At 60.7% G+C, this 57,410-nt stretch carries 48 protein-coding genes, 2 tRNA genes and 4 pseudogenes (2 of these 54 running past the window's edge); 26 read left to right on the top strand and 28 right to left on the bottom strand.

All coding sequences use genetic code 11. The annotated features are described in order from the left end of the window. From OOB33_RS13145 to OOB33_RS13160, 4 genes are all read left to right on the top strand, one after another. On the top strand, positions 1–339 hold the 3' portion of the coding sequence (locus OOB33_RS13145; RefSeq protein ID WP_271009010.1) for a uroporphyrinogen-III synthase. The gene continues 474 nt to the left of window position 1, outside the view; only the last 339 of its 813 coding nucleotides appear in the window; its start codon lies off the left edge, out of view; it ends in the stop codon at positions 337–339. Next, on the top strand, positions 332–1,528 hold the full coding sequence (locus OOB33_RS13150) for a uroporphyrinogen-III C-methyltransferase (protein WP_271009011.1): 1,197 nt from the start codon (positions 332–334) through the stop codon (positions 1,526–1,528). Before OOB33_RS13145 ends, OOB33_RS13150 begins: the two co-directional genes overlap by 8 nt. Positions 1,529–1,593: 65 nt before the next feature. Beyond that, on the top strand, positions 1,594–2,841 hold the full coding sequence (locus tag OOB33_RS13155; RefSeq protein WP_271009012.1) for a heme biosynthesis HemY N-terminal domain-containing protein: 1,248 nt from the start codon (positions 1,594–1,596) through the stop codon (positions 2,839–2,841). Positions 2,842–2,900: 59 nt separating this feature from the next. Continuing rightward, positions 2,901–2,977, top strand: a tRNA-Arg gene (locus tag OOB33_RS13160). A gap of 19 nt (positions 2,978–2,996) precedes the next feature. Here the strand turns inward: OOB33_RS13160 and OOB33_RS13165 are convergent. Then, positions 2,997–3,269 (bottom strand): hypothetical protein, encoded by a 273-nt coding sequence (locus OOB33_RS13165; RefSeq protein ID WP_271009013.1) that lies wholly within the window; start codon positions 3,267–3,269, stop codon positions 2,997–2,999. A 58-nt stretch (positions 3,270–3,327) separates the two neighbouring features. On the opposite strand from OOB33_RS13165, the gene OOB33_RS13170 reads away from it, so the two are divergent. Then, positions 3,328–3,404: transfer RNA gene (locus OOB33_RS13170), tRNA-Arg, on the top strand. 133 nt (positions 3,405–3,537) lie between these two features. Here the strand turns inward: OOB33_RS13170 and OOB33_RS13175 are convergent. Then, positions 3,538–4,716: a CaiB/BaiF CoA transferase family protein gene (locus OOB33_RS13175; protein WP_271009014.1), complete on the bottom strand. Its 1,179-nt coding sequence runs from the start codon at positions 4,714–4,716 to the stop codon at positions 3,538–3,540. Between the two features lie 48 nt (positions 4,717–4,764). Between OOB33_RS13175 and greB the strand changes: the two genes are divergently transcribed. Further along, positions 4,765–5,331 carry a transcription elongation factor GreB gene (gene greB / locus OOB33_RS13180; protein ID WP_271009015.1) on the top strand — a complete coding sequence of 189 codons (567 nt, stop codon included), beginning with the start codon at positions 4,765–4,767 and terminating at the stop codon, positions 5,329–5,331. 3 nt (positions 5,332–5,334) lie between these two features. Here greB and OOB33_RS13185 read toward each other — a convergent pair whose 3' ends face one another. From OOB33_RS13185 to OOB33_RS13200, 4 genes are all read right to left on the bottom strand, one after another. After that, positions 5,335–7,620 (bottom strand): RelA/SpoT family protein, encoded by a 2,286-nt coding sequence (locus OOB33_RS13185; protein ID WP_102769953.1) that lies wholly within the window; start codon positions 7,618–7,620, stop codon positions 5,335–5,337. A gap of 153 nt (positions 7,621–7,773) precedes the next feature. Then, positions 7,774–7,977, bottom strand: a complete 204-nt coding sequence (gene rpoZ / locus OOB33_RS13190; protein WP_102769954.1) for a DNA-directed RNA polymerase subunit omega — start codon at positions 7,975–7,977, stop codon at positions 7,774–7,776. Positions 7,978–8,043: 66 nt separating this feature from the next. Next, the gene (gmk, locus tag OOB33_RS13195) at positions 8,044–8,664 is read right to left on the bottom strand and encodes a guanylate kinase (protein ID WP_271009016.1); all 621 of its coding nucleotides are present in this window, start codon (positions 8,662–8,664) and stop codon (positions 8,044–8,046) included. Between the two features lie 80 nt (positions 8,665–8,744). Continuing rightward, on the bottom strand, positions 8,745–9,692 hold the full coding sequence (locus tag OOB33_RS13200) for a YicC/YloC family endoribonuclease (RefSeq protein WP_271009017.1): 948 nt from the start codon (positions 9,690–9,692) through the stop codon (positions 8,745–8,747). 30 nt (positions 9,693–9,722) lie between these two features. Here OOB33_RS13200 and OOB33_RS13205 point away from each other — a divergent pair, with 30 nt between their 5' ends. Genes OOB33_RS13205 through hemW form a run of 5 tightly spaced genes read left to right on the top strand, consistent with a single transcriptional unit; the run spans position 9,723 to position 14,210 of the window. After that, positions 9,723–10,691 (top strand): serine/threonine protein kinase, encoded by a 969-nt coding sequence (locus OOB33_RS13205; protein WP_102769957.1) that lies wholly within the window; start codon positions 9,723–9,725, stop codon positions 10,689–10,691. A gap of 10 nt (positions 10,692–10,701) precedes the next feature. Then, positions 10,702–11,646 (top strand): PP2C family protein-serine/threonine phosphatase, encoded by a 945-nt coding sequence (locus tag OOB33_RS13210; protein ID WP_102769958.1) that lies wholly within the window; start codon positions 10,702–10,704, stop codon positions 11,644–11,646. 11 nt (positions 11,647–11,657) lie between these two features. After that, on the top strand, positions 11,658–12,395 hold the full coding sequence (gene rph, locus OOB33_RS13215; protein ID WP_102769959.1) for a ribonuclease PH: 738 nt from the start codon (positions 11,658–11,660) through the stop codon (positions 12,393–12,395). Continuing rightward, a complete protein-coding gene (gene rdgB, locus OOB33_RS13220; RefSeq protein ID WP_271009018.1) occupies positions 12,392–13,006 on the top strand; it encodes an RdgB/HAM1 family non-canonical purine NTP pyrophosphatase in 615 nt (204 codons plus the stop codon). The genes rph and rdgB overlap by 4 nt, the downstream gene beginning before the upstream one ends. 13 nt (positions 13,007–13,019) lie before the next feature. Beyond that, on the top strand, positions 13,020–14,210 hold the full coding sequence (gene hemW / locus OOB33_RS13225; protein WP_271010052.1) for a radical SAM family heme chaperone HemW: 1,191 nt from the start codon (positions 13,020–13,022) through the stop codon (positions 14,208–14,210). 35 nt (positions 14,211–14,245) lie between these two features. On the opposite strand, the gene OOB33_RS13230 is transcribed toward hemW, so the two are convergent. The 4 genes from OOB33_RS13230 to OOB33_RS13245 all read right to left on the bottom strand — a co-directional run bounded on the left by OOB33_RS13230 (position 14,246) and on the right by OOB33_RS13245 (position 18,935). After that, positions 14,246–15,973, bottom strand: a complete 1,728-nt coding sequence (locus OOB33_RS13230) for an EAL domain-containing protein (protein ID WP_165794722.1) — start codon at positions 15,971–15,973, stop codon at positions 14,246–14,248. 236 nt (positions 15,974–16,209) lie between these two features. Then, positions 16,210–17,328 (bottom strand): protein-glutamate methylesterase/protein-glutamine glutaminase, encoded by a 1,119-nt coding sequence (locus OOB33_RS13235; protein WP_171828285.1) that lies wholly within the window; start codon positions 17,326–17,328, stop codon positions 16,210–16,212. Positions 17,329–17,355: 27 nt separating this feature from the next. Further along, positions 17,356–17,988, bottom strand: coding sequence for a chemoreceptor glutamine deamidase CheD (cheD, locus tag OOB33_RS13240; RefSeq protein ID WP_223696846.1), 633 nt, complete (start codon positions 17,986–17,988; stop codon positions 17,356–17,358). 95 nt (positions 17,989–18,083) lie between these two features. Then, positions 18,084–18,935 (bottom strand): CheR family methyltransferase, encoded by an 852-nt coding sequence (locus tag OOB33_RS13245; protein WP_171828284.1) that lies wholly within the window; start codon positions 18,933–18,935, stop codon positions 18,084–18,086. A 192-nt stretch (positions 18,936–19,127) separates the two neighbouring features. Here OOB33_RS13245 and OOB33_RS13250 point away from each other — a divergent pair, with 192 nt between their 5' ends. From OOB33_RS13250 to OOB33_RS13260, 3 genes are read left to right on the top strand one after another with little or no spacing between them, the layout of a single operon-like run. After that, positions 19,128–19,853, top strand: a complete 726-nt coding sequence (locus OOB33_RS13250) for a GGDEF domain-containing protein (RefSeq protein ID WP_243392908.1) — start codon at positions 19,128–19,130, stop codon at positions 19,851–19,853. Beyond that, positions 19,850–20,689, top strand: coding sequence for a MinD/ParA family protein (locus OOB33_RS13255; RefSeq protein ID WP_102769966.1), 840 nt, complete (start codon positions 19,850–19,852; stop codon positions 20,687–20,689). The genes OOB33_RS13250 and OOB33_RS13255 overlap by 4 nt, the downstream gene beginning before the upstream one ends. Beyond that, positions 20,686–21,141, top strand: a complete 456-nt coding sequence (locus tag OOB33_RS13260) for a group II truncated hemoglobin (protein WP_271009019.1) — start codon at positions 20,686–20,688, stop codon at positions 21,139–21,141. The genes OOB33_RS13255 and OOB33_RS13260 overlap by 4 nt, the downstream gene beginning before the upstream one ends. Positions 21,142–21,282: 141 nt before the next feature. On the opposite strand, the gene OOB33_RS13265 is transcribed toward OOB33_RS13260, so the two are convergent. The 6 genes and pseudogenes from OOB33_RS13265 to OOB33_RS13290 form a co-directional block, all read right to left on the bottom strand. Continuing rightward, positions 21,283–21,954 carry a Smr/MutS family protein gene (locus OOB33_RS13265; RefSeq protein WP_271009020.1) on the bottom strand — a complete coding sequence of 224 codons (672 nt, stop codon included), beginning with the start codon at positions 21,952–21,954 and terminating at the stop codon, positions 21,283–21,285. A 25-nt stretch (positions 21,955–21,979) separates the two neighbouring features. Next, positions 21,980–22,207 (bottom strand): annotated as a pseudogene (locus OOB33_RS13270) (JAB domain-containing protein); the annotation flags it as partial. 406 nt (positions 22,208–22,613) lie between these two features. Then, positions 22,614–23,054, bottom strand: a complete 441-nt coding sequence (locus OOB33_RS13275; protein ID WP_271009021.1) for a hypothetical protein — start codon at positions 23,052–23,054, stop codon at positions 22,614–22,616. Further along, the gene (locus OOB33_RS13280) at positions 23,035–24,111 is read right to left on the bottom strand and encodes a hypothetical protein (protein WP_271009022.1); all 1,077 of its coding nucleotides are present in this window, start codon (positions 24,109–24,111) and stop codon (positions 23,035–23,037) included. The genes OOB33_RS13275 and OOB33_RS13280 overlap by 20 nt, the downstream gene beginning before the upstream one ends. Before the next feature lie 969 nt (positions 24,112–25,080). Then, positions 25,081–26,805: a site-specific integrase gene (locus OOB33_RS13285; protein ID WP_271009023.1), complete on the bottom strand. Its 1,725-nt coding sequence runs from the start codon at positions 26,803–26,805 to the stop codon at positions 25,081–25,083. Continuing rightward, on the bottom strand, positions 26,798–28,060 hold the full coding sequence (locus OOB33_RS13290; protein ID WP_271009024.1) for a tyrosine-type recombinase/integrase: 1,263 nt from the start codon (positions 28,058–28,060) through the stop codon (positions 26,798–26,800). The genes OOB33_RS13285 and OOB33_RS13290 overlap by 8 nt, the downstream gene beginning before the upstream one ends. 1,368 nt (positions 28,061–29,428) lie before the next feature. On the opposite strand from OOB33_RS13290, the gene OOB33_RS13295 reads away from it, so the two are divergent. The 3 genes and pseudogenes from OOB33_RS13295 to OOB33_RS13300 all read left to right on the top strand — a co-directional run bounded on the left by OOB33_RS13295 (position 29,429) and on the right by OOB33_RS13300 (position 31,565). Next, complete coding sequence (locus tag OOB33_RS13295) at positions 29,429–29,776, top strand: hypothetical protein (protein WP_271009025.1); 348 nt, start codon at positions 29,429–29,431, stop codon at positions 29,774–29,776. A 382-nt stretch (positions 29,777–30,158) separates the two neighbouring features. Next, positions 30,159–30,329: pseudogene (locus tag OOB33_RS24550) on the top strand (helix-turn-helix domain-containing protein); the annotation flags it as partial. Positions 30,330–31,409: 1,080 nt separating this feature from the next. Then, positions 31,410–31,565 carry an integrase core domain-containing protein gene (locus tag OOB33_RS13300; protein WP_271009026.1) on the top strand — a complete coding sequence of 52 codons (156 nt, stop codon included), beginning with the start codon at positions 31,410–31,412 and terminating at the stop codon, positions 31,563–31,565. A 133-nt stretch (positions 31,566–31,698) separates the two neighbouring features. Here OOB33_RS13300 and OOB33_RS13305 read toward each other — a convergent pair whose 3' ends face one another. Continuing rightward, positions 31,699–32,268 carry a hypothetical protein gene (locus OOB33_RS13305; protein ID WP_271009027.1) on the bottom strand — a complete coding sequence of 190 codons (570 nt, stop codon included), beginning with the start codon at positions 32,266–32,268 and terminating at the stop codon, positions 31,699–31,701. Continuing rightward, complete coding sequence (locus tag OOB33_RS24555) at positions 32,265–32,462, bottom strand: transposase (protein ID WP_442953010.1); 198 nt, start codon at positions 32,460–32,462, stop codon at positions 32,265–32,267. The genes OOB33_RS13305 and OOB33_RS24555 overlap by 4 nt, the downstream gene beginning before the upstream one ends. Positions 32,463–32,920: 458 nt before the next feature. Here OOB33_RS24555 and OOB33_RS13310 point away from each other — a divergent pair, with 458 nt between their 5' ends. The 5 genes and pseudogenes from OOB33_RS13310 to OOB33_RS13330 all read left to right on the top strand — a co-directional run. Then, positions 32,921–34,303: a hypothetical protein gene (locus tag OOB33_RS13310; RefSeq protein WP_271009028.1), complete on the top strand. Its 1,383-nt coding sequence runs from the start codon at positions 32,921–32,923 to the stop codon at positions 34,301–34,303. 149 nt (positions 34,304–34,452) lie between these two features. Further along, positions 34,453–34,632: a hypothetical protein gene (locus OOB33_RS13315; protein ID WP_271009029.1), complete on the top strand. Its 180-nt coding sequence runs from the start codon at positions 34,453–34,455 to the stop codon at positions 34,630–34,632. A 723-nt stretch (positions 34,633–35,355) separates the two neighbouring features. Beyond that, positions 35,356–36,747, top strand: coding sequence for a toll/interleukin-1 receptor domain-containing protein (locus OOB33_RS13320; RefSeq protein WP_271009030.1), 1,392 nt, complete (start codon positions 35,356–35,358; stop codon positions 36,745–36,747). Then, positions 36,747–40,673 carry a WD40 repeat domain-containing protein gene (locus OOB33_RS13325; protein ID WP_271009031.1) on the top strand — a complete coding sequence of 1,309 codons (3,927 nt, stop codon included), beginning with the start codon at positions 36,747–36,749 and terminating at the stop codon, positions 40,671–40,673. The genes OOB33_RS13320 and OOB33_RS13325 overlap by 1 nt, the downstream gene beginning before the upstream one ends. Positions 40,674–40,848: 175 nt before the next feature. Further along, positions 40,849–41,013, top strand: a pseudogene (locus OOB33_RS13330) (integrase core domain-containing protein); the annotation flags it as partial. Positions 41,014–41,064: 51 nt separating this feature from the next. On the opposite strand, the gene OOB33_RS13335 reads toward OOB33_RS13330, so the two are convergent. From OOB33_RS13335 to OOB33_RS13350, 4 genes are all read right to left on the bottom strand, one after another. Next, positions 41,065–41,370, bottom strand: a complete 306-nt coding sequence (locus tag OOB33_RS13335) for a hypothetical protein (protein ID WP_271009032.1) — start codon at positions 41,368–41,370, stop codon at positions 41,065–41,067. 17 nt (positions 41,371–41,387) lie between these two features. Further along, complete coding sequence (locus OOB33_RS13340; RefSeq protein ID WP_271009033.1) at positions 41,388–42,053, bottom strand: hypothetical protein; 666 nt, start codon at positions 42,051–42,053, stop codon at positions 41,388–41,390. A gap of 681 nt (positions 42,054–42,734) precedes the next feature. Next, positions 42,735–43,445 (bottom strand): DNA/RNA non-specific endonuclease, encoded by a 711-nt coding sequence (locus tag OOB33_RS13345; protein WP_271010053.1) that lies wholly within the window; start codon positions 43,443–43,445, stop codon positions 42,735–42,737. Between the two features lie 153 nt (positions 43,446–43,598). Beyond that, positions 43,599–43,958 (bottom strand): H-NS histone family protein, encoded by a 360-nt coding sequence (locus OOB33_RS13350; RefSeq protein WP_271009034.1) that lies wholly within the window; start codon positions 43,956–43,958, stop codon positions 43,599–43,601. A gap of 405 nt (positions 43,959–44,363) precedes the next feature. Here OOB33_RS13350 and OOB33_RS13355 point away from each other — a divergent pair, with 405 nt between their 5' ends. Continuing rightward, a complete protein-coding gene (locus tag OOB33_RS13355) occupies positions 44,364–47,435 on the top strand; it encodes a TIR domain-containing protein (RefSeq protein ID WP_271009035.1) in 3,072 nt (1,023 codons plus the stop codon). A 212-nt stretch (positions 47,436–47,647) separates the two neighbouring features. On the opposite strand, the gene OOB33_RS13360 is transcribed toward OOB33_RS13355, so the two are convergent. From OOB33_RS13360 to radC, 6 genes and pseudogenes are all read right to left on the bottom strand, one after another. Next, positions 47,648–48,433 (bottom strand): hypothetical protein, encoded by a 786-nt coding sequence (locus OOB33_RS13360; RefSeq protein ID WP_271009036.1) that lies wholly within the window; start codon positions 48,431–48,433, stop codon positions 47,648–47,650. Positions 48,434–48,836: 403 nt separating this feature from the next. Further along, positions 48,837–50,483 carry a serine protease gene (locus OOB33_RS13365; RefSeq protein WP_271009037.1) on the bottom strand — a complete coding sequence of 549 codons (1,647 nt, stop codon included), beginning with the start codon at positions 50,481–50,483 and terminating at the stop codon, positions 48,837–48,839. Further along, complete coding sequence (locus OOB33_RS13370) at positions 50,480–51,490, bottom strand: PGAP1-like alpha/beta domain-containing protein (protein WP_271009038.1); 1,011 nt, start codon at positions 51,488–51,490, stop codon at positions 50,480–50,482. The genes OOB33_RS13365 and OOB33_RS13370 overlap by 4 nt, the downstream gene beginning before the upstream one ends. A 401-nt stretch (positions 51,491–51,891) precedes the next feature. Next, a complete protein-coding gene (locus OOB33_RS13375; protein ID WP_271009039.1) occupies positions 51,892–52,974 on the bottom strand; it encodes a nucleoside 2-deoxyribosyltransferase in 1,083 nt (360 codons plus the stop codon). A gap of 466 nt (positions 52,975–53,440) precedes the next feature. Further along, complete coding sequence (locus tag OOB33_RS13380; protein WP_271009040.1) at positions 53,441–53,881, bottom strand: TIR domain-containing protein; 441 nt, start codon at positions 53,879–53,881, stop codon at positions 53,441–53,443. 600 nt (positions 53,882–54,481) lie between these two features. Then, positions 54,482–54,943 (bottom strand): annotated as a pseudogene (radC, locus tag OOB33_RS13385) (RadC family protein); the annotation flags it as partial. A 128-nt stretch (positions 54,944–55,071) separates the two neighbouring features. On the opposite strand from radC, the gene OOB33_RS13390 reads away from it, so the two are divergent. The 3 genes from OOB33_RS13390 to serS all read left to right on the top strand — a co-directional run. After that, positions 55,072–55,515: an FKBP-type peptidyl-prolyl cis-trans isomerase gene (locus OOB33_RS13390; protein ID WP_102769970.1), complete on the top strand. Its 444-nt coding sequence runs from the start codon at positions 55,072–55,074 to the stop codon at positions 55,513–55,515. 1 nt (position 55,516) lies between these two features. After that, positions 55,517–56,494 (top strand): 4-hydroxy-3-methylbut-2-enyl diphosphate reductase, encoded by a 978-nt coding sequence (gene ispH / locus OOB33_RS13395; protein WP_271009041.1) that lies wholly within the window; start codon positions 55,517–55,519, stop codon positions 56,492–56,494. 88 nt (positions 56,495–56,582) lie between these two features. After that, positions 56,583–57,410, top strand: partial view of a serine--tRNA ligase gene (gene serS, locus OOB33_RS13400; protein ID WP_271009042.1) — the 5' portion only. The gene runs 468 nt beyond the window's last position; 828 of the gene's 1,296 nt are visible here — the first part of the coding sequence; it begins with the start codon at positions 56,583–56,585; the stop codon falls past the right edge of the window.

Here is a 57,410-nt window from a genome sequence, read left to right on the forward strand (position 1 = left end):
CGCGGCGCGGCGCCGGTTGAATTCTTCAGCGTCTACCGGCGCGGCTGTCCGCAGCTGGATGCGGCGCAGCAGCAGGAGCTGGCCGATCTGCTCGCGCAGCCACAGCGCATGCTCTGGCTGTTCAGCAGCGGCGAGGCGGTCGGACACCTGCACAGCCTGGCGCCGGCCGGCGTGGACTGGTCACGCCAGCGTTGCCTGGCCACCCATGCCCGCATCGCCGAGCGCGCGCGCGCCGAGGGCTGGGGGCATGTGGTTTTGACGCGACCCGACGCGGCTGCCGTGGCCCAAGCCTTCGGTGCGGTGCAGGCCGACGCCTACAATCATTTTCACTGTGAGTGAAGCCCAAACCCCCCCTCTCGACGCCACGACGGGCGCTGCTGCGCCCGCTAGCGATGCGCCCGGCGCGAGCCTGAATTCCGCGACTTCCGTTCCCGCTGCCGCGCTGCCCGCCGCCGCCTTGCCGAGCTGGGTGCCGGTGACCCTGTTGCTGCTTGGCGTCGCCTCGCTGGCCGGTGTGGGTCTGGCCTGGCAAGGCCTGAGCCGCCAGCAAGCCCTGGAGCAAGAGCTGGTGCGCCGCCAGGAACTGGTGCAGGCCGAGGCCAGCGAGGCCCGTGCCGCTTCGCGCCAGTCGCAAGACCTGACCCGTGACACGGCCGCCAAGGTGGCGCTGCTCGATGCCCGCCTGGCCGAGGTGGCTTTGCAGCGCGGTCAGCTGGAAGAGTTGATCCAGTCCATGTCCCGCTCGCGCGACGAGAACGTCATCGGCGACATCGAAGCCTCCATCCGCGTGGCCCTGCAGCAAGCCGCCGTGACCGGCAGCGTCGAGCCCTTGGTGGCCACGCTCAAGCAGGCCGACGAGCGCCTGCTGCGCTACAAGCAACCACGCATGGAAGGCGTGCGCCGCGCCGTGGCGCGCGATCTGGACCGCGTCAAGGCCATCAGCGTGGTCGATGTGTCCACCCTGACCATCAAGCTCGACGAGGTGGTGCGCCTGCTCGACGAACTGCCCCTGCTGGCGGTGGCCGAGCGTGGCGGCGAGCCGGCGACGGCGCCAGGCCGTGCTGGCAAGCCGAGCGGAGCCAGCGCCAAGGCGCAAGACGGCAAGGCCGATGCGGCACCGGGCGAGGACGACGGCGCGCTGTCGGTCTGGTGGTGGCGAGCCAAGACCCGACTGGCCGAGATGGCGGGCCTGGTCTGGGGTGAGACCCGCACCCTGGTTCGCGTCACCCGCATCGACCATCCCGAGGCGGTGCTGCTGGCTCCCGAGCAGGCGTTTTTCCTGCGCGAGAACCTCAAGCTGCGCCTGCTCAACGCCCGCCTGGCCTTGCTCAGTCGCCAGTTCGACACCGCGCAGGCCGATCTGCGTGACAGCCAGGACGTGCTGAACCATTACTTCGACGCCCGCTCCCGCAAGGTCAGCTCGGCCATCGATCTGGTGCGCCAGGTCGCCGGTCAGGCGCGCCAGGTCAGCGTGCCGCGCCCCGATGACACCCTGGCCGCTTTGGCGGCTGCTGCGGCGGGCCGCTGATTGCCCGGAGCAGGGCTGCGGTCGACTCCCAACTTCAAAAAAGAACGAAAGCAAAGGTTCGGTTCATGCGTACCGTGGTGTGGTTGGTCCTTTTGTTCACCGTGGCGGTGGTGGCCGCGCTGGCCTTGGGCCAGAACGATGGGCTGGCCAGCTTCTACTGGAATGGCTGGCGCCTGGATGTGTCGCTGAACCTGTTCCTGCTGGCCTTGGTCGGCACCTGCTTTGCCTTGGTCACCGCCATTCAGACCATCGGCGCCTTGACCAGCCTGCCGCGCCGTGCGCACGAGTGGCGTCTGGCCCAGCGCGAGCGCGGCGCCCAGCTGGCCTTGCGTGACGCGCTGGCCGAATTTTTCGGCGCCCGTTACGGACGCGCACAGAAGGCCGCCCAGCGTGCGCTCAGCATCCATGCCCAGACGCCCGAGTTGCAGCAGGACGAGGGCTTTCTGGCCCTGGGCCATCTGCTCTCGGCCAGCAGTGCCCACCGGCTGCAGGACAAGCGCCGTCGCGATGAGCAGCTGCAGCTGGCGCTGGATGCCGCCAAGCGCTCGCCGCAAGGCCGTGCGCAGGAGGAGGGCGCCCGTTTGCTGGCCGCCGAATGGGCCCTGGATGACCGTGATGCGCCGCGTGCGCTGAGCCTGCTGGCTGAGCTCTCCCCAGGCGTGGCGCGCCGTACCCAGGCCCTGCGACTGAAGCTGCAGGCCAGCCGTCTGGCCAAACAGCCGCTGGAAGCGCTGCGCACCGCGCGCCTGCTGGCCAAGCACCAGGGCTTCTCCAAGGTCGCTGCCCAGGGCCTGCTGCGCTCACTGGCCTTCGAGGCGCTGGACGCCGCCCGCGATGCCGACCAGCTTCGCTCCGTCTGGCAGCAACTGGACAGCGCCGACCGCCGCGATGTGTTTGTGGCCGCGCGCGCGGCACAGCGTGCGGGTGCGCTCGGCGTGCCGGACGATGGCCGCGGCTGGCTGCGGCCCTTCTGGGACGATGTTGCCGAGCTGGGTGCGGACGAACGGGCGACGCTGGCCGAAGCCTTGGTGCTGGTCTTGCCCGGCCTGGGCCCTGAATGGTTGCAGCGCCTGGAGACGGCGGTGCAGCGTTTCCCGCGCGATCGGGCCTTCAGCTATACCCTGGGCCACGCGCTGGCCGAGCGCCAGCTCTGGGGCAAGGCACGCTTGATCCTGGAGCAGGTGGCCGATGAATCCAGTCTGGGCACGGCCGCGCGCCGCCGCAGCTGGTTGGTGCTGGCCCATCTGGCCGAGCAGGACGGCGATCTGGACCGCCGCGCCCGCTGCCACGAGGCGGCCGCCACGCTGGTTTGAGTCAAAAAATTAAAAAGTCTTCCCAAGCCTAAACAAAGCATGCTATAGTGCAAGGCTTCGCGGCTGTAGCTCAGTTGGATAGAGTACTTGGCTACGAACCAAGGGGTCGTGGGTTCGAATCCTGCCAGCCGCACCAACAATAAGAAAAGAAAAGGTCAGCGAGTAATTGCTGACCTTTTTAATTTAAGTTTGATCTCGGATTGAGTTTCAATCGCCTCGAGCGTCGTTTGGACGAGGTGTTTGGAGTTTGAAAAGAGGCGCCGCCGAGTTTGGCTTTTCAGCTCAATGGGTGTGGCGTGAAGTACATCTGTGGTGACGCGGATGAGGGTATTGAGAGTTGAGGCGAAGTTTTGAAGCAGCGCCTTGGCTTTGAAGTTTGACCCCTCGTTTTGCTGGCGTTTGAAAATCAGCTTCGGCGACGTTTTCAAAAAGTTTGCAAAAGTATTGTTCGGTACAAAAATACCGTGCTATAGTAGAGGGCTTGGAGCGGCTGTAGCTCAGTTGGATAGAGTACTTGGCTACGAACCAAGGGGTCGTGGGTTCGAATCCTGCCAGCCGCACCAAACTAACAAAATGGCGCACGAAGCGTCCTCAAGGAAATTCGATGCCGACGCAAACAAGCCTCAGTGAGAAATCGCTGGGGCTTTTTTGTTTTGGACTCGGCTGGACGCGTCAGGCGCCTCGCATGAGCGGCACTCAAGTCTTGTGCGATTTCCGCGCGGCTTGAAGCTCGGTCAATATCTCTTCCGTGTGCTCGCCCACATGTGGCCCGGCCTCGGGTGTCCGCAAGCGGCTGCGTGAAAAGCGCGGGGCCGGGGAGGGTTGCCAATGGCCGTCGATGCGCACATGGTTGCTCCGAGCCTGCGCGTGCGCATGCACGGCCGCCTCGTCCAGGCTGAGCATGGGCGCCACGCAGCAATCCAGATCGGCCAGGTCCTGCTCCCACAGGGCCCGGCTGCGCGTCTTGATCCGCTCGGCCACGCGGGCGCGCAGGGCGGGCCAGTGTTCGGTGTTCATGTGCTGGGCCGGGTCGACGTCGTGAAGGCCCAAACCCTGGAGCAAGCGCGCATAGAACTGCGGCTCGATGGCGCCCAGGCTCAGGTGACCGCCGTCGGCGCATTCAAAACAGTCGTAAAAGGGCGAGCTGTGCAGAAAGAAGTTGTCGGCGGGCCGCTCGCTCCACTGACCCTCGCTGCGCAGGGCTGAAACCAGGCCGCCGAGCAGGCCCAGGCCATCGAGAATGGCCGCGTCGATCACCTGCCCGTGGCCTGAGCGCTGGGCCTCCAGCAAGGCGCTCAGCAGGCCCAGGGCCAGCAGCATCGCCCCGCCGCCCATATCGCCGAGCAAGCTGGCTGGCGCACTCGGCGCCTGCCCCGGCCTGGAGGCGATGGAGAGCGCGCCACTCAAGGCCAGGTAATTGATGTCGTGACCGGCGCACTGGGCCAGCGGCCCGGTCTGGCCCCAGCCGGTCACCCGGCCGTAGACCAGGCGCGGATGTGTGGCCTCAAACACCTCCGGCCCCAGGCCGAGGCGCTCCATCACCCCGGGGCGGAAGCCTTCGATCACAGCATCCGCGCTGTGGATCAGTTCCAGCGCCGTGCGCTGCCCGGCATCGCTTTTCAAGTCGAGCACGATGGACCGCTTGCCGCGATTCAGTGCGCGCGCGTTGCCGATGCTGCGTGAGCCTGCGCTGATGGGGCGATCGATCACGATCACGTCGGCGCCCAGGTCGGCCAGCAGCATGCCGCAAAGAGGCGCCGGGCCTAGCCCGGCCAGTTCGATCACGCGAATGCCCTGCAAAGGGCCGGAGGCTGACGGGGCCGGTGTCGTCCTGCTGTTGTTGTCGTTGCCGTGCTCGTTGCTGCGTTCGCGCATCTGCAGACCTTCTCTTCGGTTGGCAAAGCTTGCAGAGACAATACACGCATGAGCAAGGCATTCACCAAGGAAAGTGACGCGGATGACGACGAGGACCTGGCGCTGCCGGCCTTGCCGCAGGGCGCGCGCAACTACATGACGCCGCAGGGCTATGCCCGCATGCGGGCGGAGTTCATGACGCTGCTCGATGTCGAGCGGCCCAAGATCGTCGAGATCGTGTCCTGGGCGGCCAAGAACGGCGATCGCAGCGAAAACGGCGACTACCTCTACGGCAAGAAGCGATTGCGCGAGATCGATCGGCGCCTGCGTTTCCTCAACAAACGCCTGGACCTGGCCGAGGTGGCCGACCCCAGCCTGCACCACGGCAACGAGCAGATTTTTTTCGGCGCCACCGTCACCTACGCCACCGCCAAAGGTGAGGAGCGCACCATCACCATCAAGGGCATCGATGAATCCGACAGCCTGGCTAGCGAGGTCTCCTGGGTGTCGCCAATTGCCCGTGTGCTCTTGAAGGCGCGGGTCGGCGATGAGCTGCAGCTGATGACGCCGGGTGGCGTCGAGCAGATCGAGGTGCTGGAGGTCAGCTACCCGAAGCCGGAGTCGTCAAAGGCTTGATGCTTAGGGCTTGACGCGCCAGACCCGCAGCACGGCGGGCGAGCGTTTGAGCGTGCGCAGCACATCGGCCAGGTGCAGGCGGTCGCGCACCGAGAGGATGAGGTTCATCTCGGCGGTTTCGCGCTGCTGCATCTCGTCGCTCATCATGATGTGGGTGATGTCGGCCTCCGCCGCGCTGACGGCCGAGGCCACTTGCGCCAGCACGCCCTTGCCGTTCTTCAGCAGCAGGGATACGGCGGCCTCGAAAGGGCGGGTCAGCTCTTCGGCCCAGTTGACGGCAATCCAGTGCTCGGCATCGCGCTGGAACAGCTTGCGGCCGACCTGGCATTCGGCCGTGTGCACCAGCAGGCCTTCGCCGCGGCCCAGATAACCCTTGATTTCATCTCCGGGAATCGGGCGGCAGCAGGCCGCCAGGCGCACCGAGGCGCCTTCGCTGCCGTCCAGCGTGACCTGGCCTTGCGAGGGGCCATCGTCCGCGGTGAAGCGGCCGATGCTGAGCATGACGGCATCGGGCCGCTGGCCTTGCTCGGCCAGCATGCGGGCCAGCTTCTTGGCCACGATGGTGGCGATCTTGCGGCCCAAGCCGATCTCGACGAGCAGCTCGTCGGCATGGCGGTTGCCAGCCCAACGGGCCAGCTGCTGCCAGAGTTGTGCGGCGTCGTCATCCTCGTCGTTCAGGCTGGGCAGGCTCAGGCCTTCGGCACGCAGGGCCTGGGCCAGCATCTTCTCGCCCAGGTCGCGGCTTTCTTCCTGTTCCAGATTCTTGAGGAAGTGGCGGATCTTGGAGCGCGCGCGGCCGGTGCGAACAAAGCTGAGCCAGGCCGGATTGGGGCGGGCGCCGGCGGCGGTGACGATCTCCACCACATCGCCGCTGCGCAGCTCGGCCCGCAGGGGCACGGGTTCGCCGTTGATCTGTGCGGCCACGCAATGGTCGCCCACATCGGAGTGGATGGCGTAGGCAAAGTCCACCGGCGTGGCGCCCTTGGGTAGGGCCATGATGCGGCTCTTGGGTGTGAAGACGTAGACCGCATCGGGGAAGAGGTCGATCTTGACGTGTTCCAGGAACTCGTTGGCGTCGCGGGTCTCGTCCTGGATGTCGATCAGGGACTGCAGCCAGCGTGAGCCCAGTTGCTGCGCGCTCTCGGCGCTGGTGCCGCTGGGGTTGCCGCCTTTTTTGTAGAGCCAGTGCGCTGCCACGCCTTTTTCCGCCACCATGTGCATGGCCTCGGTGCGGATCTGGAACTCCACCGGTGTGCCCAGCGGGCTGACCAAGGTGGTGTGCAGGCTCTGGTAGCCGTTCGGCTTGGGGATGGCGATGTAGTCCTTGAAACGGCCCGGCTGCGGCTTGTAGAGCTGGTGCAGCACGCCCAGGGACAAATAGCACTGGGGCAGCTCGTCCACCACGACACGGAAGCCGAAGATGTCGCTGACCTGGGCAAAGCTCAGGTGCTTCTCGCGCATCTTTTTGTAGATGGAGTAGATGGCTTTCTCGCGGCCGTGGATCTGCACCGGGTGGGCGCCATCGGCAAAAGCCTTGACGACATCGCGCTCGATGCGCGACACCAGATCGCGGCGGTTGCCGCGGGCCTTGGTGATGGCCTTGGACAGGGCGGCATGTCGCCAGGGATGGATGTGCTGGAAGGACAGGTCCTGCAGCTCGCGGTAGATTTCGTTCAGGCCCAGGCGGTGGGCGATGGGCGCGTAGATGTCCAGGGTTTCGCGTGCGATGCGGCGGCGCTTGGGCGCGGCCATGGCCTCCATGGTGCGCATATTGTGAAGACGGTCGGCCAGCTTGATGAGGATCACGCGCACATCGCGCGCCATGGCCAGAAGCATCTTGCGGAAGGACTCGGCCTGGGACTCTTCCTTGGTCGAGAACTGCAGCTTGTCCAGCTTGGTCAGGCCGTCCACCAGCTCGGCGGTGGGGGCCTCAAAGCGCTCGATAAGCTCGGTCTTGGTGACGCCGCAGTCTTCCATGGCGTCGTGCATCAGGGCGGCCATGATGGCCTGGGCGTCCAGGCGCCACTCGGCACAAATGCCGGCCACCGCAATCGGATGGGTGATGTAGGGCTCGCCGCTCGCCCGGAACTGACCCAGATGTGCCTCATCGGCGAATTTGTAGGCTTCGCGGATGCGCTTGATGTCGCCCTTGGGTAGGTAGCCCAGGTGCTGAACCAGGGCGTCAAACGACGCCGCCTCGGCAGCCGTTGGCTCGGGGGCGGGGCGCAGGCCCGACAAACCGCTCAGGGCGGCAGGCAGGCGGGAGACGGCAAATGATCGAAAACCCATGGCCCGAATTTAACCGATGAATTTGCGTGCCATCTGCGCCAGCGCACAAGACCGTGCCATTCGGCATCCTTGAGTGCTCGCGCGGGTGCCAGAAACGACAACGGGCGCCGGAAGGCGCCCGTTTGTGCAATCAAATGCAGCGAAAGACTGGAATCAGACCGGCACCTTGCGCAGCATTTCGATGCCGACTTCGCCGGCGGCGATTTCGCGCAGGGCGGTGATGCCGGGCTTGTTCTTGCTGTCGACCTTGGGAGTGTGGCCTTGGCTCAGCATGCGGGCGCGGTAGGTTGCGGCGAGCACCAGCTGGAAGCGGTTGGGGATCTTGGTCAGGCAGTCTTCGACGGTGATGCGGGCCATGTGTGGATTCCAGTTCAGGTGTTCAGGAGGATCGGTTTCTGAGGCGTGGTGCCGTGCACCAGGGCTTCAGGGCAGATCGAGCGCTTTGAAAACGGCAGAGCGATTTCGGCGCTGAGCCGCGTATTTTAACCGCTGCGCGTGGACGATGGACTTCAGATCGAAAACGGCCGTGTCAAACACCGCGTTCACGACCACGAAATCGAAGTTCTGCGCCTGTGCCACTTCGATGCGGGCGTTGGCCATGCGCTTGGCAATGACCTCGGGCGCGGTGTCGCCGCGGCGGTTCAAGCGCTGCTGCAGTTCTTCCCAGCTGGGCGGCAAGATGAAGATCAGCACGGCGTAGGGAAAGAGCTGCTTGATCTGCAGCGCGCCCTGGAAATCGATTTCGAGCACCACGTCGTCGCCATGCGCCATGCGCGCCTCGATGGCGGCCCGTGAGGTGCCGTAGAGGTTGCCATGCACCTCGGCCCATTCGAAGAAATCGCCACGCGCCGCCATGGCGCGGAATTCTTCTTCGCTGGTGAACCAGTATTCGCGGCCGTGCTGTTCCTGGCCGCGCGGAGCGCGCGAGGTGTGGGAGATCGAGACGTCGAGCTTGGCGTCGAGCTCCAGCAAGGCCTTGACTAGGCTGGATTTGCCGGCGCCGCTGGGGGCGGCGACGACGAAGAGGTTGCCGGGGTATTCCATGGATCGGATGTGGTCGTGTGAGGTGGGGCAGCGGCGCTGAGGGGGTGGGGGCTGTGGGGCAGAAGGAGAGCCGGGCCGGCTTATTCGATGTTCTGCACCTGCTCACGCAGTTGCTCGACGGCGACCTTCATCTCCACCGAGATATTGGTCAGCTCCAGGGCGGCCGCCTTGGAGCCCAGGGTGTTGGCCTCACGGTGCAGCTCCTGGATCAGGAAGTCCAGGCGCTTGCCGATTTCGCCGCCCTTTTTGAGCAGGCGGGCGATTTCTTCCAGGTGGGCGCGCAGGCGGGCCAGTTCCTCGGCCACATCGATGCGGATGGCGTAGGCCGCCGCTTCGTTGAGTGCGCGCTCGCGCAGGTTTTCTTCCGGGATGGTCTGGGCCGCGCCGGTGCTTGCGAGTGCCTCTTGCCAGCGCTCGAGGAAGCGCTGCTGCTGGCGCTGCACGATGGCCGGCAGCATGGGCTCGGCGGCATCGGCCAGGGTGCGCAGGTGTTCGATGCGCTCCATCAGGATGGCGACCAGCTTTTCGCCTTCGCGTTCACGCGCTTCGAGCAGGCCGGTCACGCATTGGCGGGCGGCTTCGAGCGCGGCTTCATCCAATTTTTCGGGGGCGGAGCCGCCGCCCTTGCACCAGATCAGGGCCTCGTGGACGGTCAAGGGCTGGGCTTTGGGCAGCCAGTTCTGCACCGTGCCCTCTAAGCGGGCCAGCTTGTTGAGCTGGTCGGACTGTGGCTGCGGCCAGTTGCCCTCGCTCTCGCGCTGGGTGTTGATGCGCAGCTCGACCTTGCCGCGCTTGAGCTTGGCCGTCAGCAGCTCGCGCAGGGCGGGTTCCAGGCCTCGCAAATCCTCGGGTATGCGAAAGCCCAGGTCCAGAAATCGGCCGTTGACCGAACGCAGCTCGACCGTCACGCTGGCGCCGCTGGGGCTGGCAGCTGCCGAGGATGTGGCATTGGGGGACCCGGTGTTTTCACTGGGTGCGGTGGGTTGCGAGCTGACGCTGGCATATCCCGTCATGCTGTAGACTGGCATCTAGCGTTCGGTGTGGAATAAAACTCGATTATGTCAAAGCCGAAACCGGCGCCCTTGCCTGCGGGAACGGTGGTTGGGGGCTACCAGATCATCAAGAGGTTGGCAGCAGGCGGATTCGGCGTGGTGTACCTGGCCGAAGACCCGGAACGCCACCTCGTCGCCCTCAAGGAATATCTGCCCTCCAGCCTGGCTGAACGCTCGCCCGGCGAGTTGACGCCGCGCGTCAAACCTGAGAAGCAGCCGCTCTACCGCCTGGGTCTCAAGAGCTTCTTTGAGGAAGGCCGATCGCTCGCGCAGATCTCGCACCCGAGCGTGGTGTCGGTGCTGAACTTCCTGCGCGAGAACGAAACCGTCTACATGGTGATGAACTATCTGCAGGGCGACACCCTGCAGGACTTCATCGTCACCGCGCGAGATATGAAGCGCGACAAGGTCTTCCGCGAATCCACCATCCGCAGCCTCTTCGACGAGATCCTCCGTGGCCTGCGCATCGTGCATCAGCACAAGATGCTGCATCTGGACATCAAGCCGGCCAATATCTTCATCACCAACGAGAACAAGGCGGTGCTGCTGGACTTCGGCGCCGCGCGCGAGGTGCTGAGCAAGGAAGGCAATTTCATCCGCCCGATGTACACGCCCGGTTTTGCCGCGCCCGAGATGTACCGGCGAGATGGTGCCTTAGGTCCGTGGACCGACATCTACGCCATCGGCGCTTGCATCTACGCCTGCATGCAGGGCTATCCGCCCAATGACGCGCCGCAGCGCCTGGAAAAAGATCGCCTGGCGCTCAGCCTCTCGCGCCTGCGCAATGTGTATTCCGACAACCTGATCGAAGTGACCGAGTGGTGCATGTCCCTGGATCCGCTCTCGCGTCCGCAAAGCGTGTTTTCGCTGCAAAAAGAGCTGGCGCGCGAAACCGAGCGCCGCTATACCAAGCTCAGCTTCAGCGAGCGTCTCAAGCTGCAACTGGAGAACCTGAAGACCGGAGCCAAAGCGTGAGGGGCCCAGCGTGAGGTTCAACACCTTCCAGGTGAGCCGCCGTGGCCGGCGGGAGAAGAACGAAGACCGCATGGGTTATTGCTACACCCGCGAGGCCGGTTTGTTCGCCCTGGCCGACGGTCTGGGTGGGCATCCCGAGGGCGAGGTGGCTGCGCAGATGGCGCTGCAGACCCTGGCCGCCTTGTTCCAGCGCGATGCCAAGCCGGCGCTTGAAGACCCCGCCGCCTTTTTGCAGGATGCGGTCTTGATCGCGCACCAGCAATTGATCCGTTATGCCGCCGAGAAGGGCATGAGCGACACGCCGCGCACCACCATCGTGGCCTGCGTGCTGCAGGGGCGCCGGGCCTTCTGGGCCCATTGCGGTGATTCGCGCCTCTACATGGTGCGTGCCGGCAAGCTGATCGCCCGCACGCGCGACCATTCCTATCTGGAGCTGCAGAACGCGCTCGGCCGGGTGCCCCAGGACGGCGAGACCTTCAACCGCAATGTGCTCCTGACCTGCCTGGGCAGCCCTGGCAAGCCCATGATCGACACCCATGGCCCCATGCTGCTGGAGGTGGGAGACCGCCTGCTGCTGTGCTCGGACGGGCTCTGGGGCACGGTGCCCGACGACTTCATCACCGAGCAGCTCTCGGCCAGCCCGGTGGCCGATGCGGTGCCCGATCTGGTGGAGCAGGCCCTGCGCAACGGCGGGCCGCGCTGCGACAATGTCACTGCGCTGGCGGTGGAATGGGAAGGCGAGGCCGATGCCGACGAGGGCCACACCGAGGCCGGCATTTCCACCCGCAGCCTGTCCGATGACGGCTTTGCCACCACCATCCAGGCTGCCGCCCAGGACGGGCGCGGCGGTGCGGACGAGCTGGACGAAGCCGAGATCGAGCGCTCCGTGCGCGAGATCAACGAAGCCATACGCCGCGCCAACGAGCGCCAGACCGGCGTACTCAAGAAATCCTGAAGGACCCCATCATGACTGAAGCCAGCCAGACTCTGCGCGCCAGCGGCCGCGCAGCGGACGCACTCCGCCCGGTGCGGATCACCCGCCACTACACCCGCCATGCAGAGGGCTCGGTGCTGATCGAGTTCGGCGGCACCAAGGTGCTGTGCACCGCCTCGGTCGAAGAGAAAGTGCCGCCGCACAAGCGCGGCTCGGGCGAGGGCTGGGTGACAGCCGAGTACGGCATGCTGCCGCGCGCCACCCACACCCGCAGCGACCGTGAAGCGGCCAAGGGCAAACAAAGTGGCCGCACTCAGGAGATCCAGCGTCTGATCGGCCGCTCGCTGCGCTGCGTCTTCGATCTCAAGCTGCTGGGCGAGCGCACCATCGCGCTGGACTGCGATGTGATCCAGGCCGATGGCGGCACCCGCACCGCGGCCATCACCGGCGCCTACGTGGCGGCGGCCGATGCGGTCAGCTGGCTGCTGGCTCAGGGCAAGATCAGCGCCAGCCCGATCCGCCAGGCGGTGGCGGCCATCTCGGTGGGCATCGTCGAGGGCACGCCCTTGCTGGACCTGGAATACACCGAAGACTCAGCCTGCGACACCGACATGAATGTGGTGATGACGGCCGATGGCGGTTTTGTCGAGCTGCAAGGCACGGCCGAGGGCGTGGCCTTCAGCCGCGTCGAGATGAATGCGCTGCTCGATCTGGCCGAGAAGGGCATTGGCGAGCTGCTGGCGGCGCAGAAAGCAGCCTTGTCGTCATGAAGATTGTTCTGGCCTCCAACAACGCCAAGAAGCTGGTCGAGCTGCAGGCCTTGTTCGCGCCCTTGGGGGTGGAACTGCTCACGCAAGGCTCGCTGGGCATCCCCGAAGCCGAGGAGCCTTTCGGCACCTTCGCCGAGAACGCCCTGGCCAAGGCCCGCCACGCGGCCGAGGCCAGCGGCCTGCCCGCCCTGGCCGATGATTCCGGCCTGGCGGTGGAGGCCCTCGGTGGCGCGCCTGGCGTGCTGTCGGCGCGTTATGCCACGCTCTTCGGTCAGCCCAAATCGGATGCCGACAACAACCGCGTGCTGCTGGAGCAACTGGCCGCCTTCCCGGCGCCCGAGCAACGCGGCGCGCGCTTTGTCTGTGCCCTGGTGGCCGTGCGCAGTGCCGCTGACCCCGAGCCCTTGATCGCCATGGGGCGTTGGCAGGGGCAGATCTTGACCGTCGCGCAGGGCGAGGCCGGCTTTGGCTATGACCCGCTGATGTTCATCCCGTCCCTGGGGCGCAGCGTGGCCGAGCTGAGCGCGGCCGAGAAGAATGTGCAGAGCCACCGGGCTTTGGCGGCCGTCCATCTGGCCGCGCAGCTGCGCGAGGTCTGGCATCTTGGCTGATGTCATTCGCCTGATGCGGCCGGGCACGCTGAGCCTGCCGGCGCTGCCGCCGCTGTCGCTCTACGTGCACCTGCCCTGGTGTCTGCGCAAATGTCCGTATTGCGATTTCAACAGCCATGAGTGGCGGGTGGACGGCGCCGTGCGCGAGCTGCCGGTGGACACCGCGCGCGCCTATCTGGCTGCGCTGCGCGCTGATCTGGAAGCCTCGCTGCCGCTGATCTGGGGGCGGCCGGTGGTCAGCATCTTCATCGGCGGCGGCACGCCCAGCCTGTTTCCCCCGGAGCAAATCGCCGAGTTGATCTCGGACCTGCGCGCCCGCCTGCCGCTGGAGCCGGGCTGCGAGATCACGCTGGAGGCCAACCCGGGCACGTTTGAGCGCGACCGTTTCAAGGGCTTCCGCGAAGCCGGCGTCACGCGCCTGTCCATCGGAGTGCAGAGCTTCGACGATGCCAAGCTCAAAGCCCTGGGCCGGGTTCACAGCGGCGAGCAGGCGCGCGCTGCCATCGCCGAGGCCGCCCAGGCCTTTGACACCTTCAACATCGACCTGATGTATGCGCTGCCAGGCCAGAGCCTGGCCGAGCTGGATCTGGAGCTGCGCACGGCCCTGGACTTTGCGCCGCCGCATCTGTCGGTTTACCACCTGACCATCGAGCCCAACACCCGCTTCGCCAGCGCGCCGCCCGAGAACCTGCCCGACCCCGATCTGGCCAGCGAGATGCTGGACCTGATCACCGCCCGCACCGGCGCCGTGGGCATGGATCGTTACGAGGTGTCAGCCTACGCGCGCGCGGGGCACCGCTGCGCCCACAACCTGAACTACTGGCAGTTCGGCGATTACCTCGGCATCGGCGCTGGCGCGCACAGCAAGATTTCCTTCCCGCACCGCGTGCTGCGCCAGGTGCGCTGGCGCGAACCGGCGGCGTATATGGCCAAGGCCGGCGAGGGCGCCGCGGTGTCGAACGAGAACGAGGTGGCGCGCAGCGAGCTGCCGTTCGAGTTCATGCTCAATGCCCTGCGTCTGCGCGAAGGCGTGGGCCTTCAGTCCTATCTGGAGCGCACCGGCCTGCCGCCCTCCAGCATCGCCCGGGCCATGGAGCAGGGGCGCCAGCGCGGCCTGCTGGAGGCCGATCCGGCGCGCATCGCGGCGACCGCCAAGGGCTTTGATTTCCTCAGCGACCTGCAGTCACTCTTCCTGGCTGACTGACTGACCGAGCATGGCCCGCACGGGGCCGCTGGCCTTCACAGCGCCATCACGTAAACGCTCAAGGCCTCGTGCTTGGCATGGCGCTTGGCCGTGGCCGCTGCGCTGGCCACCTCTTCGGCCCGGTGCAGGCTGCCGGGGCTGACCCGCACCGCGCCAATGCTCAGCGTGGTGCAGGGGTGGAAGCGCATATCGCCATGGCGGTCTTCGGCCATGATGCCGCCGGCCTGCAAGGCCGCGGCGTCAAACAGATTGCGGGCCAGCTCATTGAAGCCCTGGACGATCTGCTCGCAGCGCTGCTCCCAGTCGGCGCTCTGGAACAGCATCACGAAATCGTCGCCGCCGACATGGCCCAGGAAGTCGCGCTGGCTGTCGCAGTGGTTGCTGGCCACGCGCGCCACCAGGCGGATCATCTCGTCGCCGCGCCAGTAGCCGTACTCGTCGTTGAAGGGCTTGAAGTGGTTGAGGTCGGCGTAGGCGGCGACGAACTCGCGCCCGCTGGTCAGCAGGCGGCCGATGTGCTGGCTGATCGGAATATTGCCGGGCAAAAAGGTCAGCGGGTTGGCGTGGCGCGCCGCTTCAATACGCGCCTCCGTCACCGAGCGCACCAGCTGCTCGCCGGTGCCCAGGCCGAGGTAGCGTCCCTCGCGCACGATGATGAAGCCTTCGCGCAGATAGCGCTGGTCGGCCGAAGTCAGCACGGTGGTCAGGGCCTCGATGCCGGTGTCGGCGTTGACGATCAGCGGCGTCGGGTTGGCGAACAGGGTGCAGGCATGGCGGCCGTACAGGTCCATGAAGAATGGCTTGGCCCATCGGTTGATGAACTGTGCCCGGTCGACCAGGGCCACCGGCTCTTGCCGGCTGTTGAGCACGGCGATGGCGTGCAGCTCCTCGTGTTCGTTGAAGACGCGGAACAGCTGCTCGTGCGTGGTGTCCTCGTGCACGGTCACGGCTTCCATCATCAGGCGCTCGGCGGTGACACCGTTGCTGGAGGCGCGGCGCAGCTCGGGCAGCACGGCGATCTCACTGCTGGCCAGCACCTCGCGGGCGCCGGCCAGGGGCTCGCGCGCGCCGTCGGGTGTGGGGCGGCCGATCAGCCAGCCTTGGCCAAAGGCCACGCCGAGATCCCGCAGCACGCGCAGTTCCTCGGCGTTTTCGATGCCTTCGGCCACCAGCTGGGCGCCAAAGGTTTCGGCCAGCTGCAGCAGGGCGCGGAAGGTCTGCAGCTTCTCGGCATGGGCCGGCAGGTCATGGGTGAAGTATTTGTCGATCTTGACCACATCGGGCTGGATCTCGGACCACAGGCGCAGCGAGGAGCGGCCGTCGCCGAAATCGTCCAGCGCAATGCCCACGCCCTTGCGGCGCAGCACGCCGATGGCGCGGCGCAGGCCTTCGATATCGGCCACTCGCTCATGCTCGGTCAGCTCGATCATCAGCTGGCTGGCGCAGATGCCCAGGTCTTCGCAGATGAACAGCCGGTCCTGCTCCAGGCCCTGGGCCACGGCGCTGGCCAGCGCCGTGGCGCTCATGTTCAGCAGCAGGCGGCCGGGCAGCTTGAGTCGGCTCCACTCGGCCATGGCCAGCAGGGCGCAGTGCACCTCCAGCTCGGTGTTCAGGCCTTCACGCCGACCGGCGGCGAACAACATATCGGGGTACTCGAGCGGGCTGCCGATCGGGCCGCGCACCAGGGCTTCATGGCCGTAGACCAGGCCGCAGTCCAGTTGCACGATGGGCTGGAAGACCGTGCGCAGCTGGCGGCGGTCCATCAGGCGGCGAACCGTCAGTGGCGGAGCTTCATCGCCCGGTCTGGATCCTGCGGCGATGGGGGATGCGGGGGAGGGGGAGAGTGCGGCGCTGCTCATAGCGCCATGGTGCCCAGCGTCAATGACAGGGCCAAGAAAAGCGGGGCCCATCAGCACAAAGGCCGCATCAGCGTGAGCTATTGCTCGGCTGTGCGGCCTCGGGGTGGGCGTGTTCTGGCCTGGGTGGCTTCAGCTTGGGCTTACACGCGATTGAGCGACATGCCCGAGGTGCTGCGCAGGCGCTCGATCAGGCGCGGTGCGATCTGGCTCAAGGGCAGGACTTCGTCGGCCGCGCCGGCATTGATGGCTTCGCGGGGCATGCCGAAGACCACGCAGGTGGCCTCGTCCTGCACGAAGTTGTAGGCGCCGGCGTCCTTCATCACCTTCATGGCCTTGGCGCCATCGGCGCCCATACCGGTCAGCATGATGCCCAGAGCGTTCGGGCCCACGACGCGCGCGGCCGAGTGGAACAGCACCTCGACCGAGGGCTTGTGGCGGTTCACCGGCTCACCGTCCTGCACGCGGGCGATGTAGTTGGCGCCCGAGCGCTCGACGCTCAGATGCAGGCCACCGGGGGCGATGTAGCCGTGGCCCGGCAAGATGCGCTCGCCATCGCTGGCTTCCTTGATGCGGATGCGGCACAGGCCGTCCAGGCGTGCGGCGTAGCTCTTGGTGAAGCCGGGCGGCATGTGCTGGGTGATGACCACGGCCGGGCAGTCGGCCGGCAGATTGACCAGCACATCCTTGGTCGCCTCGGTGCCGCCGGTAGAGGCGCCGATGAAGATGATTTTCTCGGTCGACAGCCGACCCAGGCTGGCCATGGTGACCGGCTTGGCCGGCGCCGCGGGCGGATGGCCTGCGTGGGCGGCCGCGCCCGTTGCGCCCGAGGCGGGCAGGGCGGCGTGGCTGCGGCGGATGTGGGCCTTGGCGGCGATGCGGATCTTGTCGGTGATGTCATCGGCCAGCAGGCGGATGCCATCGGCCACGCCGATCTTGGGCTTGGCGACGAAATCGACCGCGCCCAGTTCCAGGGCCTTGAGTGTGACTTCAGCACCGCGCTCGGTCAGGGTGGACACCATCACCACCGGCATGGGGCGCAGGCGCATCAGGCGGGACAGGAAATCCAGGCCGTCCATGCGGGGCATTTCGATGTCCAGGGTGATCACGTCCGGGTTCAGCGAACGGATCATTTCGCGGGCGAGCAGCGGGTCGGCGGCGGCGCCAATGCAGACCATATCGGGCTGGCGGTTGATGATCTCGCTCAGGATGCTGCGCACCAGAGCCGAGTCGTCGACCACCACCACAGTTGTCTTGGCCATGTCTTACTTCTCCTCTTGGGGGCGGGCTCAGAACAGATCGACAGAACCGCCGCTGGCCACCACGGGCTGGGCTTTCTGGGCTGCAGAACGGTCCTGTTGCACCAGGGCGTCGGTGTTGGTGGGGGCGAGGCGCTTGACCATGGCCTTGCCGCTGAAGGGCAGGAAGCAGACCTTGCGGGGGTAGATGTCCATCACGTCCTTGGAGACGATGGGAATGCGCTCGAGCTTGAGGAAGTCGATCACGAAGTTGGTATTGCGTTCGCCGACATTGATGGTGTTCATGCCGGCAATCACGGCGCCGCCGCCGAAGATCTTGGCTTCCATGCGGCCTTTGGAGGCACCGCGCTTCATCATCTCGTTGATCAAGAGTTCCATGGCGTAGGAACCGTAGCGGCCGGAGTCGCCGCTGCCTTCGGGCAGCATGAAGTGGTTCATGCCGCCGATCTGGGCGTGGCGGTCCCAGAGGCAAGCGGCGATGCAGGAGCCCAGGGTCGTCATGACCAGCAGGTCCTCGTTGTCCACGAAGTACTCGCCAGGCAGGATCTTGACCGCCGCGTTCTTGAAATGGGCGTCGTAGAAGAAGAACGATGCTTCACCAGGCTTGCGCGGCATGGCCTTGAGTTGCGCAACGCGGGCCGCTCCCGCGCCGCTGGTGAACATCGAGCCGGTGCCTGCACCGGAAGTGGGCGGGGGGGTGCTCATGTTTTTTTATCGGTCGCTGGACTGTGAACTTGAGGATTGCGTCGGAGCGGGGCTCAGACGCGCTCGTAAATCGTCTTGCCGCGCAGGCGGAACAGATCGCGCGAGTCGGTGAAGTTCTCCGAGTGGCCGACGAAGAGCAGGCCATGCGGGCGCATCACACGGTGGATGCGCTCCAGCACCTTGCGCTGGGTCGGCGGGTCGAAATAGATCATCACATTGCGGCAGAACACGATGTGGAAGGGCTCGCCCAGCGACCACTGCGTGTCCATCAGATTGAGCGGCTTGAAGTCGATCCAGCGCTGCAGCTCGGGCTTGACGCGGATGCGCCCGGAGTTGCCGCCGGTGCCGCGCATGAAGAAGTTCTTCAGCCGGGTTTGGTCCAGGCCTCGGGCATCGGCGTTGTAGACACCGCGGCGGGCCGTGTTCAGCACATTGGTGTCGATGTCGCTGGCGGTGATCTGCACCTGGGCACTGCTGCCCAGCGCTTCGCTGCAGGTGATGGCGATGGAGTAGGGCTCCTCGCCCGTGGAGGCTGCGCAACACCAGATGCGCACCGGCTTGCCGGCCAGCGGCTTCAGGTCGTCGGTCAGGGCGTGGAAATGGTGCTCTTCGCGGAAGAAGGAGGTCAGGTTGGTGGTCAGGCAGTTGACGAACTCCTGCCATTCCTGCGTGCCCTCCACCCCGGTGGCGTGTTCCAGCCACTGCAGGTAGGCGGCGAAAGACTTGTGGCCGGTCTCGCGCAGGCGGCGGGAGAGGCGGCTGTAGACCATGGCGTGCTTGCCATCGTGCAGGCTGATGCCTGCGTGCTTGTAGATCAGTTCCCGAACCCGGTCGAAATCCGCCCGGCTGAAGCTGAATTCATGGTCGATGGCTTCGGCGCCTGGTGCACTTGGAACAGCTGGCATAAGGTGAGCTCGGTTATGTCCCGGCTGCTGGCGCAGTCCAGGCTTTGATTTTGCGTCGTCTTGCAGTCTGGCGGTTCAAGCCTGTCCAGCATAGGCCAAACAAAGCCGCCAACAGGGGTCAGATCGCCAATTGAGCACGAAAACCCACTGCTAGACTGGCTGCGCACTTGCCCCTCCCCCCTGCACACCATCTTGGATTCCTCAAGCCCCACACCCGCTTTGCTGGATGCCCGACGCCTGCGGCTGGACCTGGCCCTGCAGCTGCTGCAGCAGGCGGGCGCCTTGCTGCCCGAGGCCGAGCCTTACAGCGAGGCTTGGCTGCAAGGCATCATGGACGCGCTGTGCGACCTGTCCAGCAAGGACGCCTTGACCGGACTGGTCAACCGCCGCAGCTTCGAGATGGCGCTGGCCCGCGAAGTGGACCGCGTGGCGCGTTCGGGGGAACCGGCCTTGCTGCTGGTGCTGGACATCGACCATTTCAAGGCGGTCAACGACACCTACGGCCATGCGGCCGGTGACCTGGTGATCCAGGCGGTGGCCGGGGCGCTGAACCAGGTGGTTCGCCCCATGGACACCGTCGCCCGCGTGGGCGGCGAAGAATTTGCCATCGTGCTGCCCAAGTGCGCAGCCGGTTTTGGCGCCACCGTGGCCGAGCGCCTGCGCGAGCGGGTGGCCGAGCTGCGAATCGAAATTGCGTCCGGTCAGACTCTGGCGGTGACGGTCAGCCTGGGCGGTGCCTTTGCGCCGCAGTGGGTGCGTTCCTCGTCCCTGCTCTGGATGGAGCGGGCCGATCGTCAGCTCTACCGCGCCAAGGCCGAGGGCCGCAACCGGGCCTGCCTGGAGAACCAGGTCGATTCCCTGGTGAGCGCCGAGGAAAAAGGCATGTTGTTTGCAGTAACGCAACAGGAAAGTGAATGAGTACGACACCTGATCCTGCTGCATCGTCGCCGGCGTCCCCGCTGGGGGCCGCCCGTCCGGCGCCCAAGACGGGCAGCCGTGCCGGCGCCCGCACCTTGGCCGTCACCAGCGGCAAGGGCGGCGTGGGCAAGACCTTTGTGACGGCCAATCTGGCCGCCGCTCTGGCGCTGCGCGGCCAGCGTGTGCTGGTGCTGGATGCCGACCTGGGCCTGGCCAATCTCGATGTGGTGCTGAACCTGCACCCCAAGCTGACCCTGCACGATGTCTTCACGGAGAAGGCCACGCTGGACCAGGCCATCCTGCCGGCGCCCGGCGGCTTTTCGGTGCTGCTGGCGGGTTCGGGCATGGTGGAGTACTCGCGCCTGACGCCCGAGGTGCGCGACAAGCTCTTGCACATCGTCGAGATGGTGCGGCCACGTTTTGACTGGATCTTGTTCGACACCGGCGCCGGCATCTCCGATGTGGTGCTGTTCTCCATCTCCATGGCCGCCGATGTCCTGGTGGTGGCCACGCCCGAACCGACCTCGCTGACCGATGCCTATGCCACCATCAAGGTGCTGGCCACCCAGCAAGACCGCCGCGAGGTTGGCCTGCTGGTCAACCAGGCCAACCGTGTGGGCGAGGGCAAGCTGATCTGCGGCCAGCTGCAGCAGGTGCTGCAGCGCTTTGTCGGCGCCCGCCCGGGCCAGAGCTTCAAGCTGGAGCTGCTGGGCGAGGTCAAGAACGATCTGACCGTGCGCCAGGCCGTGCTCAAGCGCCAGCTGGTGCTGGAACATTACCCCGGCAGCGATGCAGCCCAGGCCATCAAGGCTTTGGCCAATAAACTGCTGGGATGAGCAGTTCAGACACTTCTTCCGATTCTTCCCCTTCAACATCGTCCTCGTCCTCGTCCTCGTCCTCGCCCGAGGCCTCGCCCGCCACCGCCTTTGAGTGGGTGGGCGGCGAGGCGCGGGTGCGCGCCCTGGTCGATCGTTTCTACGATTTGATGGAGCTGGAGCCCGCCTTCACCGAGCTGCGCGCGGCCCACGGCCCCAACCTCGACAGCGCCCGCGACAAGCTGTTCTGGTTTCTCTGCGGCTGGCTGGGCGGCCCCAACCACTACATCGAACGCTTCGGCCACCCGCGTCTGCGCGCCCGCCATCTGCCCTTCAAGATCGGCATCGCCGAGCGCGACCAATGGGTCGCCTGCATGGGCATGGCCATGCAGGATGTGGCGCTGGACCCGGCGCTGCAGGAGCGCTTGCTGGAGAGCTTCATGGGGACGGCGGATTGGATGAGGAACAGTTAGCCCCTCGCCCGCGGGTACGCGGGCGGTCCCCCGGGGGGACTGGACTCAGCGGCCGGCGTGGGCCGGCGGCTGAGTCCTCAAGCCGGCCTTGGGGCGGCCCGGCGGTCGGCTTGAGTTGCAAGCACTGAGGTTGCTCCGAGGTTAAGTGCCGGCCAGCAGGACCATCAAGGCGCCGCTGCCGCCATCGCTGGCGCGGGCCTGCACGAAGGCCAGGACCTGGTTTTTCTGCACCAGCCAGCGGCGCACCCGGGCTTTGAGTACGGGCTCGCGGCCCGGTGAGCCATTGCCCTTGCCGTGGACCACGCGCACGCAGCGCAGGCCGCGGCGGGCGCTTTCCTGGATGAAGTGGCCCAGGGCTTCGCGGGCCTGATCGCGGCGCAGGCCGTGCAGGTCAAGCTGGGCCTGCAGGCTCCAATGGCCGCGGCGCAGCTTGCGCACCACTTCCTGGCTGATCTCGGGACGGCGAAAGGACAGGCTCTCGTCGGTTTCCAGCAAGGTGTCGACATCGAAGTCGTCCGACAAGGCCTGCAGCAGCACCTGGCGCTCGTCGGCCTCCCGCTGCAAGGGCTCAGGAGCGGGGCGCTGGCGCTGGTGCAGCACTCGGGCCTGCTGGGCAGCCAGCCGTGTCACCGGGCCGACGCTGAGCTCGAAGATGCGCCGCTCCTGCTCGGCCAGGCGCGCGGCCGCCGCTTCGCGCTCGCGCCGCTCTTCCTCGGCGCGGCGCGCCAGGGCCAGCTCGCGCTGCAGCAGCTTGAGGTCTTGCAGGCTGTGGAGGGCGGGGCGGGCGCGCGATGGGGAGGGCGGGGATGTCATGGCGGGAACTGCGTGGCGGGCGCCATCATATTTGCCCGCGCTCCGCCATCGAGATCACCTCGCCCATGCCCACCACGAAATGGTCAAGTACCCGGATGTCGACCAGGTTCAGGGCCGACTGCAAAGCCTGGGTCAGCAACTCGTCGGCGCGCGAGGGTTCGGCTACACCGGAAGGGTGGTTGTGGGCCAGGATCACGGCGGCCGCACCCAGGGCCAGGCCGCGCTTGACCACCTCGCGCGGGTAGACGCTACCCGTGAATGACGAGCCATGGACACGCCCCCATTGCTGCAGCGCCACAAGGCTTGGGGTAGATCGTTTGTGTCCATGGGTCGCACAAGCAGCGGCGCCCAGCAACTCTTGATTGCCACGGCCGATCATGGCTTCCGGCATACCTTGCACGTTCGGCATGAACTCCGTTACGTCTAGCCTCGGACAGTAGTGAACCAAACCCAACGATGCAATATTCTCAAGCCCCGCCGAGGCAAGGGCGCTTGAGAAAATACCCTGAATGATCGATACCGGGTCTTGTGGATAATTCGATGCGTTTGAGGTACCTTCTGTCAAAATTACTGCCCTTTCTTCAATAAAAGACCGCGAATATCAACAGTATGTACACAATCTGAGGGAGGTATATTTGGGATCTCGAAAGCAGTCTATTCTATGTGCGGGTACGCCTATTTAATTGCGTTGGAGGAGGACTCACTTCATCTAGTCGAATTCTCAATAACTTGACTTCTGCGCTAAGCTCTACTATTCGACGAAATGCACTCGTCAACTGTGACTGAGCATAGTCGCGCTGCGCAATAACTTCCAGAAGACGTTCTTTCGCCTCACTTCGGAACTTCTTCTGCTTGAGATTAATTGCTTGCTGCGAAAGCCGCTCATGGGAGTGAACTTCAACATATGCTTGGATTTCTCTTACCAGAGACGGGAATCGACTTTTTCGTAATGCGCTAGGGTCGCAACCGGCTTCTTTTGCAATATTGTTCTGCGAAATCGGTGTTCCTTTAGGTAAAAGGTCAGGCGTGCCTGTCTTCAGTCGCTCAAAAGCTTGTCGAAACCGCTCTTCGGATGTTAATTTATGTGTTTCGGAAGGCATTTAAGAAAATCTCTAATCCGTTGTGCTCAACGAGTAATGATTTGTGTCGAGGGCTAGCGGGTTGTAAATCAGCTAGTTCCTCCTTTAAAAGAGAAACCTCTTTTTCGATTGAAGGGACCCTTCTTGAGTCATAGAGTACGTCCGCGCAGGGAGTTGTGCCATCGCTCCCGGTGCAGTGGGAAATAGACTCAATCCCACCATAGCTGCATGAGCTGCGTTTAGTGCAGGCACCGATTCGAATTTCTCGAAAGCTCGCTTTTCCAAGTCGGCCATGGGCGGATAGACTTTTAAAATCAGCTTCTCTAATTATGTTAGAGATAATGGCATCTTTACGTCTTTGTCCATGAGGAGATATAAAGTTACCGTGAAGGGTAGAGTGAATCTTATGTGTCATTGTCTCGTGCATCGCTGATTTGACCAAGCTTTCCACTTCTTGGTTCAAGTGCAGCTTAGTGTGGCCTCGGCCGTAGTAGAGCGACATCTGCCGTGACGAGTGTTTCATCTGAAACTGTATGCTTGAATCTGACAGTAATCCGCTTGCAAACATATTAATGGCCCCTGTGCGGCGAAGTTGATGCCATGATAGTGGCCAAGTCTTGCCAACTTCGAATCCCCTTATCGGGCTTAAGTTAGGTGTGAGCTGTTTTGCAATTCGTATATCATCTTCATTTATTTGAAGTTTCTCATGTTCAAAAAGCAAAAGGTCTGGCGCTAGTAGATTCTTGTAGGCTGACGGATAGGGGCGAACTGAGTATCTTTGCGTTGGACCGCTGGCCCAAGGCTCGTATGATCTGTCGTAGAGATATGGATTTAAAAGATCCGCGCTGCTCGGATTAATTTCTGGATGAGCTGCAGCGCAGCGAATTCGGAGTCGAGACACTAGTGTCATTGCTGCCACAGCTTTCTCGACGCTTGGGCTTGTGGGCCATCTAGCATCTGAATCCAAATCGGTTTTTGTGGTTTCGCCGCAAATAATCGGAATTCGACCTAGTCGCTCATCCTCTTCCCACTTTAGGCAATCTACACGCAATGAGGAAACTTCCTCGATGCGTTGCAAGCTGAAATTCGCAATGTAGCCAAGTCCGACGTTCTGAATGAGACTGAGATATCGAGAAAAAACTCGAATAGTTAGACCGCCTTTGGGTAGTGAGATCCACCTTAGTAGGAGGTCTTTGATTTCGAATCTCTCGGCCGTATGGTGAAATCTATTATAATTTTTATAGCCATTCTTTGTGCCGGTTCCTACAGGAGGCGGAGTTTTAAAGGGTAGGCGTGAACGGCTCATTTTCGACGTCATAGCCCCTTCTAGTGAATGATAATTGTGGGCGTAAGCATCGATGCAGAAGTTGAAACAGCTCTCGATGTTTTCTTGATGTTCGAGGAAATCTTCTAGACATAGCTTCAACCGACTGAGTTGGTAATTCCAAATGCGCGGTGGGATGTAGGCTGTCTGGATGCTTTCATGGCTAGGTCGGACTCTTTTGAGATGCCTGATGCTGTCTTGATCCAATAGGTAGAACCCGAGCTCCTTGCGAGCGTCCCATATACGATGAAGTTCGCTAACAGTTGTCTCGTAGGAGACAGGGCGTAGGAGATTTGGGAGACGCTCAAGCACTTTAGGGTAGCGCATTAAGTCGCTTGCAATAATTCCTTCGCTGCTACAAAGAGCAACGATTGGGCGAATCAGTCTGAAAAAAGAGTTTTGAAGCGAGTTAGTCGTCCGAACTGCTTGTGGACCCCATATCCGCCAGGTAGTTAGTAGCCTCATAAGGTCTGCGTTGGCATGATCTAGGCCGCCTGCAGCTTTCTCGTATGGGGCGTCACCAAAGCGCAGATTGCACGATTTTCCTGCCCAACTAGATAGGTTCCAATTTGAGTCGCCCCATCTAGAAAGGACCTTTCCGTCCTTGTCCTCGCTTACAACCCAATCCCGAGGAGGTGGCCAACTCGGGGGGGCGATAGGATTGTCTAGAAGGATCTAGCCAATTGGCCCCCATTCGTAGGCCGAACTCAAGCGGTTTCATAGTCATACGGCGCCTTCCATGTGTTCAATTGGTCGACGCCAGTATGGATGATACTTTCCTTCGTCGATAAGTGTTAGTGCCTCCTCTACCCATGAATTCCGTTGTGTACTTGAATCGCGGAACCATCGAAGTTTCTCGCTGATTCGGTCTATCGTTAGTTGTGCAGGGTTGATTTCCCTTGTGTCTTTCGGATTACTCCATTTAGACAACTCTATTATTTTTAAGTGTCGGAAACATGCTAGAGACCATACGTGGTCTTCGCTATCTACATCCCGGTGGTGCTCGCACCATAGGCATCCTGACGGTAGTACGCAATTCGGCTTGGCCACGTTTTTTGGAATATTTTGAACTGGTGTAGGTTGCCCGAGGCAGTGACCGGGTGCTACGGAAAAATCCTGCTGGACTGCAGGATCATGCTTTGACCAAAATTGCATTACCTCACCGATTGCGCGGTGTTGGCTTGGCCTTTCGTAGATTCGCAATAGCGTCTCTTTTGAGTGCTGCGCCATCGTGGAAGTAATTTCGGGGTCGCTGCTGATGCGCAAAAGCCAGTTTATCCTGGTGTTACGCAGGGCTTGTGGGGAAACAAAATTCATACCAAGCTTCCTGCACTCTTGGCGTAAACGGTGGAAGCCTGGTGCTGCATCTTCTGATCGACCGAAGTTGCGTACAAAGGGGAATAGAAGCTCGGAATCAGGGAATATGTTTCTGCGCCATTCCAGATATCGCTCAAAATGGCTCTTGTAATCCTTGAATATTTCGAATAAGACATCTCCTCCTTTGCGACTCTTTCTGTCTTTTACGTGGTAACCATCAAGATGGCTAATGAAGCAAAAGTTTCGAATTTTTAGGCGGTGGGCTTGTGCGAGATTAATTCCGGTCTGCCCTACGAGCATCAGCATTTCAGCTTCGCAGCGAAGATTAGCCAGTGGATACCGTGTCTTTAGTGTTCCCTCTGTTTCCCATGCATCAAATCTATTGGATTTGACGTCTGGCGTGTGTGTTTTTTTTCCTTCATCGCAACCAATACCTTTCCACCTTAGTGCGGCAGCTGGGTTTTTGTAACCTGACCAGTGAGTTATTTCCCCACCCTGCCGAAGATGTATTTTGACCGGCAGTCTCCCATTTAGAGTTGTATCTATGGTAAGTCTGTCGCATACATCTTGTAGCAAACTTCCAAATGCAAAAGTTTGTGCAAGGTTTTGTTTTTCTGCGATAGCTCCGATCGCCGATTTGCGACGAGGAGGCGGCTTCAGCCTCGTTAAATGAATTAACGGTGTGGCCCGGTCTAGAATTTCGTCCAAAACCAACCCAACTTGGGCTCCTCGTTGGTACGAGCCAATGTGGCTCAGATCTCCCTTTATATTTTTTCGATGAGCGAGTGAGTCTGCCCAATGAAGATATGTGGATTGAATGGTGTCTTTAGTAAGTGCGTGGTGTGCTTCTTCAGCCCAAGCGAAAAAGCGTCGAAAGTATTCGAATGTGGATTTCGTTGATTCCGGACTGCCCCCGCTTATCAGTTTTCTATTCATTACTTCATGAATTGATTTGATGAGTTCAAGGCGATTTTGCAACGGTTGGCCAAGTAGGCCGGTTGATGCCTTTAATTCGAATTTACTTAAGAGTGATTTTGCGCCGCCCCAGTAAAGTAATATAGTGAGATTGATTGGAGTTGCCCTCTTGCTATATTTTATGGACGGGAAAGATAGTTCTGGAACCTTATGCACAGTGGGAATTCCATTTTCTGTTTTTTAGTCCAGTGAAGGACTTATTGAATGCCTCCGCCACTTCTTGTTTTCCTTTGCTGTTGTCAAGGAATTTGATGTACCTGAACGTTGTGGATTCGTGCTTGTGAAGCATTGCGTGTTTTACAAACTCAACTGCGGCCGGTACGGTTGTTACGCCAAGTGCTAGTTTCATTAACCACGTACCATATGTGGAACGCGTTTGATGAAACTTGAAACGCTCCATGTACTTGAGCCCGGCACGACACGCGGAGATGCGCAGGCTTGTCATTATTCGACTTATGGTGTTTGCGCTGTAGGGCTCGCCACGTCTTGTTAGGAATAGTATGGATTTGTTTTTTGACTGAGCTTTCGATTCCCTTTTGAGGCGCTTGGTCGAGTATGCATACTCCTTTAGCTCTCGAAGAAGAAAGTCTGGTACTAGGAGTTCACCCTTTACATTGAATTTTGTCGCTACGGTTGTTCCCGGGCCTACCCGAATTACTGAAAATTCCTTTATATAAGAATCACATCGAGCCTGCTCTAAGTCCTCTATGCGCAACGTATTGATGCTCCCAAGTCTCGCTCCAGTAAGGAATCCTGTCCATAACATGAGGTGCAGTTCTCGTGTTTCATTCTTAGAAGTGAATTCCATTAACTTGGTCATGTGCTCGTCGCTAAGCGGAAGAAGGCCATCTTCAAGAAGATTGCCTGTTTGAGCACGATTTGGAATTGAAAGGTCTGTTGTCGCACGAATCATTGTGCGTTGAAAACCAACGGAGTCGTAATATGGAATTATTGTCGGCCATTCTTTCCACATTTGGTGGGGCGAGTTTATGAAGTTCTGGATTTCGGCGTATCGATAGAATTGAATTATTGCGCCCATGCGGGCGCGTGCCGTACTCGATGCCAATGTTCCTGCATTGATCTTTTCAATTAGATCGCCACGAAACTTTACGATGGCTCTTTGAGATAGTCGCATTGGAAAATGTCTCCAATCGAGTTCTTTTTCTTCGAGAAAGCAACAATATGCATATAGATGCTTCATCAAGGACTTTACAGTTTCTTGATTTGCTTTGTTTTCTGAAATCTTTTCTAGTGCCCAGTTGTTTGCTTCGGCCCAGGATTCGCCGCTTCTCCAGAAAATTTGCGGTAGCTTTTGAATTTTTGGGGACGATACGTCCTGTTCCCAGGTTGGGTTTTCATTCGTGTGGATGTCTATCCATGGTATGAAGTTGATGTATTCAATGCAGGCCATTTTTTTGTTGGGCGAAGTGGTTTTGTGATTAGGCTAAGTTTGTTATTTCCGTGCTGATGTTATGTTTTCTTTGGTATTTGTTGAATTGCGCTTTGGTTGTCGCTATATTTAAGTGTTTCATGTTGATCCTGGGGTAATAGTCCTAGGGTCGCTCTGCATAATTCGGGAAGAGACCATGTCGTGAGGATCGAGATAGGCTGCAAGGCGCAGTTTGAGGTTGTTGATGAAACTTGCGGCGTTGCAGATCCTCCGGTGCTGCGCTAGTAGGGCGCGAGCTTATTTGTACAGGGCATCCCTTGAGAAAATAATATGATTATGTGCGTGAGAAACTGATTCGATGCTGGCCATTTGGAAGAGGTGGCAGCATATTTGAATGTAGTTGATTCAGTGGGTATCTCTGAGCCTCAATCCGAGGCCAATACTAGATGTCATGAACTTCACGAGAATCGCCATAGTCACCGGCTTGCTTCATCGTTGTGGACCATCCAAGAGTCGTTTAGCTGGTTTTTTGTCGTCCCACATGTGATGGATCAGGTATTGGACGTCAGCCAAGGTTGGACAAAGTGCGCCTAGATGTTTGTTCCGACTGTGCTCTACCTGATTGCGATCATCGTGGAGCCAAGATTGTTGTGTAGCTGTATTGTTTGAGGTCTCAATCAAAATCACTTTGACTGCGGCATTTGGCCAGCCCGTCCGATGGCAACCAACTGGTGACCGTCTTCAATCCCAGCTGGTTGCTAGCCGAGGCTTTGGGGAGGCGAATTTTGTGTTCTTTGTTCGTCTTTTGAGCTTCGAACTTAGTTCGCTTTGAAACAGTGTTTGGAACACGGATCGACACCGCAAAGTGGCTACCCGGTGGTTGTCCGAATAGGTATAAGCAGGCTCTGATCTCGCGCTTTTGACCTCGTCGCATTGGCTTCGACGTTACTGGGAACGGATTCGCTGTCCGGCAGTACATTCGGTTCGGTTGTCTCCGCTCCAAAAGCGGCTACCCGGTGGTTGTCCGAATAGGTTTAAGCAGGCTCTGACATCGCGCTTTTGACTTCGTCGCATTGGCTTCGACGCTACTTGGAACGGATTCGCTGTCCGGCAGTAAATTCGGTTCGGTTGTCTCCGCTCCAAGTTTGATTGGCATTAGTGCTTCACGACCATGTCAGTGGTGCGATGTAGCGCCAGTGGCCGGCCTGCACGGTTTGTTGCTCTGTTGGCGTTGTTCTAGGATGTGCGCGACTTGCATCCGCGCTCTTTGGCATCGCTCAGAAATACAACTGTTGTCTGTGCCGCATGAAGGGAGGGCACATGTGTCGGGGCAGTCCGGCGACGAGGTGTGAACTTGATGATTTTGTTGACAGGTTGCGGCACTGCGAAGTGACCGAGATGATCAGTCAGGGACTGCAGGCCGATGGCATCACCATCTCCAATAGCACACTGTGCATGTGGTTCGAGGGTCCGCGACGAAGGCCGTGCTACCAGCCTGTGAAGACCGCGCCGATATTGCAGGAGCGTGTTGTGGCCCAGGTCAAGGTCAAGAGGACCCTCCCCTTCTGGTGTCGCACTGTGTCGCACTTGCTAGTCTTCAATAAGACCAATTTGCTGCCCATCCTCCAGATCAACGGCAGGCAGGTGCTCAAGCGATCGATTGGCTTCCGGCTTCGCATTCTGTTGCTGTCTTTGGTGGCCAAGGTGACCGACGAGCGCTTGGTCACGAACATGTAATGACGGGTCTGGACGGGCATGACGGCTGAACATTGTGGCGATGGCTTTCGATTGCCGCAGCGGCGAATTGCTGGGCTAGCACCTGTCACCCAGCGGGAAGTCCAAGACGGCCATTTGGGCGCTGGAGCAGGCCCTTCTCTCGAGCTTCGGCCTGCTGGGCAAAGTACGCGAGCTATTTCGGGTGCGTTCGGACAACGGCCGGGTCGTCACCAGCCGCAGCTTTCGGCGGCTATGGGCAAGGCATCCAGCCCTATCGAGCGCAGGGAATGAGCGAGGTGGTGCGGGCCAGTGCAGCTTTGCATCGCAACCACTGTGAATCGCTCCGGGTTTGAACTGACCCCCAGAAGTTGGACAAACTTCAAAGGGCCCCAAGGGGAAGTACGAAACAAAGTTCAAGCTCAAGGTTGTTGAGAGCTTTCTGGCTGGAGAAGGCTGCGCGAAGCGGCTGGCCCGGCGCTGGTCAGTGCACGAGGAGAAGATTCGTACCTGGGTCAGTCACTACCGACTGCATGGAGTTGCCGCCCTGCAGCCGAAACGCGGTGCGTACTGCTGATTTAAATCTTCAGGTGCTGCCGCATCAAGATCGTGAACAGATCTCGAGTCGGCAGGTTGCTGCGATTTACGATACTCGAACCCGATTCAGGTTGTCGTCTGGCGGCTTGCCTTCGACGGCGGCGGTGTCGCGGGACAGGAAGGCAGAAGACCAGCGCATCTTATGAAGGCAGATAAGCCGAATCCAGAGCCGCCGGACACGGACGACACCAGCGCGAACCGAGCGTTGCGTGAAGAGGTTGAAAGACCGCGCGCGGAGGTGGCCTACCCAAAGCGTTGGTTTGAGCCAATCGGTAAGCTGCGCAGAAAGAGCGCAAGCCGTCTCCGAGCTGAGGCCAGACTACCCGTTGCCGATGCTGCTGACCGTCGCGGGCTTGTCGCGAACCACGTTCTATTGTCAAGCCAAGGTCATGGAGACCAGCGACAAGTACGCAGGCCTGAAGTGAAGGATCAAGGCTGCGTATTCCGGCGTTGTTGAACACCGAGTCCAGTGCTCGGATCAATGGTCTTTTTCTTGGGTCCAAATTTCTACAGCGGTGGGCAACGCGAAGCGTTGTCCACGGCCAGCCGGGCGCGCAGCGCCCCCCGCACCAGCATCAGTTCAGCGCACCGGTTGTCGATCAGCGCGCCCAAACATGTTATGCGGGCGGGTTGGTTCGAAGGTGACCGGTCGGTGGACCGCTTCAGGCTGTTTGCAGCCGATCGGATTCGGCAATCGTGGGGCAGCAATGTGCCCCGAGCAGCCGTTCGAGGGCCTGCCACAAATGTCGTCGCGGAATAGGTGGGGCCTTGAGATTTAAGGTCTGCCCCTCGCCCGTGAGGGGTGTGACATCAGACAAGAGAGAGGCGAAATTGAAGCTCCGCGTGCGGCTGCAATGCAGCGGGAGCCATCGCTCAAGGTTGAGATGCTGAGTCGCGTCGCCAGCCACATTGCGGTCACTTGATTGCCCACCCGCCGTAGACGTCAAGTTAGGATCTTGCCATCGGCCCTGCCTTATTCGCAAGCGATGTTAAGGATGTTGGGCACTGTGAATATTTCGTTGTGACACCTCAGAGTCGGTTGCCACGGCTGCATGTAGGTATGGATGCGCCTCTGGATGCGTGCATCATCACCGCTTCGAGTCCCTGCAACACGCGCCGTCTGATCGGCGACTGGAGCCACTGCTACAACCATCGGCGCCCTCACCAGGCGCTGAACATGAAGACCCCCGCTGAGGCATTCGCATTAGCGGCCTGACCTGTGCAGGTTCTGCTGGGTCAATACAAGGCCTTGCAGCCGCAATTTTCTGATACCGGTCAAGTGCGGCCTTCGGGTCACCTGCGGCGCGACGAGTTAGTGGATTGAGTGTCAACGGCGTGCGCGAGTGTTGCTATTGCGACGTAGTCCCGGGGAACCTTGCCTGCATGAACGTATTCACGTCAGCCAACAATTCGGAGCAACGCAGTTGGCCTATTACGTTCGTAAGTTTGGCGTTGTCCCAATCGGCCATGACTTTTGATGCGGAACTGAATTCACGATGGAACGATTTTCCTGCAGATGGTTCAAGGGCTTCCCGCATAGGACCGCCTTTGAGAATCGGGAACTGGGTCGAAACCTTGTCAATGATCTTTGATCCTGCGTAAACGGACAAGAATCCTCGATATTTCTCTTGCTGCAAAGGCGAACTGGAGGAGGACAGCAGTTTTGATGATGCGGCGCCACAAAAGGCCACCATGAAAAGGTGAGCCCTTGGTTGATATTCCTCCCGAATGGCTTGCTTGATTGCTTCTCCAGCCCCGTCAAGCTCGGTCTGCGCAGTGGCAAAGTCCGGGTTTGTCGCGCAAATTATTATTGCCAGAAGAGGGCGAAAAAACCGGAGTCCAATATTCATCCGTTTCATATTCTCTCCTGGATTGCAAGCGTCGAAGTAGCACGGAATGTGGATGAGCTTTCCGCTCATGATGGCAGCTCTGAGCGTATGTGGCAACGTTCGCGGGACGCCAGGCGGCGCCACATGAGAACGATATTGGCGTTGAGGCCGTAGCTCATAGCCACTTGGGCCACGGACGCGCCTGGCGCCGCGCATGCGGCGATGACTTGCCGCTTCTGCTCTGCATCGTGAAGCCGACGACTGGCCGGCTTGGCGTCTGACATGGTGTCCACCTAACTTGTTTGGTGGGCACCATCCTGACTGCCGGCCACGGGCCGTTCAAGGTGAGTTGGCCGGGACCAGCAGTGCAAGAAAACTCCATCGACAGGGGTCAGTCGGCATCAAGCCAGGTGGAGACCGCTGGACTTCGGCGCTCTATCCTCAAACTTGATGACTGCAGTCGAGAGGGCCAACCTACGTCATGCACCGGCCAGGAGCTAGCCTTCGCGAGCGTCGGTCTTCGGGTAGCCGAACCACCCGTTGACATTAATGCTTCGCGCAGAGCGAACGACTGCCTGCTCAGCTTACAACGTCGCCAATGCCATTGCTGGTTCCGAGCGTGGCGGCCGCCGTCTACGGCCGGTTGGCAGCCTGCTTCGTGACGGCGCGGCGGCTGCGCCCGGATTTACAACCCGGCCTAGCTAGATCGCACCGGTGTTCGGAAACAGGATCTTGTAGTGCCATGCAGACAGGTGATTCACTACTGCATTGCGAGCGCGAATACGGCATAGTCACCCCAGCCTGGGGCCTTCGCTCGGGACTGTACCGTCGTGCCTTGGAGGCAATCCAATTGCGCCAACGCGCCGGGCCTCAACTCAAAAACCTGGGAGGAGCGATGTCGCGCAGGGCACTACTAATTATTCTCTTTGCGTTGATTCAAATATTTACCAACGAGGCGATTGCCTCCGAATTCTCCGGAATTCCATTCGCCTCAAATTTTCAAGGAAAAATTACCTATGACGGATCGTATAGCGGCCAAGCCGCGAGAAACGTGCGGTCGCGACCAGTTGCGCTTAATGGTAGATTCAATATTGAATTAGAGATCCACGGCCAAAATATTAAGGGCACATTAGCAATTACTTCAATTCTGTCGAAAACGCATATCTCCGGAACTCTTGTCGATGGCGTTTGTTCGATAGATGTCCCCGGCCAGCAGTTGCCAATCGTAGGCAATTGTGGCAGCGAAGGATACGAAGGTACGATCGATATCGTTGGCACTAAGACCGGCCAAATAGCTGTCAAAGCGCGCAGCAAAAATTTCATACCATTCCTTGCTCCTGAATCAAATGGCCCGAGAGCTGCGACTCCTATTAACGGCGAAACATTAGTCCCCGGAATTCAAGGATTGAAAATCGGCGATCCAGTTATCAAAATTACTCAGCTGGTGAACGGCGTTAGTTGGCAAAAGTACCCCAGCCAGCTGTACTACGACGGAGCGAAGCCCGAGGCCTCATTGTGGAACGGTGCGTATGCCACGGAGACGCGTCTGTACTTCGACGGTCCAAACGAATTGCTAACTCGCGTGGCCTCTGACTACCTTTTCATGCAGCAGTCGGATCGCGACGCTCTAGCAAAGTCGCTGACTTCACAATACAGGTCAATTTACTCCAATCGCGAGGGCGAAGTGTATTGTTCAAAAGATGACTCGAGGTACATCATCCTGCAACGGAATCAATACATCAGCTCCAAACCAGCGCAGCAACGGCTTCAAGTCCTCATAGGTGCCGATTGCCGAACATACGACACTATAGCCACAGACAAGCGCGTTCCTGAAAATATTCGCAAGCTCCGCCATGCGTCCCCAACTACGCAGCAAATACGAGCGGCTTGCTTAATTAGAGATAAGCATTCGCTGAAAATGGAATACAAACCCACTGTTCGTGTCGAGGTTGAAACCGGCAGAATTGTTGGGAGAGGCAACGACGATCTCACATTCGGAATTGAAGACACGGCGGGCAATTTGTGCTTGATACCGATCACCCTGCGTTGCAGCGAACCGAAGCTAAGAACTGTTGTGAACAATGGCGAATGGATCAATTGCACGGGAAAGATCGACGTCGAATAAGTTGGCGCTGAGGCACTCAGGCATGACCACCGCTCGCACCTCCTCCACAGTGATCTAACCGTCCCGAATGTGTTGACGCCCCCTCGATCCTCCCTTGCAATTGCTGGCGATGGCGGCTCTGGTGCGCCCTTTGCATTTGTGCTGGGCACATGAAAATTCGATTCATTGGCGGTGACGCAGAGCACGGCGAGGTCTTTGCCGTCCGGACGAAGACCGAAACCGGCATGCTGTTTCAATCGGATAAGCATGCACATCCACACCCTTCTGCGCTGGTCAGCGTCAAGGCACGGGTCTCCATTGACGGCGTGTCGCGCGAGATCGTGAGGTAGCGACTAACCGATACGCGAAACGACGTTCAGCTTTGCAGCCTCGAATTTGAGAAGTCGAAGGTCAGCAACGGGCACGAAGGCGCCCACCAGGTGGCTGGATCGAGGTGCAGGAATGTGCCCATACCGGGTATTCGCATGGCTTCTGTGGAATCACGCTACCGACCCTGAATCGACTTACCCCTCCGCACACCCACCGCCCAGAAGCGGTCGGTCGCAGACACACCGAGGTGCCCGCTCTTCGTGGGAGCATTCGACGTTGCCATGCGCATGCGTGCGCTGGTTGTCATCGCCAGCCACTTCCTCGGCACCACTCTGATGCCGGTGCTCTTGGAAACCCTGAGTGGCCTGTTGGTGGGTGCGCGCCGGGCCTAGGTCGCCTTGGTGGCGGCGGCCGGCGATGGCGTTCTCGCCGTTGACCGCAGTAGTTCCACTGCAGGCCCGCGCCGTGGTGCTCACGTTGTCCGCCCTATTCGCGGTGTACCAGCTGAGCGCGGGCGCGTGCGGGCTGCAGGTGCGCCGTGGTTGCCGCTGTGGCAGGCGCGGCGCTGACAGTGGAGGTGCTCGCCCGACACGCGCGCACCGGCGGCGCACCCGGCCGCCAGCGTGTGTGCCGCATGATCTGCTACCTAGGGCAAGCAAGCTTGCCGGCCCCGTAGTCAATACGCATGATGACGCTCCAGGACGCGCGCACCAGAATGCGCGATATGGCCGGGGAGGGGCCGGATGAACGAGAGACAGTGGAAGATCTTGCTTGCGCAGATGGCCGGAGGCTTGGTCGTGCCCGTGCTTGGCCCGCAGCTCGCGACGGATGGCAACGGCGTCGACTCATTGCAGGCCGACCTGGCGCAACGCTTGCGTCAGCGTCACGATCTCGACGTGACGCAGCCGCTGCCGCGTTTCCGCGAGCTCAACGCTGCAATCAGCGAGATCAAAGCGCTGCGCAGCGAGGTGAAGCTGCAGGACGTCTATGGTGACGTCTGCGAGCTGATCCGGGAGCTGTCCTCTGACCCCAGGCTGGTGGTTCCGTTGCCCATTCGGCAACTGGCCGAAATTACCGACTTTCGCCTCTTCGTCACACTCACGCCCGACGACCTTCTGGCGCGTGCACTACGCAGCCGCGTGGCCGTCAACGAGATTGTGCATTCGCCCTATCTGCCCACCAGTGAGAAGGACGACCTGCCCTTGGACTGGCAGGAGCGGACCAGCGAGGTGCAACTGCTCTATCTGTTCGGCAAGGCCAGCATGGCACCGCAGTTCGCCATCCACGACGAGGACGTGCTGGAGTACGCCCACAACGTCATCTCGCGCGGCAGCCACTGGCGCGAGCGGTTCTTCGGCGAGCTGCGCGGGCGCAACCTGCTGCTGCTGGGGTCCAACTTCCCCGACTGGCTAGGCCGCTTCTTCCTGCGCGCCACGAACAAGAACCGGTTGATGGGCGAGAACAACAAGCGCGACTGGCTGATCGAGGAACCGCAGGCCGACAACGGCCTCACGCTGTTCCTGCGCAGCTTTAGCCGCGACACCGAGGTGCTGACCGGCAGCTCGCCAGCGAAGTTCGTCGCCGAGCTGCACCAGCGCTGGACCGCAGCCCGCGCGTCCGCGGTCGCACCGGTAGGAAGCGCTGTCGAAGAACCGGGGCTGCAGGGTGCCGTGTTCTTCGTCAGCTATAGCCGTTCCACGGACCAGGCCGCCGCCACCGCCTTCGTGGCGTGGCTGCGCGTCGAACTCAAGCTGTCGGTGCGCGAGATCTGGTACGACCGCCAAGCCATCGAACCTGGCGACCGCTACGGCCACGCCATCTTCGATGGCATCAAGAGCTGCCACTACTTCGTCCCCTTGGTCTCGCGCGCGTCGGACGCCCTGGCCGAGAAGTTCTTTCGCCGCGAGTGGAAGGCCGCGCTCGAGCGCGAGACCGGCATCATGGGCCAGACCTTCGTGGTGCCGCAAATCGTCGATGCCGACTACGACCCGCAGTCCTACGTGCGCGTGCCGCCCCCCTGGATGGAAGGGCTGGACTTCGGGCACTCGCCTGGCGGCGTGCCCGATGCACGCACCGCGGGCACGCTCAAACGCCTGTTGCGCGCGGTGCGCAGCCTGGCCGGGGAACCGGCCTGATGGAAGGCCCTCTGGAGGCGCAGGCCGCAGCGGCAGGTGCGGTGCAGCTGAACGCGCAGAACCCCTGGCCCGGGCTCGCGGCATACGACGAACGCGCTCAGGACTACTTCAAGGGCCGCGACGAGGAAAAGGGCGAACTGCTGCGGCTGGTGAGCAGCTACCCACACGTGGCGCTGTTCGGCAAGTCGGGTCTGGGCAAGAGCTCGCTGCTACAGGCCGGTCTGTTCCCGCTGCTTCGGCAGAAGAAGACCTACCTGCCGGTGTACATGCGCCTGAACTTCCAGGCCGACGCGCCGCTGCCGCCCCTGATGCAGGCGCTGCAGGCCCTGCTGGCCGCGCTGCGCAACAACGCCTGCGACCACCCCGTTCCCGAGCCCGACGAGACGCTGTGGCATTACCTGCACCGCCGCGACCTGGAGCTGTGGAGCGATGACAACTACCCGCTCACGCCGGTGCTGGTGTTCGACCAGTTCGAGGAGATCTTCGCGCCACGGGCTGCCGGCGCGCCCACGGCCGAGGCGCTGCTGGTGGAGATCGGCGACCTCGTCGAGCCCTCGCGCATGCCGGCCGAGCTGACCCGCGCACCAGCCAGTGCGGACGATGCGGCCCGGCTGCGCCGGCAATTGCAGGCGCTGGACCTGCAGAAGCGCCGCTACCGCACCGTGATCGCCTTCCGCGAGGACCACCTGGCCGCCTTCAAGGCCTGGGAGCCGCGCATCCCGAGCCTGCTGCAGAACTTCCTGGCGCTGCAGCCCATGCGCCGCGACCAGGCAATTTCCGCGGTGTCCGAGCCGGGCTCGGCTGTGCTGGAACCGGGCGTGGCGCCCCGCATCGTCGACTTCGTCGGAAACCTGGCTGCCGAGGCCGGCGACACGGTCGTCGCCAACGGCACGGTCGAGCCGGTGCTGCTAAGCCTGTGCTGCACGCAGCTGAACAGCCGCCGCACAGACGGCCGGCGCATCGACGCCGAACTGCTGCGCACCGCGGGCGACGACATCCTCCAGCGTTTCTACGAGGACGCGGTGCACGGCCTGCCGGTGTCAGTGCGGCGCTTCATCGAGACCGTGCTCGTCCAGGGCCGGCGCTACCGCGGCGCTTACGCGGTGAAGGCCGTCATCGACGAGAAGCACATGTCCGCCGACGACCTTACGCTGCTCACCGACAAGCGGCGTCTGCTGCGCGTGGATCCGCAGTCGGGCGTGGAAAAGGTCGAACTTATTCATGACCGGCTGGTGGGCGTGGTGGTCAAGGCGCTGGACGCGCGGGTGGCCGAGGAAGACAAGGCCAAGGCGGCGCTGGCCAAAATAGCCGCTGCCGAAGCCCGCGCCGAAAAGGCGGCGCACGCGCAGCGCACCCGCGAGGCCGCGCTGGCCGCCGCCGACGCAGAGCGCCAGCGGCTGACCAACGAACGCCTGCGACGATGGCGTTCGCGATTGATGGCTGCCTGTGTGCTGCTGGCGGTGTTCGGTGGCCTGGCCATCTGGCAGGGCTGGCGCGCGCAGCAACAGACCGCGCTGGCCGTGGCGCAGGCGGCCAGCGCTGCTGCTGCTACGCTGGAGGCAGAGACAGAACGCAAGCGTGCCGAGAAACTCACCGACGAAGCGCGCAATTTGCGCGAAGCTGCGATGAGGCAGCTGGAACAGGAGGCCAAGCTGCGCAAGAAGGCCGATGCACAGAGCCGGCGCGCCACAGCCGCTGAGAAGCGTTCGGTCGAAAGCCTACGTGTCGCAGTGGCGCTTCGCCTGGCCACCGAAGGCACGGCCACGCTGTCGGGAGTGCGCGCCGGCACCGACCGCCAGGCGCTACTGGAACTGGTGGCAGCGCACCGCATGGCGCAGGAGCTGCCGGCCGTGAGCGCGCAGCTGCTGGACGCTGTCATCAAGTACGGGCGCCTGGTGCGCCTATTTGAAACCCCCGGGCACCTAGCGGCCCTCAGCCCCGACGGTCGCCTAGTGGTAACCGACGCCGGACAGCGGGCGCTGCGAATCACCGACGTGGCCACCGGCCGGCCCGTCGGGCCGGACCTGCGGCCACCCGGCGAGTCTCCGGACGAGGTCGAGATCCTGGCGCTGGCCTGGAGCCCGGACGGGCGCCGCATCGTGGCCAGTGGCGATGACAAACGGGTGCTGCTGTGGGACGCCACCACACGCCAGCTGGTGCGCACCATCGACGAGCCCCAGGACTTGGTACGCGCCGTCGCATTCAGCCTCGACAGCCGCGAGCTCGCCACGGGCGACGACGAAGGAAAGGTGCACTGGTTCAACACCGCCGATGGCAAGCCGCGTGGCGAACCGCTGGAAGCCCACAAGGATTGGATCCAGGCCCTGGCCTACAGCCCCGACGGCAAGCTGCTGGCCAGCAGCAGCGACGATGGTCGCATCGTGCTTGCCGACACGGCCACGCAGCAGCAGAAAGGCGCGGCGTTGACCACCGACGGCAGCGAGGCCATCCTAGCGTTGGCCTTCAGCCCAGACGGCCGCAGGCTGGCCTCAGGCGGGCGCGACAAGATGCTGCGTGTGTGGGATGTGGCCACAGGCACGTTGAGCGAACCCTTGGCCCCGGCGCACGACGACAGCATCACCGCGCTGGCGTTCCGGCCGGACGGCGTCGTCGTGGCCTCGGCCAGCGAAGACCGGACTGTACGCTACTGGGGCAGCACCGATGGCAAGATGGTGGGCGAACCGCAACGCGGCCACGACGCCGCCGTACGCAGCCTTCAGTTCAGCACCGACGGGCAAAGGCTGCTCACCGCCGGCGCCGACTCCACGGCCCGCCTGTGGCACGCCTCGCTAGGCCCGCAGCTGGGCCAGCCGCTGCGGGGCGCGGCCTTGCGCTACCTACTGCGCGTGCGCTTTGGCGAGAACGGGCGCGCACTGGACGGCTACTACGACGACGGTACGGTGAGCGCTTGGAATCTGGACACCGGGCGTCAGACTTCCAGCACCGAGCGCACCGTGGCGCCCGTACCGCTCACGACACTTTCGCTGCGCGACCGCATTCTGTCCATGTTGGCGGCCTCTGCGGCGTACAGCGGGAACGGACAACGCTTCATCGAGTGGCGGACCGGCGGGCAGTTGATCCAGCGCGACGTGGCCAGCCGCACGGAGATCGAGCCCGCGCTGCAGGGCCCACCTGGCCGCAGCGTCACGGTGACCTACAACGATGACGGCCGCTACCTCGTGGCGTTGGCGAAGGACAAATCCAATTCCCTGTGGATGTGGGATACCGCTGCTAAGCAAGACACGCCGCTGAAGCGCGAGCTGCCCGCCATGGGGCGGGTGGCGGCTTTTGCACCGCACGGCCGCCACCTGGCCGTGGGACTATCTAATGGCCGGGTGCAGTTCCTCGACCGGACGACGGGCCTGACCGTCGGCGACCTGGGTGTCGTAGCCGATTCCGGCGTAGCCGTGCTCGCCTACAGCGACGACGGCGAACGGCTGGCCATCGGCGACGGTGCCGGCGGCCTGCAGACCTGGTCGCTGGCGGGCGGGCGCGCGGTGCGCCTGTGGCGCAGCGAAGGGCACGTCCGTACGGTCACGGCAGTGGCTTTCAGCCCGGATGGCCAGCGCCTGGCCACCGGCGGAACCGACGCCTCCGTGCGCTTGTGGGAGGCCACGACCGGCAACGCCATCGGTATCCCCATGAGGGGCCATGCCAGCGCCATCGTGAGCCTGGCTTTCTCGCCTGACGGCAAGCGCATCGCATCGGCCGCCCGCGACCGCACGGCGCGGGTGTGGCCCGCATTCGACACCTGGGCCGACATCGTCTGCGCCAAGTTGGGGCGCGACCTTGACCGCACGGAATGGGGCGAGATCGTCGCCACCGACGTGGACTACCTTAAACCATGCCCAGGCCTGCCGGTGGCCAGCGCCGCCGAGATTAGCAGTACGGCCGCGGCCCGCCAGCGTGCAAGGTCTCGACGTTGAAGAGCCCTTAGCTGAACAACGGCTACGCCGAGGCCTACCTCGCCGACAGGTCCAGCACCCCAAGCTTGCGGTACAGGTCGTCCAACTCCTTGCTGATCGCATCGTTTGCCTGCAGCGTGATGGGCTGACCCAGGTCGTCGACTGCGGCACGACCTGACTGAGCTCGCACTCGTGAGCCTTGCATCAAGCACGAACTGAGGTTGCCACTTGGCGCCGCGACTACAACGAGGTCAGGCCACACAGCATCATTGGAAGAATCCCACCTGCTAGGTTCGCTGAGGAGCATCGCCGAACTAATGGGGACCCTGCGCAGCGCCCGACCTCAACAGAAATCCATTGACCTTCAACCCAGGACCCCTAGCGACTCATTGGTAAGGCGGAAGGGGGCAGGTCAGGAATCCAAGGTTTCGCCGCTCGGGTTGACTATCGAACCGTCGTCGTGGACGCTTTTGAGGTCGATGTTTATCTCCTCCGAACCGAAGAATGCACTCACCCGACGCAAAGCGCATAGAGCAAAGAAACACTTGTCGCGGCCCTTGCCCGCCTGCTTCATCACCGATTCAAGAAACTCGATAGCGTCCAGAGCTCGGGGGTTGCCCAGCTTGTGCTTGTATGCGGCGCCGTGGGATGCGAGCGCGAGGGAATGCGACGTGCGGCAGTCAACACTGCGCGTTGAGTCAAAGCACTGCCAATTCATGGCAGTTACTCTGTCCCTCATTTGTTTGGCAATGGATCTCTCCACTTAGACGCCAGCGGCTTCATTTCTTCATTGAAGCAGGTAATTTTTGATTGTCGCTCAGAGGAATCAGAGAAGCTCTTTGGTTCCTCAAATTTCTCGCCATCAAATATGAAAACTCGCTCTGCTATAGCAGTCGCCCCAGCGTCCACAGTAAAAACAAATGGCTTCTCTGCTTTTCTGCTTGAAATTGCCTCATGACTTAGACTTGTCCGCGATTGCCTAACTTTCGCGGAAGGAGAAGGTTGGATTTCAAGAATACAGTCCGAAAGCGAAACTTTTCGCGATGTTGGATTTCGGACCTCAAAGGAGACAGCAAAGGTTGTCGCTTCTGTAGCAAGTTCGTGCATCTGAGGCACGGTTACGCTCGCCTCAAGGCCGGCCATCTGGGCCATCGTTATGACATTTGTAGTCGGTAACACCTGTTCCATGCGAATGGAAAGCACTGGAACGGAAGATATTTCAGCGTACTCCTTGTATAAAGTGCGTATGGACAAGGCAACGCTGAAGAAAAAGGTTAACAGCCCACCGCTGGCAACCAGAATCTTAGTATACGAAGAACGTTGAAACCACCCAACTATCCTGTCAGGAAACTTTTTCGGCGTCTTATGTAGTGGTATAGGCCGCACTTTTCTAGGTTTCATGTGCTGAATCGCAATGCTGTATTCCCGTCAAGAGTAGCAGTTAGCATTGTACGAAGCAACACTACGCAAAAGAAGGGCGACCGGCGAAGCGGGGCGAGCCTAAGCTGTCGAGACCCTGATGTGGACGTCGCCAGTAGCGCAGCACGATGCGTCTTTGCTTCGCCTGCAAGCGTTGCCGGCAGGCATGAAACCATTGCCTGTCTCTACCGAGCTACCCTTGCTACCCCCACAAGCCGACGCCAATGGTCGGCCGGCGCGCGCTCGTGTCTACGTGATCGGCTACCCAGGCGGACGTGAGCTATCGTTCTCTTTTCAGGACAATGAACTCCTGGACCATGAGGGTCACCGGTGCGTCGGACTGGCTCGATGCGGCCACCCATCAGCAACCACAGATGGTCTGCACGCCGCGAGTCGGAGGTGTGCAGGGGTTGATGCTTCATTTGGAGCTCCTTCGCGCTGCGCGCTTGGTGTCGACTTGGGGGGGCAGACCTGCAAGATCAAGCGGCCTAGAACCCAGCCCGTACATAGGCTGAAGTAGCCAGTCCGCCAGCCATCGCTCTCGGTTTGCCATGCCGCGTTGACGGGCTGCCTGAAGCAATTTGCCACAAGCTGACTGACGTGACCGAGTTCAATGTCCGCGGCGCAAAGCTCTACCTGTCACTTGTCAAGGACGATTCGAACTCAGGGCTTCGTTGCCCCTGCCGGTAGCCACTCCACGCCCGTTCGTCGTACCAACTCTGAATAGCTGATCGGCCGCGATGCGATTTCATCATCCCGGTTGCTTTGCCAGTGAGCCCAGGCCTGTCGGGAATCGCTGTCATAAACCAGCTTGAAAAGATGGCTGGGCACGCTGACCTTGTTGCTGCCGATCCGCGGGCTGTTTGAATCGAACACCGGGCCCGTAATCACATAGACATCGCCCTTGGCACGCAGTACATACTTGCGCGTGTCCTGCTCAATTTTGGACCAGGGCCCCGAGTTGTGTCTTATCGACTGGGGCACCATGTTGGCCAGCGAGAAGGACTGGGCAAGTGTTTCTTCCGTGACCATGTCGCCGGAGGGGGCCATGTGGCCGCGCGAATAGCCAGATCCTTTGTAGTCGTCGAGTTCAGCCCGCTCCGCACGCGGCAGCCGTGCATCCGCAAAAAACCGGTCGGACCTCGGCAACTTGATGCCGCGTAGAGCATGCTTGTTCAGCCGGTGGGCAACATAGACTGGTGTTTTCGTATCACTGCTGTGCAGCACCGCGAAGCCGTCGTAGCAAAGCTCACGAAGATGGACATTGCGAGGGACGGGAGGTGGTTGCCGCTGCACAAAGAACTCTGGGCAGCGCGCGAAAGAGGTCGGCAATCGGGCGACCTCCAGGGCGAGCGACCGTGCTTTCGCGGGCAAATGCCACGCAGCAAGGCAAGCAAATGCAAGAGACCAAAAAGCTCGGGAGACAAGAAAACGCACGTTGAGACGAGGGGCCTGTTGCAATGACCTCGCATTGGACCATTGCCCGGAGCACCTCACCCGTGCGCGGTGTCTATGTCGTCCCGATGCTCAAGAGCCGGCAACCTTGAATTCGTCCCGCTTGCACCCCTGGGCTTCGTAGTCGGCCAGCCACCTTGCCGTTCGCCCGCGGCCGCTCAATGTGTTCTCGGGGCTCGCTGGATCTCGGTAGAGGACCTCCGGTGCTGCGTTCTGAATAGCGCGCTTGCCAGGGCGTGCCGGACCTATATAGGGCTGCAAAGCTTCCATCGCTTCTGCGACCGAGAACCCGGCCGCTTGAACCTTCCTGGCAAACCCATCGGCCAAGACCTTCAGCTCCTCGCCAGGCTTGCCCTCAATCTCACGTTCCAGCTCCGCTCGCAGAGCGACCATCTCCGCATAGTAGATATTTCCAACATGCACTTCTGTCATGCGTATCTCAATGGCGCTGCTATGCAGCGGCGAGCAATAGTACGCTGGGGCGCGATGCCTTTGAGAAGCAATGCTTGCCGAGGGACTTCCGGTCCAGCATGCAAAAAGGGGCCCCTGCAGTTGTCCCGCGAGGCCCAAACAGGCAGTAGTCAAAACTACTGAAGTCTTGCGGCTCTAAACATGGCAAATTGTTTATGTTGATCCGTCTGGTGTCTCCCGGGCTCATTGCAACGGTCGGCGTAAGCCATCCGTGCAATGGGCCGCTGTTGTTTCGTGCATTCGGCTTGTGTATCGAGCGTTGTCCGATTGCACCGACGCGGACCTCAACTGGTTCGTCCCCTAGTGACTGGCCTCAGGGCATCACGCCAACGGGAGTATTTTCTGCTTCAAAATCCGAGCGTAGTCATGGCAACCAGAGCCTACTGGTGCTTCATTTCGTACAGACATGCCGACAACAAGGAGGAGGGGCGGCAATGGGCGACGTGGCTGCACCAGGCGCTCGAGGCTTATGAAGTGCCGGACCGCCTCGTTGGTACGCGAAACGATCGTGGCGAGCTCATTCCAGAGCGGATTTTTCCGGTTTTTCGCGACGAGGAAGAGCTTGCAACGGGAGATCTGACGCGCCGAATCTATGACGCGCTTGACCATACGCAAGTACTGATAGTTCTTTGCTCGCCCCGTGCGATCAAGTCGGAGCATGTCGCGAAGGAAATCCTTTATTTCAAGGGGCAAGACCGGATAGCGAACCGCGAGGTGATTCATGCCGCGATCGTCGCGGGCGATCCCTGTGCGACCGACGACTCAGCGGACTGCTGTATTCCGGAGGCCTTGCGCTACGAAATGCAAGGCGGAGCTGCGGTGAAGAACCGGGATGTGTCGTTGCTCATGGCCGACTTTCGACTTGCTGACGGCACTGAAGGATGGACGACACCGCAAGCTTATCGTAGCGCGATCGAGAATGGACCTACCAGCCTCCCAAAGCGCGAGATTGAGCGGCTTGTTGCCACCTATCGCGATCGATTGAATCAGCAGAAGCTTAAGCTGATTGCCGGCATCTTGGGCGTACCCTACGGGAGCCTGCAGGAGCGCGACAAGGCCCATGCGCTGAAAGTAGCCGAGGCTCGCGCAAAATCGCTCCGCCGATGGCTGACCGCCGTCACTGGCGTCCTGTTGGTGGCGATCGCGCTGGGCGTGTATGGATATCTTCAGGACCAAGCGAGAAGTATCGCTGATACTGAGAAGCTCGAGGCTCTGAAGGGCCAACAACGGTCCGACTATGAGAAGCTCGAGGCACTGCGGGGCCGGCAGCGGGCCGACGAACAGGCGCTGCGCAGTGATCGTATCGCCGCAGCACGGCAGCAACTCGAGTTGGCTCGGGCGGTTGGTGACGACGACCCACTGGCAGCGATCAAGAAGGGGCTTCTAGCGCTGACAAGCCTCGATATCACGGATCCCACCGGGACGGACTCAGCCTACGAAAGCCTCGGCGATCTGATTAAGTCGGGACGGGTGGGCCGAATTGGGAGGAACACAAAGGCCGTGTATCCCACCTTGGACGGAAAGTCCCTGCTCGTCCACCACGGCGACGATGTCGCCGAAGTCATCAGCCTTGCGGATCTTCGAACCATCCGCAGTTGGAAGGGTATCACGCAAATCTCGGCACCCTGGGGACCGGACGCCAACTGGCGATCGTTCAATGGCCGTCAGATCATCGACATGCGCGACGGTTCTTTGGGAGTGCGACCATTCTTTGCAATGTCTCGGATTCTCGCTCCCCCGGCCAATTCCTTTTGGCAGCCGTTGGCCCGATACAACCGCGCAGGCGGTCAGTGCAGCCTAGGGTTCGCGGAATGCTTTATCACGTCAGTAAACGATGGTGACGAGTGGGCGGCCGTCGACTTGTACGTAGAACGCTTAGATCTTCGTACGGGAAAGATCTCGCGGATTGGAGATGTCTATGAACTTGCGGTCAGTCCGTCGAGCCGAGTGCCCTGCCAAGTTACGCGTGAAGATCCTGGTTGGTTCTTGACCACAGCGGCCGGCAGGGTGCCAATCGGTAGAACCTATGACGTGAAATCGACGTCATTCTCGTCGAATGGTCAGTTCGCACTCGTGGTGGGCGACTCTGAAATCTCGATCCATTCCTGCATTGGAGGGCGCCTCCTTTTCACTCGAGCGGCCGACAAGCCTGCTCGGGCGGCGTTCTCGGCGGATGGTGATCATCTACTCATCCAAGCTGGCGGACACCTTGAAGCCGTAAATATTTCCGAAGAGCACGTGCTCGCTCGCTTGGCCAATGAGGGCGAGGCTGCGTCGGGCATTTCGATCGAGCTCAATTCGCCCTCATCTTGGAAGCTGAAGCGGTCGAGCAATTCGGAGCTAATCGCATACCGACACGGCAAACTGTGGGCTCATCTTGCCGCAGTCAATCGTACGGGCCATTTGGCCGCCGTGGCGAATGCCAGCGGCGCATTTATCAATCTGGAGACAGGCAAGCAATATCAAGTTGGCGGAACAGGCTACGTGTTTAGCGAAAATCCAGAAGCTACTGTCTTCGTCACGTTCCACGAGACGGAGACCAAAGGCGAGCACCCACAAAAGGTGATTGATCGAATCATTCTCCGGGACGTCCAAAGTCCCGACCGAGTGCTCGCCACAATCGCGCGCCAATCGCAAAGACAGCTTGATATGAGCGCTGCGACAATGGGTCAGTCCGCAGGACTCTTCTATGTTGCGTTGTATGCAAAGGAAACGAGGGAGGATCCTCCTTTCACGACAATCTTTTCGCACGAAACGATCTTGTTCGACGTGCGTACCGCAAAAGCGTTCAAGACACTCCCATTCCGGGTCGACGAGGCCTCGCGCAGCCGGGACCGCACCCAGTCGTTGGTAGTCCTGCGAGGATCCACCGATAAGCGTGACGATCTTTTCTCTGTCGTTCGTGCGAAGGACAACACAGTCATCTGGGTTTCAGACCTCGACGGAAGCCAGCTTGTTGGTTTTCATGTTGCTGAGACGACGGATCCGAGACTCTTCGTCGTTCAGTACAAGACGGCTGTCGGAGCGATTCATCGAGTAATCGACGGGAAACTAGTCGCCAAATTGAGTGGTGTATTGACCCGAGTGGAGTTCTCGGAGGACGGGCGGTTCATCACTGCCTGGTACACCGACGGTCGCTGCGAACTTTTGAGCGTGACCGACCTTGAAGTTACTGTCCTTGCCCAACTGGGGCTCATAGTGGCCAACGTGCAAGTACTTAGGGGGGGGCACGAAGTCGTGGTGCGCCATGACGATGGCAGGACCTACTTGCTCAACATGGACTGGCTCGGTCGGGTAGTGAAGGCTAGTCTCTCGGTTAGGCAACTTGTCGGTGAAATTCGTGACAAGGGCGCTGGTCCGGCCGCTGTACCTTGGTGGAGCGCAGAGCATCCTTCGCACCATCCCTGGTCAAAGCAAGCGTCTGGCGCGAAACCATAGATAGGTAGAGATTGCATCACACTGCTCAGTACGTCGATCATAGACCGGTCGCTCGCCACGAAACCGGCCAGGGGCAGCATTGGGTCGGTATCGCCATTTCGCATTTCGTGAGAGCAGCGGATGGACTCCATGCAGCTGGAGCAAATCCTGGACAGTCTGCTGGTTTACGCGGAGAGGTATCGCAACTCTGGTACCGACATTGAGCTAAAACTTCAACAAGGGGCCTTCCCGGCCTCGCCCATCATCTGTAATGGCAGTACCTGCTTGTACGTGCCTAGGTTCTTGGCGGCTGCACATTCTTTTCGCGCGTAGGACTTGGGATGATCGTATAGCGGCGACTCGATGCACCAGACTAGTGCTGCCGACCGTAATTGGCGCATCAGCAGCATATCGAGCGCTCCACCGCTAACACGCTCACGACGTTCGGCAAGCCGACGCGGCAGGCACCAACGGTCCCAGAACACCTTCTCGCCGCTTTGGAGCAACTCGAGCACGGTTTTGAATGCCAACGCAGTGCCGTCGTAGATGCGGTAGCTGATGAAATTCAATGGGAGAAGATTTGACTTGCGTTCCCAGTCTCGCAAGCCCTTAGCCGATACAAGGCGTCGCATGCTCTGCAGACTGTGGCCGATGGGCTTGCCAGTGTCGGCCCACAGCTTCCTCTTTTCACCCGCAGTGTTGACCGTGCTGAGTTTTGACAGCAGATTCTGGGCGTCCATCAGTGGAAACCATCTCGAAGATGGCGCCGCCATGAAGTGAAAGCCACCGCCGCGCCTGCGCTTCACCGAGGCTACGACTACGCAGGCATCAATGCCCGGCGGCAATTCGCCCCAAGGTGAGAAGATCTGGCTGACGATCCAGATGCGGTCGCCGGGCTGCACAATTGCAGCCATGCCTGATTGCCGTTGCGTCGTGTGGCGGGTAGGGCGTTCGAAGCCATCACCGCGGCGCTGATAGTGGTGGAACCAGGGATCCGATACTTTCTCTGGGATTTTCAAGACCACCTTCCGGGGCAAGTAATGTATGAAGTCTTGCGGCGGGCGAGGCCTCATTTCTTACTGTCCCCGGCATTGCCCTCTTGCTTGGCGGACGCTTGGGATGGCGCATTGGCGGGATCCGAACTCAAAGCCGCCAGCAGTACCGCTAGGGACTTGCGCTCAACTGTTGGATGCGCTTCGCTCTCAAATGAAGGTAGCACTCCGTACTCCGCGTGTGTCGCGGCGAAGATCCATGGGCCTTGGAAGCTGGCGCTGCGGCACAGGGCCTCGGTCTCAGCCGTCAGTAGCTCGACATTGACCATTACCACGAGCATGCGCAGCTCGGCGCGACTTTCAGGGTGTTGCTTTCCACGTCGTAGCATACGGCTGTCATGTCGTGTTCGTGAGGCTGCGGGAACTACAGCTATAAAGGCGAAGAAGTGGCTCGGCTACGAATCGAGCGAATGCTGATCCCTTCGTTAGCTTCATATTGCCCCTTGCCGCGCAGGCGAGGCATGGCATGGGAGCCCGCGTGGTGCAGAGCCACGACTTCCCAGTTCGTGTTGAAAACCGGGCTACCCGAGCTACCCGGCTCCGTCGGTGTTCGGTAGTGCAGCAGGCGGTCGTGGTCACAAACATCGAGCAGTTCGCTATCGTGCAGCGAAAGCTGAAGCGCGTCACCGGAAGGGTGGCCCACCACGAAAACCTTTGTTTGGCGTGAGGGCATCGGTAAGCTATCGTTGGTTCGTAGTGCCAAGCCGCCTTCCGGCCAGCTTTCCAGTTTCACGACGGTTACGTCCAGTCGATCTTCTTCCGTAATGCCCGGTTCTCCCGGTGGTGAAGTGAACAGCACCTGCGGGGCCACCTTGTGCGACACCGGTTTGCCTCGGGCAGAGCTCTCAAGCTCAAAAGTTACCCAAGCGTCGGTGGGCCGAATGGCATCTTTCACGGTATCACTGATGACGTGAGAGTTGGTCACAAAGACCAAGGCTGTCTCTGGGCCGATTCCAAGGGCACTCGCTGCAACAAGAAAGCCGGTGCCCAGTCGGCGACCGTTCGTATCGGTCACGCAGCCGATGCTGGCACACTTTTCGAGCATCCTCTTGATCATGGCAACAGTGAACGTTCGCTCTCCAGCAAAATTCTTCTCAAGCGACAGCGGATCAGTCTGTGCGGTCTTCAACATCTCCGGCGACATGGACCACCTTTTCTGTGTCCGCATGACGTGCCTGTCGATGATGGAACTTAGCCGATCAGCACATGTCCTGTCGCGCAACGCGTTACCGAGCCAGATCTCGCGCAGCTGGCGCGAGTAGCTTTCGATGTGGAACGGATGCGCCTGCGGGTGCAACAGAAATCGATGCAGCCAGAGCTCTGCTTCATCGCAACGGTTCAGAGCTAGGCAGGCTTCTGAGGCAGTCGCTAATGGCCACTGACTAACGTCACCTTTCGACATTCTGTTTTTAACATCGACCAACAAGGCTCGGGCCAATGCTGGCAGCCGCAGGTCTTCGGGTGGACGCAAGCTGGGATCTAAGCGTTCTTGAGCAGCCACTAGGGCTACTATGTTGATGCCGTGGAAGTACGGCCTGCCATTGCCTCGATAGCGAGCTGCGTAGTGCTCAATCGCTCGGGCCAGCTCATCGGGATCATTCGACCGTACGAATCGTTGTTTGGCGATGCGTCCTTGTTGACCCTGGTACTCGCCCAACTCTACTCTGGCCTGCTGGCTGTCCATGGTCTTCGCCGACTCTATGGCATGCTTTAGTCTTTCTTGCGCTCCCTCAAGTTCGTCCATTTCGATCAAAGCCTGCACTAGACGCCTCTCGACAACGAGATCAAATCCCAGCCTTGCGTTCCAGGTCTCGGCTAGCGTACGAGCGGGAAGGAACATCCGATCATTGTTGAGGGCCGCCAAGGCGCGCCTAACTTGCTCGACTCCTGGGCCGGATGACGACCCAAGTAGGGTGCCAATATGGCTGATAGTGGCTTCGAGTTCGTTGGGCAGGCAGTCCGGTATCGTGCCGCTCAGTAGCTCGCCAGCGAGTAGCTCGACATTGTTGTGGTTCACGACAGATCGATCCCAAGAGCGCCGGCAAGTGCCCCCCGGAAGCGCACGCCCGCCAGGTAGTGAGTAATGGTGTGTCGCCAGCTTCCCCAGTTAGACTCTTCAAGGTCCTCGACCTTCTTACCGTCAACCACGGTGTAGTCGTTGGCAAAGCGTGGGTCGACTCCGCAGATTGGATCCTTGGGGTCAAACACGTTGACCCAACGGAGGAGTTTGGCCGCGGGGAAATCCACCGCAGTGACTCCCACGGCACGCAATTCGTCCTGGACTTCTGTGATACCTAGTGGCGAGCCGAGAGTGAACAGCGTGTCTATCTGCGGGCAGTCGTCGACGTTTCGTAGAACGTCGTAGGCAATCATGGTGCCCATGCTGTGGGACACGATGACCACTTTCTCGGCCAAAGCGCTCGCCGCGCGCAAGTCCCTGACAAGTCGTTCGCGCAATTCTCTGCGGACCTGGACCCGTGCACCATCCGGCCGCTCGTACTCCTTGTTGAAGAGATAGTAATAGGCTTCCTTTGCCGCTTTACGGATGATCGCTTCCTTCACTGGGCCCGGAAGCCAAGATGCGATCTCGAATTGCCCAGGAGCCGTCGCTACGGTAGCCGCCGCAGGCGTCACTTCAACATCAGCGGCGACCTGTTTCATTAACTGAGACTCAAACTCGGCCAGGAACCGGGCCTCACGTGGCGTCGATGGCTTGGGGAGTGCGAGGTAACCCGCGACTGCATCGAGGTTTGCGGGCGTAACTGCCGACTCGATCGCGTTCTCGTACTGGTCTCGGTAGTCGGTTTCGTAGTCGGTGCCATAAAAAACATCGGCCCAGTAGTTAAAGGAGGGATCGACCCCCTGGTCCTGCAGGTTGAGTCCCGGATTGTTTACACCAAATACCTCCGGCTTCGGGCCACTCCGCCCTAGTCCCCAGAGCCATATTTCTCGCAACTTCTCTGGAGGTGGCTTTTTCGCTAAACCGTGTATGAACACCACTGCCGCCTTGTACTTTTTCGCCATTCCATTTCCATCTAAAGACGCTGGCTCAATGCCAGCTTGAGATGAGCGCTGAAGGCGCTCGTGCACTGCCAATACTGCTCATCGCGAGGTGACCCGTGGCAAGCCTAAGCATTGGCTAGGATCAGGCAACGATATCTTTCAGCAGAACGGTAGATCGCGGGATCGGGGTGTTCACCAGTCGTGCGAGACAACGGCCTCAAATGTGATGATGGAGCTGATTTTGTCTCCGGTAGGCCGCGCGGCCTAGCTTTCTCGCAAAGCTGGCAACTACGATCATCACCAAGTAGGCCTCAAGCTATGCAGCCGATACACCTTTCCTCACGCGCGGTAGATGTTGTGTGCGCTTCGTTATGAGCCGAGGCTGCAGGTCCACAAACTCCCGTATGCCGATCCAGAATGGTTCACGTGACACATTTGACTGAGTCTTGGAGGCGTTTAGCTCCGTCTTGGGCTCGCCGGAGTACCGAGAACGTTTGCTGAAGACTGTCTTTGGTGACGAGCATCTCATCAATGAAGACTCTTTTGGCGCGATTGAACTCCTTCTCAACGCGTGGCAGGCTTTCGATAACGCTGATGAGTACATCTGACATATTTATTGCAGCTTGGACTGAGCTTCCAAGTGAGTCAAACACATCATGCAAATGAGCCAAGTCGGTGCTTTGGATATCAAACCCAGCCAAATCGATGGCGAACAAGTTGTCTAGGCCAGCCGCAAGTCGCGTTAATCCTAGTCGGTACTCAGCGTTGGCGGGCTTTAGCCATCTGGTGTATTCATCCAAAGCGAAGGCTAATTTCCTAACTCCGGCACGCACATGCACGGGCTGTTGTTTGGCAAAACCTTCCAACTCAATTCTTGCGGTGTCTATGTGCGGATTGAGCCCTTCAAAACGCTGGCCCATTTGCGTCACTACTGCATTGATTGCGCCCATGCCCTCCTGAACATCGATGATGCAATCGAGCAAGCCAACCTCCCCGGATTCACTTGGCTTCACGGCCTCGATTTCCGAAGGTTCAGTTGCTGGATTTGGCGAACTGATTACCACTCCTTGTGGGCGGGTTGACGCAAAGTCAGACACGGGACTTCCGAAGTGAATCGACCCATTCTTCGCGCCTTGCGCGATCTTGCGCAGAGTTTCTGTAGCCTCTGCAACACGGGCGAAATGCGTGCTGTATGTCACAACACGATAAGCGCGCAAATCGAATGGAACATCGTCCAGATCCTGCGATAGCAAGACAGTGCTCCTTCCGAGGGCATGAGCTATCCCGAGTTCGTAGAAAACGTTCGGGTTGGCGCCCGTCAGGTCTGCAACTACGAGATCTGCAGCCAAAATACCTTGCACAACGTCGTGCATTATGTTTCGAGCGCTATTCGGCTCATCTGCCCTTTCAACTGTGAATCCCTCGGATTCAAGCGGCGCTCGAATGACGAAAGAGAAAATGTCATCAAAGTCTGGGGCAAATGGCATCAGGACAAATGCCTTCATGAGTGATCCTCCTCGCGGAAACGTCCGAAGTGGGTTGCGGTCCGATTCAAATCAAAGCTCTGACTCGCCGTGAATCTTTCGACCTGATTAGCAATGAAACTCAGCTTCGAGAGAGTTTGACCTGCTGGGATTTCGTTTTCGCCAAAGGGCTCTCCATGAAAACGCCAACTTCAGCCGCCCGAACGGCGCTCGATTTCTAGGGTTTGCTGAGACACCTTGCTAATCAGGTCTTTCGATGTTCACCTCCGAGAGCGCCCACCGCTGTTGCTGTCGTCCTTTGACGCGCGAAGTATTTTTATGTCGATGCGGTCGGCCATTTAGGTGTAGTGGATATCGCAACACCGACGTGCTCAGGGCATAGAGAGTGCACTGGTACTCCTAATGTCAAGCGCAAGATATTAAATGAGGCATGTGCCCCTTTGCCAATCAATACTGCTGAAGTTGCAGCTTTCAACGACCTGGAGCTCTATTTGTTCTTTGCATAGTACAGCTGCCAGATTGCATTGATGACGGATTGCTTGTTCCAACCCACGCCATCATCAGCATTGTTGAGGACGACTCCCGATTTTTTTTGTTGCCCCCAAGGATTGACTGCAAGAATTGGTTTGCTGTAACCCTTTGCTCCATCAATTTCCTTTTGAATCCATTTACTGTAGTTGCTGTACATGCCGCTAGGAATAACAACAACGTGCGATCTGGCAATCTGATTGAAGATGGCATTTTGCAACATCTGCGTGCTAGTTACATTGTGAATTGGATGCCCTCTTGGGATAGAGAAATCCCGGAAATCCAATGAGGCTGAACCTGCTGACCAGCTTTCGCCAAATATCCATTTTGCAAGCGTGTCGTAGTGGTCCGAGTAGGCCCACGCATGGCTGATAAAGACGTGAATCTGACGAGTGCTCACTACTCATCCCTTCTTGCGATTTGAGTTGATCTTTAGGCCCGATATTTCCGCGGCCGGCTGCTGACTCACTGGTCCGAGATACACCGTGCAAGTACGTAGATGACGATGGCCACATACGGCCAGCTCAGAATCAACCCGACTGGGGCGGATGCCAGACGGTCTCGAGCTCGTCAACGCTCTGGCCATGGTAAATGACTTCGAACTTGGTGGGCGGGTCATAGCCCGGGGTCTCCCTCAGCAGGTGATGGATGCGCCTTGTCACCCAGTCCGACGTTGCGAGTTCAATCGCTTGCCAGGTATTCCACGTCCCTCGCCGGAAAACACTAACAGACTTGTTTGTAGAGCGTTTTGATTGCCTAGGCGAAAGCAGTTTCATACGCGTCCAACGGCACTGGGCTTCGATATGGTCGGATTAGACGCTCACGCCGCCTTGATCGTTGGGATGCCTGCCCATATGAGTCCAGCCTTCCCATCTTGAATTGACCCGCCGCGATTGGAAGGATCGTGTTCAAGTAGAGCAAGTTGGACATCAGCCTTCTTGCCCTCATGCATGTCCATGGACTTCTATAGCAGGGTGCAAGTCCATGGTGCGCAACTCGTGGGTGAGACGCTGGTTTGCGTCAGCGTGCCGCGGAACATCTCTTCCAGTGCTATCAGGCGGTGCTGGGCGTCGAGGAAGAGCACGGCAAAAACCTCATGGCCCAGCCCGCCGAGCTGCAGGCTGAGGTAGCGCCGCACGGCCTCGGGCGCGTCGAACACCGGCCGCTGCGCCAGCTCGCTGTGCAGCGAGCGCCGCGCGATTTCGAGCACGGCCGCGATCTCGGCCTGCTTGGCCGGGCCGAGGCCTTTGACACCTTTCAGATCGGCCACCCGGGCGTGGAGCAGGCCGTGCCAGCCCCCGAACTGATCAAGCAACTGCTGCGCCAGTTGCAAGACCGGTGTGCCCTGGATGCCGGTGCGCAGCAGCAGTGCCAGCAGCTCCGCATCGGCCAAGGCCTCGGGGCCGCGCGCCAGCAGCTTTTCTCGCGGGCGGGCTTCGGGCGGCAGGTCGTGCAGCGGCATGGGCTTCTCCGCAGGGCAGCAGGCAGTGGTGCAGGGCCGCAGGGGGCCGGGCAGGGCTTTCTGTCGTCGGTGGCCGGGAGAGATGGGCTCAGGCCCTAAAATCCGGGCAACTTCGACCTTGCGCTCCCATGAATCTTATCCAAGCCGGTTCTTTCCTGACGCTGCACTACCGCCTCTCCGGGCCAGACGGCACGGACGTCATCAACACCTTCGATGACAAGCCGGCCACCCTGTCCCTGGGCACGGGCGAGCTGTCGCCCGCCATCGAGGCGCGCCTGATCGGCCTGGCCGAAGGCACACGCACCCAGTTCGAGCTGGCGGCCGGCGAGGCCTTTGGCGAGCGCAATGCCGAGATGATGCAACGCGTGAAGCTCAGCCTCTTGCGCCAGCTGGGCGACCCGGACGAGGAATACCACGTCGGCGATGTGGTGCAGTTCCCTACGCCCGACGGCCAGGCCAGCTACGCCGGCTTGATCCGCGAGATCGGCGAGGACAGCGCCTTGTTCGATTTCAACCATCCGCTGGCCGGTCAGCCGGTGAGCTTTGAAGTGCAAGTGATCGGGGTGCTCTGAGATGCCGAATTCCATCCAGCCCCAGGAAGTGTTGCTGGCCGAGCCGCGCGGCTTTTGCGCCGGCGTGGACCGGGCGATTGAGATCGTCGAGCGCGCGCTGCTCAAGTTTGGCGCGCCCATTTATGTGCGCCATGAGATCGTGCACAACACCTATGTGGTCAACGATCTGAAGGCGCGTGGCGCCATCTTCATCGAGGATCTGGCCGAGGTGCCCCCCGGCGCCACGCTTGTGTTCAGCGCCCACGGCGTGAGCCAGGCGGTGCGCCAGGAGGCGGCACAGCGCGGTTTCCAGGTCTTCGATGCGACCTGCCCGCTGGTGACCAAGGTCCATGTCGAAGTGGCCAAGCTGCACCGCGAAGGTTATGAATTCATCATGATCGGCCACAAGGGACACCCCGAGGTCGAGGGCACCATGGGCCAGCTCAGCGAAGGCATCTACCTGGTCGAAGAGGCCAGCGATGTGCCGCATGTGCGAGTCAAGGATCCGTCCAAGCTCGCGGTGGTCACGCAGACCACGCTGAGTGTTGACGATGCCGCCGAGATTCTGGCCGCCGTGAAGACGCATTTCCCCCAGGTGCGCGAGCCCAAGAAGCAGGACATCTGCTACGCCACGCAAAACCGCCAGGATGCCGTCAAGGTGCTGGCGCCCCAGGTGGACGTGGTCATCGTCGTGGGCAGCCCGACCAGTTCCAACAGCAACCGCCTGCGTGAGCTGGCCCAGCGCCTTGGCACGCCGGGTTATATGGTCGATGCGGCCGAAGATCTGCAACCCGAGTGGCTCGATGGCCGCGCCCGGGTCGGCCTGACCGCTGGCGCCTCGGCCCCCGATGTGCTGGTGCAGGCTGTCATCAACCGCCTGCGCGAACTCGGCGCCACCACGGTGCGCAGCCTGCCGGGCGTGGAAGAGCATGTGCGCTTCCCTCTGCCCATGGGCCTGGGCGACAAGTCCATGGCCGAGGTGAGCAACTCTCGATCCTGAAGCCGGCGCTCAGGCCTGCCGGCGGCGCCTGCTCTTGGCGCCGTTTTGCTTTCATAGAATCGACTGAATTCCAAGGACACCTCTTCAAATGCTAGACATCAATCTGTTGCGCAAGGACCTGGCCGCCGTGGTGGCCCGCCTGAACACCCGCAAGAACCCCCAAGCCTTCTTGGACGAAGCCCGTTACGCCGCGCTCGAGACCGAGCGCAAGGGCGTGCAGATGCGCACCGAGGAACTGCAAAGCCGACGTAACAGCCTGTCCAAGCAGATCGGCATGCTGAAGGGCAAGGGCGAGGATGCCTCGGCCGTGATGGCCGAAGTGGGAGGCATCGGCGATGAGCTCAAGGCCGCGGCGGAACGCCTGGAAGCGATCCAGGCCGAGCTCAGCACCATGCTGATGAGCGTGCCCAATTTGCCCGACGAGAGCGTGCCTGTGGGCAGCGACGAAAGCGGCAATGTGGAAGTGCGCCGCTGGGGCACGCCGCGTAGCTTCGATTTCGAGGTGCGTGACCATGTGGACCTCGGCGCACCCTTGGGCCTGGACTTTGAAACCGGCGCCAAGCTCAGCGGCTCGCGCTTCTCTTTCCTGAAGGGCCCTGCGGCTCGCTTGCACCGTGCGCTGGCCCAGTTCATGCTGGACGTGCAGACCGAGGAGCATGGCTACACCGAGTGCTACACGCCCTACATCGTCAACCGAGAGGTGCTGGAAGGCACGGGCCAGCTGCCCAAGTTCAAGGAAGACATGTTCTGGGTGCTGCGCGGCGGCGATGACCAGGCGCAAGAGCAGTACCTGATTTCCACTTCGGAAATCTCGCTGACCAACACCGTGCGCGAGCAGGTGCTGGACGCCTCGGCCCTGCCGATCAAGCTGACCGCCCACAGCCCGTGCTTCCGCTCGGAAGCCGGCAGTGCCGGC

The sequence above is a fragment of the Paucibacter sp. B51 genome, assembly GCF_027863535.1.
In the GTDB taxonomy this organism is placed as follows: Bacteria; Pseudomonadota; Gammaproteobacteria; order Burkholderiales; family Burkholderiaceae_C; genus Paucibacter_A; species Paucibacter_A aquatilis.

Excerpts from the sequence above, each read along its gene's own strand:
- OOB33_RS13340 (WP_271009033.1), bottom strand. The coding sequence starts at position 42,053 with ATGAAACCTAGAAAAGTGCGGCCTATACCACTACATAAGACGCCGAAA.
- OOB33_RS13290 (WP_271009024.1), bottom strand. The coding sequence starts at position 28,060 with ATGGCCTGCATTGAATACATCAACTTCATACCATGGATAGACATCCAC.
- OOB33_RS24555 (WP_442953010.1), bottom strand. The coding sequence starts at position 32,462 with ATGTCAGACGCCAAGCCGGCCAGTCGTCGGCTTCACGATGCAGAGCAG.
- rpoZ (WP_102769954.1), bottom strand. The coding sequence starts at position 7,977 with ATGGCCCGCATCACCGTCGAAGACTGCCTGACCAAGATCCCCAACCGC.
- OOB33_RS13315 (WP_271009029.1), top strand. The coding sequence starts at position 34,453 with ATGAAAATTCGATTCATTGGCGGTGACGCAGAGCACGGCGAGGTCTTT.
- OOB33_RS13205 (WP_102769957.1), top strand. The coding sequence starts at position 9,723 with ATGTCAAAGCCGAAACCGGCGCCCTTGCCTGCGGGAACGGTGGTTGGG.
- OOB33_RS13200 (WP_271009017.1), bottom strand. The coding sequence starts at position 9,692 with ATGCCAGTCTACAGCATGACGGGATATGCCAGCGTCAGCTCGCAACCC.
- OOB33_RS13255 (WP_102769966.1), top strand. The coding sequence starts at position 19,850 with ATGAGTACGACACCTGATCCTGCTGCATCGTCGCCGGCGTCCCCGCTG.
- OOB33_RS13235 (WP_171828285.1), bottom strand. The coding sequence starts at position 17,328 with ATGGCCAAGACAACTGTGGTGGTGGTCGACGACTCGGCTCTGGTGCGC.
- rph (WP_102769959.1), top strand. The coding sequence starts at position 11,658 with ATGACTGAAGCCAGCCAGACTCTGCGCGCCAGCGGCCGCGCAGCGGAC.
- OOB33_RS13245 (WP_171828284.1), bottom strand. The coding sequence starts at position 18,935 with ATGCCAGCTGTTCCAAGTGCACCAGGCGCCGAAGCCATCGACCATGAA.
- OOB33_RS13300 (WP_271009026.1), top strand. The coding sequence starts at position 31,410 with ATGGATGCGCCTCTGGATGCGTGCATCATCACCGCTTCGAGTCCCTGC.
- ispH (WP_271009041.1), top strand. The coding sequence starts at position 55,517 with ATGCCGAATTCCATCCAGCCCCAGGAAGTGTTGCTGGCCGAGCCGCGC.
- OOB33_RS13335 (WP_271009032.1), bottom strand. The coding sequence starts at position 41,370 with ATGAATTGGCAGTGCTTTGACTCAACGCGCAGTGTTGACTGCCGCACG.
- OOB33_RS13230 (WP_165794722.1), bottom strand. The coding sequence starts at position 15,973 with ATGGACCGCCGCCAGCTGCGCACGGTCTTCCAGCCCATCGTGCAACTG.
- OOB33_RS13175 (WP_271009014.1), bottom strand. The coding sequence starts at position 4,716 with ATGCGCGAACGCAGCAACGAGCACGGCAACGACAACAACAGCAGGACG.
- OOB33_RS13355 (WP_271009035.1), top strand. The coding sequence starts at position 44,364 with ATGGCAACCAGAGCCTACTGGTGCTTCATTTCGTACAGACATGCCGAC.
- OOB33_RS13370 (WP_271009038.1), bottom strand. The coding sequence starts at position 51,490 with ATGGCGAAAAAGTACAAGGCGGCAGTGGTGTTCATACACGGTTTAGCG.
- OOB33_RS13325 (WP_271009031.1), top strand. The coding sequence starts at position 36,747 with ATGGAAGGCCCTCTGGAGGCGCAGGCCGCAGCGGCAGGTGCGGTGCAG.
- hemW (WP_271010052.1), top strand. The coding sequence starts at position 13,020 with ATGCGGCCGGGCACGCTGAGCCTGCCGGCGCTGCCGCCGCTGTCGCTC.
- greB (WP_271009015.1), top strand. The coding sequence starts at position 4,765 with ATGAGCAAGGCATTCACCAAGGAAAGTGACGCGGATGACGACGAGGAC.
- OOB33_RS13260 (WP_271009019.1), top strand. The coding sequence starts at position 20,686 with ATGAGCAGTTCAGACACTTCTTCCGATTCTTCCCCTTCAACATCGTCC.
- OOB33_RS13375 (WP_271009039.1), bottom strand. The coding sequence starts at position 52,974 with ATGAAGGCATTTGTCCTGATGCCATTTGCCCCAGACTTTGATGACATT.
- OOB33_RS13305 (WP_271009027.1), bottom strand. The coding sequence starts at position 32,268 with ATGAGCGGAAAGCTCATCCACATTCCGTGCTACTTCGACGCTTGCAAT.
- OOB33_RS13320 (WP_271009030.1), top strand. The coding sequence starts at position 35,356 with ATGAACGAGAGACAGTGGAAGATCTTGCTTGCGCAGATGGCCGGAGGC.
- OOB33_RS13265 (WP_271009020.1), bottom strand. The coding sequence starts at position 21,954 with ATGACATCCCCGCCCTCCCCATCGCGCGCCCGCCCCGCCCTCCACAGC.
- rdgB (WP_271009018.1), top strand. The coding sequence starts at position 12,392 with ATGAAGATTGTTCTGGCCTCCAACAACGCCAAGAAGCTGGTCGAGCTG.
- OOB33_RS13275 (WP_271009021.1), bottom strand. The coding sequence starts at position 23,054 with ATGCCTTCCGAAACACATAAATTAACATCCGAAGAGCGGTTTCGACAA.
- OOB33_RS13155 (WP_271009012.1), top strand. The coding sequence starts at position 1,594 with ATGCGTACCGTGGTGTGGTTGGTCCTTTTGTTCACCGTGGCGGTGGTG.
- OOB33_RS13185 (WP_102769953.1), bottom strand. The coding sequence starts at position 7,620 with ATGGGTTTTCGATCATTTGCCGTCTCCCGCCTGCCTGCCGCCCTGAGC.
- OOB33_RS13390 (WP_102769970.1), top strand. The coding sequence starts at position 55,072 with ATGAATCTTATCCAAGCCGGTTCTTTCCTGACGCTGCACTACCGCCTC.
- gmk (WP_271009016.1), bottom strand. The coding sequence starts at position 8,664 with ATGGAATACCCCGGCAACCTCTTCGTCGTCGCCGCCCCCAGCGGCGCC.
- cheD (WP_223696846.1), bottom strand. The coding sequence starts at position 17,988 with ATGTTCACCAGCGGCGCGGGAGCGGCCCGCGTTGCGCAACTCAAGGCC.
- OOB33_RS13350 (WP_271009034.1), bottom strand. The coding sequence starts at position 43,958 with ATGACAGAAGTGCATGTTGGAAATATCTACTATGCGGAGATGGTCGCT.
- OOB33_RS13310 (WP_271009028.1), top strand. The coding sequence starts at position 32,921 with ATGCAGACAGGTGATTCACTACTGCATTGCGAGCGCGAATACGGCATA.